This is a genomic window from Pseudomonas sp. UBA2684, from assembly GCA_002354655.1.
Lineage (GTDB): Bacteria > Pseudomonadota > Gammaproteobacteria > Pseudomonadales > Pseudomonadaceae > Aquipseudomonas.
The window spans coordinates 112,876-154,658 of the sequence record DELY01000048.1 but is presented as its reverse complement, the minus strand read 5'-3'; the positions used below and the strand labels follow the sequence as shown (position 1 = coordinate 154,658).

The following is a 41,783-nucleotide window of genomic DNA, read 5'->3' as shown; positions in this document are numbered from 1 at the left end:
TCGCGGCTAAAGCCGCTCCCACGTGACGGCGGTCTGCAGCAACAGTTAACAGGTACAGAGCTTTTTTATGGCTCTGTGCCCATGCCGTGTCGCATGAGCAGTCACGCTCTCATGGGCGCGGCCTTGGCCGCTAGGCCCAGCCAGCGCACGGGCAAACTGCCTTGTATATCGCTGGCGTAGCCGCTCAGCGGCAGGGTGGCGGTAAGCCGCGTGACTCAGGCGAGCTGGCTGCCCATCTCGGCGATAACAATGCTGACAATCGCGCGCAGGCAGCGCTGTTCGCCGGCCAGCGTCGCGCGTAGTTCCGGGCGGTGTTGCGCCAGGTCGCGATTCTCCTGTTCGACCTGCTGTTGCAGAGCCAGCGCCGCTTGCATCACGCTTTGTCGCAGTTTGTCCAGCTGGCTTTGCGCCGTGGCTGGTTTGATGCCCAGCGCTTCGCCGGCGGCGATCAGGTGCGCGCGGGTCAGGTGTGCAATGCGCGCCTCATCGCCGATCGGCCAAGCCAGCTCGACGGCCTGCGGCCAGCGTTCCTTGTCGAAGGAGCGGGTGTCGTAGACCGCCGTGCTGAGCAGGTCGTAGAACGGCGCGAGGGCAACGCCGTTGGGCTTCATCATGAAGCTCAGGTTCTTCAAGTGCGCGTCGGTATTGCCCACTAGCACGTTGAAGAGCAACCACTGGTACAGCGCCAGGCGTGTCAGCGCGGGTATGCGGCATTGCCTGCCGAGTTCGTCGAGTTTGGCGATGCTGCCCGCGCTGTATTTGTATGCCCGATCCAGGCCAAGCAGTTGGCAGGCGTCGATGCAATGCAGGCGTTCCCAGCCTTGCGCGCTCTGCCGGCGGTCGAATCGCTCGATCAGGTACACCGGTTCCGGCACGTAGCGACGGCTGACTTGGGGTACGTTCAAGCCGACTCGGCGGGCCAGGGTCATGACGAACCATTCGTTGCTGACGGAATGGGCGTAGGCCTCGGAGGGGTGGTCGGGTTTGAGGATATGGGTGGACGCCGTGCTGCCGGACGGTTCCAGCAGCTGTTCGCCGGCCACTACGATGGCTACTTTGTGCTGCGCGCCGGCCAGCGACATGCGCTTGCGCGCGACCTGGGCCAGTGGCACCTGCGGCATATTGCGGATGCGCGCCGACAATTCCTCGTCGGCCAGTACGCTCAGTTCGCCGGCGGGCTGAAGTTCTCCAGGCGCTAACAGGGTCAGCGAGCCAGCCGACTCGGCACCGAAATGCGCGAGCAGACCGAAGGCATCCTCGCTAGCAATCTTGGCGGCCTTGGCGATCAGCTGGCGTTGGCCTTCTTCCGGCAGCAGGTTGTCGAAATACCATTGCACGTGGCGCTGCGAGGCACCGTCGACAAACGGCTCATGCCGTAGCGGCAGGCTTGGGCAGAGCGGGTAGCGCTGCGCAGCCGCGAGCCACTGCGCACTGTAGGTAAAGGTCCAGAGGCCATTGGCCTCTGCCAGCGTGCCGACCTGGGTGTGGTTGATAAAGGCGTTGAGCTGGCGAACCATTATGGGCGTTCATCCGTGGGGGCTTGGCGGTTGCTCCGTTTCGAGTCGCGCTGGTATTTCGTCAGGTATTCGGCGGCCTGGCTGGAAACCTCCTCGGGCACCTCGACAGTCAGCGTGAGGCCGAGCTCCTGAAGCACCTGAAAGAGCTTGCCCCACTGCACGGATTCGCCACCGCGCTCGACCTTGCCGAGAAAATTTTCGCTGATGCCGATGAGACCGGCGGCGTCGTCCTGACGCATGGCCATGGCTTTGCGGCTGGCGCGAATGACCAGGCCCAGCGTTTCCACGGTGTCGATCTGAATGTTCATCGGCTTGATCCTGATGGCTGTGCGGGTCTGCAGGCTGAGATAATCCTCACGACTGCAAGGATTTTAAGAGATGCAATCAGTACTCGGTTAAAATCCTCACGTGCGCAAGGATTGTAGCGGTCGTCGGGCGTATTTCAAGATAGTCCGCATGATCGTGCGGATAGTGGGTCTTCGTATGAGCAGAAGAGGGGTCTCCTAGACCTTCAGACCGCTCTGTCGCAGCCGCTTGTACAGGGTGTTGCGGCTGATCCCCAACTGGCGTGCGAGGTGCGAAATATTGCCGCCGCAGGCCTGGAACTGCTGGTTCAGGTCATCCTCGTCTGTGCTGGGCGCGATGCCTGGTCCGGTTGCCCCTTCCTGCAAGTCCGCAAAGAAGTCATCCGGCAAGTGTTCCGCGCGGATCGGCTGGTCCTCGGCCATGGCCAGGGCAATTTGCAGCACGCTGCTGAGCTGTCGCAAGTTGCCCGGCCATGGGTGGCGCTCGAACAACTCCAGCACTTCGCGGCTGAGCCCGGCCCATTGTTGCGCTTCGCGGTGCTGTTCCCAGAGGCGTTGGACCATCGCGGCTTTGTCGCTGCGCTCGCGCAGGGGCGGCAGTTCGAGGTTGAGGCCGCTGATGCGGTAGTAGAGGTCGGCGCGAAATAGGCCGGCGTCGACGTCCTGGCGCAGCGAGCGGTTGGTGGCCGAGATCAGGCGGATATCCACCGGGTAGAGTTCGCTGCTGCCCAGCGGTTGCACGCAACGCTCTTGCAGCACACGCAACAGGCGGGCCTGTACGCGCAGCGGCATGTCGCCGACTTCGTCGAGAAACAGCGTGCCTTTATGGGCCTTGCGGATCAGGCCGATGCTGCCTTTCTGGTTGGCGCCAGTGAAGGCGCCTTTCTCGTAGCCGAACAGCTCCGACTCCACCAGTTCGGCGGGAATGGCCGCGCAGTTGACCGCGATCAGGCTGTGGCTGGCGCGCGAGCTGGCCTGGTGCAGGGCTTTGACGAACACTTCTTTGCCGACCCCGGTTTCGCCATGCACGAGGATCGGGATGTCCTTTTCCAGCAGGCGTTCGGCCTGGCGTATGGCTTTATCGACACGCGGGTCGCCAAGGTTGATTGAGGCCAGGGTGAAGCCTTGCCCCGTGGGCGCCGGCTGCGCGGCCGGGCGGAAGTCCCGCGCCTGAATCGGTGCCGGTTGTTGCGGGCGTTTGACCTGGGCGTGGAAGCGAAAGCGTCCACCGGCGCGCAAATTGAAGGGCATGGCTTCGGGCTGGTTGAGCAAGTGTTGCAGTGGCACATCAAACAAACTCTCGATGTTCACCCGCGTCAGCCCGACGCCCAGCAGGCTGTCGGCGCGGCGATTGGCGGAGACCACCTGACCTTGATCGTCGAAGATCAGCAACCCGGCCCAGGGGCTGTCGAGGTTGCTCAGGCTGGTGTTGAAGGTCAGTTGGAAGTAGCGCTGTTGGAACAGGTTGAGGATCAGCCGGTTTTCCACCGACTGACTCATCATCTTGACCATGCCCAGGGTGTGCGAGGGAGGCAGGTAGCTGTCGCTGGAGACATCCAGCACCGCAATCATCTGCCGCTGTTCGTCGAAGATCGGCGAGGCCGAGCCAGTCATGAAGCGATTGGCCTTGAGGAAGTGTTCGTCGTGCTGGATATGCACCGCCTGGCCGCAACTCAGCGCGGTGCCGATGGCATTGGTGCCGGTGTAGCGCTCCAGCCAACTGGCGCCGGCGACGAAGCCGGCCGCCCGGCTCGGCTCGGCGAAGCGCTGCTCGCCCCAGGATTGCAGAACCTGGCCGTGGTTGTCGGCGAGCATGATCAGGCAGTTGGAGTTGGCGAGGATGTTGCCGTAGTAGGGCAGCACTTCCTGGTGGGTGGTTTGCACCAGCGCGTGCTGGCTGTCCAGCAGGGCCGACACCTCGCCGGGGCTGGGCTGGCTGAACCGTGGTGTGCTCTGGTGCGTCAGGCCGAAGTCGCGGCAGCGCGTCCAGGAGTCCTGAATGATGGTGTCGTGGGGCAGGGCACCGGCAGCTTCAGCCATGTCGAGGTCTCGCGAGGATTTTGTTGTTATCGACCCAGGTCTTTGCCGGGCTGCGAATCAGTGTCGCCCATGACTGTTCAATGTCAACGCCGCAACTGTTCAGTTGTTCACATCCTGGTGTTCAACAGTGTTCAGTCAGCCAATCGGCGGTCTCTGATGATTGCGCTTGAGGCTTTGCGAATCATGGGCTTGGCGCAACTTCTGCGGTTTTGGCACAAAACTCGCCTTGGGTTAGGGCAAACGGCTCAGCCGATAAAACAATAAAAGACCAAGGACAGCCCATGTCGCTTACGCTTGAGCATGTCACGCGTGTCGTCGATAACCAGGTGCACATCGACGATGCCTGCCTGAGCTTCGAAGCCGGTTCCTTCAATGTGTTGCTCGGCCGCACGTTGGCCGGCAAGACCAGTTTGATGCGCTTGATGGCCGGGCTGGATCGGCCAAACAGCGGGCGCATTCTGATGCACGGCGCGGACGTGACCCAGGTGCCGGTGCGCCAGCGCAACGTCTCGATGGTCTATCAGCAGTTCATCAATTACCCGACCTTGACGGTGTTCGAGAACATCGCCTCGCCGCTGCGGCAGGCCAAGGTCAGCGAAGCGGAAATCCTTGAGAAGGTGCATGCCACCGCCACGATGCTGCGCATCGATGGCTTGCTCAAGCGCTATCCCTTGGAACTCTCGGGCGGCCAGCAACAGCGCACGGCCATGGCCCGCGCGCTGGTCAAGGATGCCTCGTTGATTCTGTTCGACGAGCCGCTGGTCAACCTCGATTACAAGCTGCGCGAAGAGCTGCGTCAGGAGATGCGCGAGCTGTTCCAGGCCCATCACACCATCGCCATCTATGCCACCACCGAGCCCAACGAGGCGCTGGCCCTGGGCGGCACCACCACCATCCTGCATGAGGGCCGGGTGGTGCAGAGTGGCAAGACCGCCGAGGTGTACCACCGCCCGCAGCAGGTGCTGGCGGCCGAGTTGTTCTCCGAACCGGCGATCAACCTGATGCCAGGGCGCATCAGCGGCACCGAGGTGAGCTTCGCCGATGCCGTGCATTTTCCGCTGAACCCCGACCTTAAAGGTATTGCCGAGGGTGACTATCGCTTCGGTGTACGGCCCAGTCACATTGGCCTGGTGCCGTCCAACGACGACGATCTGGAGCTGGCGGTGACTGTCGAGCTGGCGGAAATCAGCGGCTCCGAGACCTTCTTGCATGTGCGCAACGAGCAGTTCGTGTTGGTGCTGCACCTGCCGGGCGTGCACGAGTACGACGTCGATACGCCGATCCTTATCTATATCCCGACCCACAAACTGTTCGTCTTCGAGGCTCAGGGCCGGTTGGTCCAGGCGCCCAGTCGCCGTCTAGGGAGGAGCGCCTGATGGCTGAGATTCGCTTGCACAACCTGGCCCACAGCTACAGCCGCGAGCCGAGTGGCGCCGCAGATTACGCGATTCGCGAGATGAACCATGTGTGGGAGCAGGGTGGCGCCTATGCCTTGCTCGGGCCGTCCGGCTGCGGCAAGTCGACCTTGCTCAACATCATTTCCGGTTTGCTCAGCCCGTCCCACGGTGAGGTGCAGTTCGACGGCAAGGTGGTCAATCAGCTGCCGCCCGAGCAGCGCAACATCGCCCAGGTTTTTCAGTTCCCGGTGGTCTACGACACCATGACGGTGTTCGACAACCTGGCCTTTCCGCTGCGTAACCAGGGCATGGCCGAGCCGAAGGTACTCAGCAAGGTCAACGAAATCGCCGAGGTGCTGGAGCTGCACCCGCTGCTGCACAAGAAGGCGCGCAACCTCAGCGCCGACGAAAAGCAGAAGGTTTCCATGGGCCGTGGCCTGGTGCGTGACGACGTGTCGGCGATTCTGTTCGACGAGCCGCTGACCGTGATCGACCCACATTTGAAGTGGAAACTGCGGCGCAAGCTCAAGCAGATTCACGAGCAGTTCAACATCACCATGGTCTATGTCACCCACGATCAGCTGGAGGCTTCGACCTTCGCCGACAAGATCGCGGTGATGTACGGCGGGCAGATCGTGCAGTTCGGTACGCCGCGCGAGCTGTTTGAGCGGCCGAGCCACACTTTCGTCGGTTATTTCATCGGCAGCCCGGGAATGAATCTGATCGAGGTCACCCGTTGCGACGGCGGTGTGCGGTTCGCCAATACCGTGCTACCGCTGGCCCCGACGCTGACCCAGCGGCTCGACGAGCTGAGCGGGCAGAGCCTGAAAGTCGGGATTCGCCCCGAGTTCATCCACGTCTGGGATGGCCCTTACGAGGATGCCCTGTGTGGCGAGGTGGTGCACGTCGAAGACCTCGGCACGTACAAAATCCTCACCCTGCGCCTGGACGGCCAGGTGCTCAAGGTGCGCTTGCAGGAGGATCAGCCCGTGCCGCAGCAGCAGGTTTACCTGAGTTTCCCCGCGCAGTGGTTGATGCTCTATGCCGATGACTATCTGGTAGAAGCCTTGCCGCAGGAGGCTCGGCCATGAAGGTGCAGAACAACAAGGCCTGGTGGTTGGTGTTGCCGGTATTCCTGCTGGTGGCGTTCAGCGCCATCGTGCCGATGATGACGGTGGTCAACTACTCGGTGCAGGACATCTTCGACCAATCCAGCCGCTTCTTCGTCGGGGCCGACTGGTACAAACAGGTGCTGCAAGACACGCGCCTGCATGACTCGTTGCTGCGTCAGTTCATCTTTTCCGGTTGTGTGTTGCTGATCGAGATTCCCCTCGGTATCGCCATCGCCCTGACCATGCCGACCAAAGGCCGCTGGGCTTCGCTGGTACTGATCCTGATGGCGATTCCGCTGCTGATCCCGTGGAACGTGGTCGGCACCATCTGGCAGATTTTCGGCCGCGCCGACATCGGTTTACTCGGCTGGACGCTGAACAAACTAGGCATCAGCTACAACTACGCCTCCAACACCAGCGATGCTTGGGTCACGGTGCTGATCATGGATGTCTGGCACTGGACCTCGTTGGTGGCGCTGCTCTGTTACTCCGGGCTGCGGGCGATTCCCGATGTGTATTACCAGGCGGCGCGCATCGACCGCGCGTCAGGCTGGGCGGTGTTTCGCCATATCCAGTTGCCCAAGCTGAAAAGCGTGCTGCTGATCGCGGTGATGCTGCGTTTCATGGACAGCTTCATGATCTACACCGAGCCGTTCGTGCTCACCGGCGGCGGGCCGGGCAATGCCACCACCTTCCTCAGCCAGACCTTGACCCAGATGGCGGTCGGCCAGTTCGACCTGGGCCCGGCGGCGGCGTTTTCCCTGGTGTATTTCCTGATCATTCTGCTGGTGTCGTGGCTGTTTTATACCGCCATGACCCACGACGATAAAACGCGCTGAGGCCGGCCATTATGTTGCGTAAAAAAGTGCTGCTGGTGCTGTATATCCTGTTCCTGCTGGTGCCGATTTACTGGTTGCTGAACATGTCGTTCAAGAGCAATACCGAGATTCTCGGCGGCCTGAGCCTGTGGCCGGAGAGTTTCACCTTGGCTAATTACCAGGTGATCTTCACCGATCCGAGCTGGTATGAGGGTTATCTCAATTCGCTGTATTACGTCAGCCTGAATACCGTGATCTCGCTGACCGTCGCGCTGCCGGCAGCGTATGCGTTCTCGCGCTACCGCTTCCTCGGCGACAAACACCTGTTCTTCTGGCTGTTGACCAACCGCATGGCGCCGCCAGCGGTGTTCCTGCTGCCGTTTTTCCAGCTGTATTCCTCGATCGGTTTGTTCGACACGCACATCGCCGTGGCGCTGGCCCATTGCCTGTTCAACGTGCCACTGGCGGTGTGGATTCTCGAGGGCTTCATGTCCGGGGTGCCGAAGGAAATCGACGAGACGGCGTATATCGACGGTTACAGCTTTCCCAAGTTCTTCGTGAAGATTTTCATCCCGCTGATTGGCTCAGGCATCGGCGTGACGGCGTTTTTCTGCTTCATGTTCTCCTGGGTCGAACTGCTGCTGGCGCGCACGTTGACCTCGGTGGATGCCAAGCCTATCGCCGCAGTAATGACCCGAACGGTGTCGGCCTCCGGCATCGATTGGGGCGTGCTGGCGGCTGCCGGTGTGCTGACTATCCTGCCAGGGATGCTGGTGATCTGGTTCGTTCGCAACCATGTGGCCAAGGGCTTTGCCTTGGGCCGGGTGTAAGGAGCAAAGACGATGGATTGGATGGCCTGGACTCTACCCACCGCGGTGTTCTTTGGCAGCATCGCCGCGCTGCTGGTGGGGATGACGGTGTGGGAACTGCGCTCGCCGTGCGTCGAGCGCAAAGGTTTTTTGCCGATCAGCACCACCCGCGGCGATCGGCTGTTTATCGGTCTGCTCGGCAGTGCCTACCTGCATTTGCTGGTGGTAGGGACGACCGATTGGAGTATCTGGATAGCCTCGGCGCTGTCCGTGTTGTGGCTGGTTGCAGTGATGCGTTGGGGCTGAATCGGTCTGCCTTGCGTGGTTGCCGCCAAACCTGTGGGCAGCAGCAACGATGAATCGGTTCGCCTCGCCCTAAACCCTGAGATGGAGGTCTCTATGTTCGACAATAACAACAAAACCCGACATAGCATGGCGTTGGCCGCCTTGCTGGCGTTGTCCGGATTAAGCGGCGCTGCCTGGGCGGATGCCTACGAGGAGGCGGCGAAAAAATGGATCGCCGCCGAGTTCAACCCCTCGACCCTGACGCCGGAGCAGCAGCTTGAAGAGCTGAAATGGTTTATCAAGGCCGCCGAGCCGTTTCGTGGCATGAATATCAGCGTTGCCTCGGAAACCATCGCCACCCACGAGTACGAGTCCAAGGTGCTGGCTAAGGCGTTCAGCGAAATCACCGGGATCAAGCTCAAGCACGACCTGATGCAGGAAGGCGATGTGGTCGAGAAGCTGCAGACCCAGATGCAGTCGGACAAGAACATCTACGACGGCTATATCAATGACTCGGACCTGATCGGCACGCACTTCCGCTACGGCAAGGCAGTGGCGATCAGCGACATGATGGCCGGGGAAGGCAAGGATGTGACCTCGCCGACCCTCGACCTTGAGGACTTCATCGGTATTTCCTTCACCACCGGGCCAGACGGCAAGCTCTATCAGCTACCCGACCAGCAGTTCGCCAACCTTTATTGGTTCCGCGCCGATTGGTTCGAGCGCCCGGAACTGAAAGCCAAGTTCAAGGCGATTTACGGCTACGAGCTGGGCGTGCCGGTCAATTGGTCGGCCTATGAAGATATCGCCGAATTCTTCTCCGAGAAGGTCAAGGAAATCGACGGTCAGCGCATCTATGGGCACATGGATTACGGCAAGAAGGACCCCTCGCTGGGGTGGCGCTTCACCGATGCCTGGTTCTCCATGGCCGGTGGCGGTGACAAAGGGTTGCCCAACGGTTTGCCGGTGGACGAGTGGGGCATTCGCGTCGACGGCTGCCGCCCGGTCGGCTCCAGCGTCGCGCGCGGTGGCGATACCAATGGCCCGGCGGCTGTCTATGCGACGCAGAAATACGTCGATTGGATGCGACAATACGCACCGCCTGAAGCCCAGGGCATGACTTTCTCGGAGGCCGGCCCGGTCCCGGCCCAGGGCAGCATCGCGCAGCAGATCTTCTGGTACACCGCCTTTACCGCCGACATGACCAAGCCGGGCCTGCCGGTGGTCAACGAAGATGGCACGCCGAAATGGCGCATGGCGCCCTCGCCGAAAGGGCCGTATTGGGAAGAGGGCATGAAGCTCGGTTATCAGGACACCGGTTCCTGGACCTTCCTCAAGTCCACCCCGGAGAAACAGCGGTTGGCGGCCTGGCTGTATGCACAGTTCGTCACCTCGAAAACTGTGTCGCTGAAAAAGACCCTGGTGGGCCTGACGCCGATTCGTGAATCGGACATCAACTCGCAGGCCATGACCGATGTGGCGCCTAAACTTGGCGGCCTGGTTGAGTTCTACCGCAGTCCGGCGCGCGTTCAGTGGACGCCGACCGGCACCAATGTGCCGGACTATCCGCGCTTGGCACAGCTGTGGTGGCAATTCATCGCCGAAGCGGCCAGTGGCGACAAGACTCCGCAAGAAGCTCTGGATGGCCTCGCGGCGGCGCAAGACACCATGCTTGGGCGGCTGGAGCGTTCCGGTGTGCTAGGCGAGTGCGGGCCAAAGCTGAATGAGCCGCGTGATCCGCAATACTGGTTGGATCAACCGGGCGCGCCTAAGCCGAAACTGGCCAACGAGAAGCCCAAGGGTGAAACCATCAACTACGACGAACTGCTGAAATCCTGGGAGCAAGCGCGCGACTAGCCTGTCAGCCCACCGCTTTCAGCATAAAAAACGGCACCCCAGGGTGCCGTTTTTTCAGTTCAGAACAACGCTGCTGTCAGTCGTGCAGATGCTCGGCGGCGTGCAGGGTGTTTTCCAGCAGGCAAGCCCGGGTCATTGGGCCGACGCCGCCGGGAACTGGGGTAATCCAGCCAGCGCGGGGCAGGGCAGTTTCATACACCACATCGCCGATCAGCTTGCCGTCGTCCTGGCGATTGATGCCGACGTCGATGACGATCGCGCCTTCCTTGATCCACTCGCCCTTGACCAGCCCCGGCTTGCCCGCAGCGACCACGACCAGATCGGCATTGCCGACATGGCTGGCCAGGTCCTTGGTAAAGCGATGGGTCACGGTCACGGTGCAGCCTGCGAGCAGCAGTTCCATGGCCATTGGCCGTCCGACGATATTGGACGCGCCCACCACCACCGCGTGCAGGCCATAGAGGTCGACACCGGTGCTTTGCAGCAAGGTCATGATGCCTTTCGGCGTACACGGGCGCAGCAGCGGCATGCGCTGTGCCAGACGGCCGATGTTGTAGGGGTGAAAACCGTCGACATCTTTATCCGGGCGAATGCGCTCCAGTAATAAAGAAGCATCCAGATGTTCCGGCAGCGGCAGCTGTACGAGGATGCCGTCGATAGTCGGCTCCTCGTTCAGGCGGTCGATCAGTGCCAGCAGTTCGGCTTGGCTGGTGCTGGCTGACAGGTCATAAGCCTGGGAAACAAAGCCGACTTCTTCGCAGTCTTTGCGCTTGTGCGAGACGTAGACTTGAGAGGCTGGGTCGCTGCCAACCAGGATCACCGCCAGGCCAGGGGCGCGCAGGCCTTGTTGGCGTCGCTCGGCGACACGTTGAGCGATCTGCTGGCGGAGGCTGGCGGCGATCGCTTTGCCGTCGATCAGTTGTGCGGTCATTGCGCTTGGTTAACCATTAAGAAAGGGTAGAAAAAGGACGCGCATTCTCGCATGGCGATGCGGTGGGGCAAAGGCGCGAGCTGGGGTTTTCGCGTAACCCCTTTATATAACTGAATTTTTTTTGCGTTTGGTGTTGACGGCCTGTGAGTGCCTCTATAACATTCGCCCCGCTTGTCGAGCACAGCCAGTCGCTGGGTAAGACGGCAGAAGCAAAGCCCCTGGGGCAGCGCTTACGCCGAAAGCTTTAAGTCTGCGCTTGCAGATGGATAGGCGCCCGTAGCTCAGCTGGATAGAGCATCCGCCTTCTAAGCGGATGGTCGCAGGTTCGAGTCCTGCCGGGCGTGCCATTTGGCAGCTTTGGCACAAGTAAATGCAATATGGTGGGCGTAGCTCAGTTGGTAGAGCACAGGATTGTGGCTCCTGGTGTCGAGGGTTCGATCCCCTTCGTCCACCCCATATTCCAAAGCGCCAGGCCCTTAAAGCCTGGCGTTTTTGTTTGAAAAGCCTTACCACGCGGACGTGGTGGAATTGGTAGACACACTGGATTTAGGTTCCAGCGCCGCAAGGCGTGAGAGTTCGAGTCTCTCCGTCCGCACCATCTTTTAGCTCCCTCCCGTTTGCCGCTTGCATCTAGGGTGACTTCTGCAAATTGACCCTCTAGAATGCATGCCCTTGATTAGGGGCCGGTAAGCGGCCGGCTTATGTCTGTGCAACGAGGATTATTCATGCAAGTTTCTGTTGAAAATACTTCTGCTCTTGAGCGTCGCATGACCGTCGGCGTTCCCGTCGAACGCATCGAGACTGAAGTCAACAAGCGTCTGCAGCAGACTGCCCGTCGTGCCAAGGTTCCTGGCTTCCGTCCTGGCAAGGTGCCGATGAGCGTTATCCGTCAGCGCTATGAAGACACTGCCCGTCAGGAAGCTCTGGGCGACCTGATCCAGGCCACCTTCTATGAAGCCGTCGTTGAGCAGAAGCTCAATCCGGCAGGTTCTCCGGCCGTTGAGCCGAAAACCTTCGAGAAGGGCAAAGACCTGGAATACGTCGCCACTTTCGAAGTATTCCCCGAGTTCCAGGTGACCGGTTTCGAATCCATCGCGATCGAGCGTCTGCAAGCCGATGTGGCTGATGCCGACCTGGACAACATGCTGGAAATCCTGCGCAAGCAGAACACACGCTTCGAAACCGTTGAGCGTGCTGCTGAAGTTGGCGACCAACTGAACATCGATTTCCTCGGCAAGATTGACGGCGAAGCATTTGCCGGCGGCGCAGCCAAGGGCACTCAGCTGGTTCTCGGCTCCGGCCGCATGATCCCTGGCTTCGAAGATGCTCTGGTTGGCGTGAAAGCCGGTGAAGAGCGCGTGATCAACCCGACGTTCCCGGCCGATTACCAGAATCTGGACTTGGCGGGTAAAACGGCTGAGTTCACGGTTACCGTTAACAGCATTTCCGCCCCGCAACTGCCGGAGCTGAATGACGAGTTCTTCGCCCTGTTCGGCATCAAAGACACCGGCCTGGAAGGCTTCCGTGCTGAAGTGCGCAAGAATATGGAGCGCGAGCTGCGCCAAGCCATCAAGTCCAAGGTCAAGAACCAGGTGATGGAAGGTTTGCTGGCTGCCAACCCGATTGAAGTACCGAAATCGCTGATCGGTAATGAAGTCAATCGTCTGCGCGTTCAAGCTGTGCAGCAGTTCGGTGGCAACATCAAGCCCGATCAATTGCCGGCCGAGCTGTTCGAAGAACAGGCCAAGCGTCGCGTAGTGCTAGGTTTGATCGTTGCGGAAGTGGTCAAGCAGTTCGAGTTGAAGCCGGATGACGCCCGCGTGCGTGAGCTAATCCAGGAAATGGCTTCGGCTTATCAAGAGCCTGCGCAAGTGGTTGCCTGGTACTACAAAAACGACCAGCAAATGAACGAAGTACGTTCGGTTGTGCTGGAAGAGCAAGTTGTAGATACTGTTTTGCAGAAGGCCAATGTGACCGATAAAACGGTCTCTTACGAAGAAGCTGTCAAGCCGGTAGAAGCTCCGCAAGCCGACTGATTTCCTTACCTCGTTCGAGCACACCATAAGCCAGCCTCCGTGCTGGCTTATGCGTATTTGAGACATGACTATTTAGGGAGCGAGTGCAAGAAATGTCCCGCAATCCTTTTACCCAGCAAATGCCCGACATCCAAGCCGCTGGCGGCTTAGTGCCGATGGTTATCGAGCAATCGGCCCGCGGTGAGCGCGCCTATGACATCTATTCGCGCCTCTTGAAGGAGCGGGTGATTTTTCTGATCGGGCCTGTCGAAGACTACATGGCCAACCTGGTCGCCGCTCAGTTGCTGTTCCTCGAGGCGGAAAACCCGGACAAAGATATTCATTTGTATATCAACTCGCCGGGCGGTTCGGTAACCGCCGGTATGTCGATCTATGACACCATGCAGTTCATCAAGCCCGATGTGTCGACCATCTGTATCGGTCAAGCCTGCAGTATGGGTGCCTTGCTTCTGGCTGGCGGCGCTGCCGGCAAGCGTTATTGCCTGCCGCATTCGCGCATGATGATTCACCAGCCATTGGGCGGTTTCCAAGGGCAGGCCTCGGATATTGAGATCCATGCCCGGGAAATCCTGTTCATCCGTGAACGTTTGAATCAGATTCTGGCAAACCACACGGGTCAGCCGATCGATGTGATTGCGCGTGACACTGATCGTGACCGCTTCATGAGTGGCGAAGAGGCGGTGAATTATCGTCTGATCGATCAGGTGCTGACCCAGCGTCAGATAACGGGCTGAGCCCTATCTGTATGATTCGGTCGGGCTCTCTCGGTCGCCGTGCGGGCTTGAAAATGCCCGCATTTGCCTTCATCTTGTGTTTTAAGCCTACCGTATTGGATTGATCGAATGACTGACACCCGCAACGGCGAGGACAACGGCAAGTTGCTTTATTGCTCCTTCTGCGGCAAAAGCCAGCATGAAGTGCGCAAATTGATTGCCGGCCCCTCGGTCTTTATCTGCGACGAGTGCGTCGACCTGTGCAACGACATCATCCGTGAGGAGGTGCAGGAAGCCCAGGCCGAGAGCAGTGCGCACAAGCTACCTGCGCCCAAGGAAATCAGCACCATCCTCGATCAGTATGTGATCGGTCAGGAGCGTGCGAAGAAAGTCTTGGCGGTGGCTGTATACAACCACTACAAGCGTCTCAATCAGCGCGACAAGAAAGACGATGTCGAGCTGGGTAAGAGCAATATTTTGCTAATCGGGCCGACTGGTTCGGGTAAAACCCTGCTAGCCGAAACCCTGGCGCGCTTGCTCAATGTGCCGTTCACCATCGCCGATGCCACTACGCTGACCGAAGCCGGTTATGTGGGTGAGGATGTCGAGAACATCATTCAGAAGCTGTTGCAGAAGTGCGATTACGACGTAGAAAAAGCCCAGATGGGTATCGTCTATATCGACGAAATCGATAAGATTTCGCGTAAATCCGATAACCCGTCGATTACTCGCGACGTATCGGGCGAAGGCGTGCAGCAGGCGTTGTTGAAACTGATCGAAGGCACCGTGGCTTCGGTTCCACCGCAGGGTGGGCGCAAGCATCCGCAGCAGGAATTCCTACAAGTGGATACGCGCAATATTCTGTTCATCTGCGGTGGCGCGTTCTCTGGTCTGGAGAAAGTCATCCAGGGCCGCTCGACCAAAGGCGGTATCGGTTTCAATGCCGAGGTACGCAGTAAGGAAGAAGGTAAGAAAGTCGGCGAATCACTGCGTGCAGTCGAGCCTGACGATCTGGTGAAGTTTGGCCTTATTCCTGAGTTCGTCGGCCGTTTACCGGTCATTGCGACTCTTGATGAGCTGGATGAAGTCGCCTTGATGCAGATTCTGACCGAGCCGAAAAATGCCCTGACCAAGCAGTACGCCAAGCTGTTCGAGATGGAGGGCGTCGATCTGGAGTTCCGTCCAGACGCTTTGAAGTCTGTGGCGCGCAAGGCCTTGGAGCGTAAGACTGGCGCGCGTGGGTTGCGCTCGATCCTTGAGGGGATTCTGCTCGACACCATGTACGAGATTCCCTCGCAATCCGAAGTCAGCAAGGTGGTTATCGATGAGAGCGTTATCGACGGCTCATCCCAGCCATTGTTGATTTATGAGAACAGCGAGCCGCCGGCAAAAGCTGCGCCTGACGCGTAAATGCATCTGTTACATGTTGAAAGCAAGGGGCCTTCGGGCCCCTTTGCTTTTCCAGTGGTAACGCTTGTTTTTTGCTTGGGCTACCCCCATCTTAGGGCCAAGGGTAATCCCGTCTGTTTACGGCCGTATGGCCGCCGTAGAGCTGAAATCATGAAGACAACCATCGAATTGCCTCTCCTGCCGTTGCGCGATGTCGTGGTCTATCCGCACATGGTCATCCCGCTGTTTGTGGGGCGTGAGAAATCCATCGAAGCGTTGGAAGCGGCGATGACCGGCGAGAAGCAGATTCTGCTACTTGCCCAGAAAAACCCTGCCGACGATGACCCAAGTGAAGAGGGGCTCTACCGGGTTGGCACTGTCGCCACGGTGCTGCAGTTGCTGAAGCTGCCGGACGGTACCGTCAAGGTACTCGTCGAAGGTGAGCAGCGTGGCGAAGTCGAGCTTTTTATCGAGGTTGACGGCCATTGCCGCGCCGACGTGCAGTTGCTCGACGAGGTCGATGTCGCTGAGCGCGAGTCCGAGGTTTTTACCCGCAGCCTGCTCAGCCAATTCGAGCAATACGTGCAACTGGGTAAAAAAGTCCCAGCAGAAGTATTGTCCTCGCTCAATAGCATCGATGAGCCAAGCCGTCTGGTCGATACCATGGCCGCCCACATGGCGCTGAAAATCGAGCAGAAGCAGGAAATCCTGGAAATCACCGACTTGTCGGCGCGTGTCGAGCATGTGCTTGCCTTGTTGGATGCTGAAATCGATCTGTTGCAGGTCGAAAAACGTATTCGTGGTCGCGTCAAGAAGCAGATGGAGCGCAGTCAGCGCGAGTACTACCTGAATGAGCAGATGAAGGCCATTCAGAAAGAGCTGGGCGATATCGACGAAGGGCATAACGAACTGGATGAGCTGAAAAAGCGCATCGAGAACGCTGGGCTGACCAAGGAAGCTCATGCCAAGGCACAGGCAGAGCTGAACAAGCTCAAGCAGATGTCGCCGATGTCGGCCGAAGCCACTGTGGTGCGTTCCTATATCGACTGGCTGGTGAACGTGCCATGGAAAGCGCAAAGCAAGGTGCGTCTCGATCTAGCACGTGCCGAAGCGATTCTGGATGCCGATCACTATGGCCTCGACGAGGTTAAAGAGCGCATCCTTGAGTACCTCGCCGTACAAAAACGAGTGAAGAAGATCAAGGGGCCGGTGCTGTGCCTGGTCGGGCCGCCGGGGGTTGGTAAAACCTCGCTGGCTGAATCCATCGCCAATGCAACCAACCGCAAGTTCGTGCGCATGGCCCTCGGCGGGGTCCGCGACGAAGCCGAGATTCGCGGGCATCGGCGTACCTATATTGGCTCTATGCCTGGCCGCTTGATCCAAAAAATGACCAAGGTGGGCGTACGTAACCCACTGTTCCTGCTCGATGAAATCGACAAGATGGGGCAGGACATGCGCGGTGATCCAGCTTCCGCGCTGCTTGAAGTGCTCGATCCTGAGCAGAACCACAATTTCAACGACCATTACCTGGAAGTCGATTACGACCTTTCCGATGTGATGTTCCTTTGTACTGCCAACTCCATGAATATTCCGGCGCCTCTGCTGGATCGTATGGAGGTGATTCGTCTACCTGGCTATACGGAAGACGAGAAGGTCAATATCGCTATCAAGTACCTGGCGCCGAAACAGATTCAGGCCAACGGCCTGAAAAAAGGCGAGCTGGAATTCGAGGCGGCGGCAATCCGCGACATTATTCGCTACTACACCCGTGAAGCAGGTGTACGTAGCCTTGAGCGGCAGATTGCCAAGGTTTGTCGCAAGGCCGTGAAAGAGCACGCCCGCGAGAAACGCTTTCATGTGTTGGTCACGGCCGAGGCGCTGGAGCACTTCCTGGGCGTGCGCAAACATCGTTATGGCTTGGCGGAGCAGCAGGACCAGATCGGCCAGGTGACCGGTCTGGCGTGGACGCAGGTAGGCGGGGAGCTGCTGACCATCGAGGCCGCAGTCGTACCCGGCAAGGGGCAGTTGATCAAGACGGGCTCGCTGGGCGATGTGATGGTTGAGTCGATCACCGCCGCGCTGACCGTGGTGCGTAGTCGAGCGAGGAGCCTAGGCGTGCCGCTGGACTTCTACGAGAAGCGTGACATCCATATCCATATGCCGGAGGGGGCGACCCCTAAAGACGGCCCTAGCGCGGGCGTAGGTATGTGTACGGCGCTTGTATCGGCATTGACGCAGATACCGGTGCGGGCGGATGTCGCCATGACCGGGGAAATCACTCTGCGTGGCCAAGTGTTGGCGATCGGTGGTTTAAAAGAAAAACTACTGGCAGCCCACCGGGGTGGAATCAAGACCGTGATCATTCCTGAAGAGAATGTGCGCGATTTGAAAGAAATTCCGGAAAATATTAAGCAGGACCTGCAGATTAAACCGGTTAAATGGATTGACGAGGTCCTGCAAATTGCGCTGCAATACGCCCCGGAGCCCTTGCCCGATGCGGCTCCGGAGTTGGTTGCAAAGGATGACAAGCGCGAGTCTGATTCCAAGGAGCGAATTAGCACGCATTAGCCGGGGGGCTTCCTTGACACAATTTTAGAGCCCTTGTTATAAAGCGGCTCTTATTGTGTCGGCAGGCCTTCCAGCACCCGCTTTTGCTTACACTAAAAATCAAGAAACAAACTCAACAGAAATTAAGGGGACTTAGAGTGAACAAGTCGGAACTGATCGATGCTATCGCTGCATCTGCTGATATCCCGAAAGCTGTTGCTGGCCGCGCGCTGGACGCAGTGATTGAATCCGTCACTGGCGCCCTCAAGGCTGGTGACTCCGTCGTACTGGTTGGTTTCGGTACTTTTGCTGTTAAAGAGCGTGCTGCTCGCACTGGCCGCAACCCGCAAACTGGCAAGCCGATCAGCATCGCTGCTGCCAAGATCCCAGGCTTCAAAGCCGGTAAAGCTCTGAAAGACGCCGTTAACTAAGCGTCCTTCGAGCCTTGCCCTCCAGATCAGCTTCATCCCTGATCTGGCCGCGGAGCGGTAGTTCAGCCGGTTAGAATACCGGCCTGTCACGCCGGGGGTCGCGGGTTCGAGTCCCGTCCGCTCCGCCAGTTACGAGAAGGCGCATCCTCGGATGCGCCTTTCTTCTATCCGGATTTTACCCACACTGCACGGCTGCTTATTTTGTACAGTCGTTCTGGGGGACGCATGCTGCAGAACATCAGGGACAATTCACAAGGTTGGATTGCCAAAACCATTATTGGCATCATCGTCGCGCTGTTGGCGCTGACCGGTGTCGAAGCCATTTTCACAGGTACCAGCAACAGCCAGAATGCCGCCGAGGTGAACGGCGAAAAGATCGGTTCGAACGATCTTAGCCAAGCGGTCGAGATGCAGCGCCGTCAGCTGTTACAGCAGCTCGGTCAAGATTTCGATGCGTCCTTGTTGGATGAGAAATTGCTGCGCGACGCTGCGCTGAACAGCCTCATCGAACGTACCTTGCTGTTACAAGGCGCCGCCGATGCCAAGTTCTCATTTTCTCAGCCGGCGCTCGATCAACTGATTCTGCAAACACCGGAATTCCTTGTAGACGGCAAGTTCAACGCCGACCGTTTCGATCAGGTAATTCGCCAGCTTGGTTATGACCGCCTGCAATTCCGGCAAATGCTTGAGCAGGAAATGCTGATCGGTCAATTGCGGGCTGGTTTGGCAGGCAGTGGCTTTGTCACCGATGCCGAGGTCTCGGCTTTTGCGCGGCTGGAAAAACAGACTCGCGATTTCGCTACCTTGACGTTGCAGGCTGACAGTAAGGCTGTGCAGCTGAGCGATGACGATATCAAGGCCTACTACAACGCGAAGGCGGCTGAGTTTATGAGCCCTGAGCAGGTAGTGCTGGAATACGTCGAGTTGAACAAGGATGCGTTCTTCGATCAGGTCGAGGTGACTGACGAGGACCTGCAGAGCGCCTATGAGAATGAAATCGCCAATTTGGCCGAACAGCGCCAAGCGGCACACATTCTGGTTGAGGTGAGTGATTCGCTGAGCGATGAGCAAGCCAAAGCGAAGATCGACGATGTGCAAAAGCGTTTGCAGCAAGGCGAAGATTTCGCTGCGTTGGCTAAAGAGTTCTCTGACGATCCCGGTTCGGCGGCCAACGGTGGCGACCTGGGTTATGCCGGTCCTGGTGTCTATGACCCGGCCTTTGAGGACGCTTTGTATGCTCTGCGCGACAGTGAAGTCTCCGCGCCGGTACGTAGCGAGTTCGGTTGGCACCTGATCAAGTTGTTGGGGGTGCAGGCGCCTGAAGTGCCAAGCCTCGCCAGCCTAAAGGATAAGCTGGAGCGCGAGTTGAAAACCCAGCAGGTCGAGCAGCGTTTTGTCGAGGTGACGAAACAGCTCGAGGATGCTGCGTTCGAAGCGTCCGACCTGGCACAGCCAGCGCAGGAGCTTGGCCTCGTGGTCAAAACCAGTGCGGCTTTCGGTCGTGAGGGTGGTGAGGGCTTGACGGCTAATCGGCAGGTCATCCAGGCGGCGTTCAGTGCTGAGGTGCTGGAGGACGGCAGCAACAGCGGGGCCATTGAGCTTGATCCGAATAGCGTGGTGGTGGTGCGCGTCAAGGAGCACAAGAAGCCGGAACAACTGCCACTTGAGCAGGTTGCCGATAGCATTCGTGCTCAGTTGACTCAGGTTCGCGCTAGCGAAGCTGTGAAGGCCAAGGGTGAAGAGCTGCTGAGCGATCTGCGCGACGTGCAAACGCCAGTTGATCAGGCGCAGGCCTGGCAAGTGGTCGAAGCGGCAACCCGCAGCCAGGAAGGCCTTGAGCCTGCCGTGCTGCAGGCCTTATTCCGCATGCCCAAGCCGACAGCGACCGATAAGCCGAACTTCGCAGGTCTCAGTCTGGCCAATGGCGATTTTGTAATCGTCCGGCTGAACGGGGTAAGCGAGCAGAAAGATCCGCTGACGGACGAAGAGAAGGCCATGTATAGCCGTTTCCTCGCCTCGCGCAGTGGTCAGCAAGACTTTGCGGCGTTCCGTAAGCAGCTGGAAACTAAAGCGGATATCGAGCGTTTCTGATACCTGCGAATATAAAAAAGGCCGCTTCAAGCGGCCTTTTTTCAACGTTTAGCTGTCACTCTTCGATGGCGCCCATGGCCGTCGTGTTGAAACCGCCATCAACGTACATGATCTCGCCGCTGATGCCGGAGGCGAGGTCGGAGCAGAGGAAGGCGCCGGCGTTGCCGACTTCGTCAATGGTCACGTTACGGCGCATCGGTGTCTGCGCTTCGTTGGCTGCCAGCATTTTGCGGAAGCTCTTGATGCCGGACGCGGCGAGAGTGCGAATCGGGCCGGCAGACACGGCGTTGACGCGAGTGCCTTCCGGGCCGAGGCTGCCGGCCAGATAACGAACGCCTGCTTCCAGGCTGGCTTTGGCCATGCCCATGACGTTGTAGTTGGGCATGGTGCGTTCGGCGCCCAGGTAGGACAGGGTCAGCAGGCTGCCGTTGCGGCCCTTCATCATCTCGCGGCCGGCTTTAGCCAAGGCGACGAAGCTGTAGGCGCTGATGTCGTGGGCAATACGGAAGCCTTCGCGGGTGGTGACTTCGGTAAAGTCGCCGTTCAGTTGGTCGCCAGGGGCAAAGCCTACGGAGTGAACGATGCAGTCCAGCCCATCCCATTTTTTGCTCAGCTCTGCGAAGACCTTGGCGATCTCTTCATCGCTGGCTACATCGCAAGGGAAGCACAGTTCTGCACTCGAGCCCCAGCCGGCGGCGAACTCTTCGACGCGACCTTTGAGTTTTTCGTTCTGATAGGTAAAGGCCAGTTCGGCGCCTTCGCGGTGCATGGCCGCGGCGATGCCTGAGGCGATGGACAGTTTGCTGGCGACGCCAACGATCAGTACGCGCTTACCGCTTAGAAAACCCATGTGTGCTCTTCCTCTTCCTAGATCAAGGATTAGTAGCGGTTGTTGGTGCCATGAAAGCGGCCTCCAGCAACTGCTGCGTATAAATGTGCTGCGGTGCGGCGAAGATCGCGTCCGCCGGACCTTGTTCGACCACCTGGCCCTGCTTGACCACCATCAGTTGGTGGCTCAGCGCCCGAACCACCGCCAGGTCATGGCTGATGAACAGGTAGGTCAGGTTGTACTTGGCCTGCAACGAGCGCAGTAACTCCACCACTTGGCGCTGGACTGTCCGGTCGAGTGCCGAGGTCGGCTCGTCCAACAGTATCAGCGCCGGTTTCAGCACCAATGCACGGGCAATGGCAATCCGCTGCCGCTGCCCGCCGGAAAACTCGTGGGGGTAGCGATGCCGGGTTTCCGGATCCAGGCCTACCTCCAAAAGCGCGTCGATGATCGCTTGTTCCTGCTCCGCCTCGGTACCCATGCGGTGAATGCGCAGGCCTTCGCCGACAATCATGCTCACCGACATCCGCGGGCTCAGGCTGCCGAACGGGTCCTGAAACACCACCTGCATCTGTCGGCGTAGCGGGCGCACCTGCTGCTGTGACAACCCGTTTAGCGCCTGGCCCTGAAAGCGGATGGCGCCTTGGCTGCCCAGCAGTCGCAGGATCGCCAAGCCAAGGGTGGATTTACCGGAACCGCTTTCGCCGACGATACCCAGGGTTTGGCCCTGGGGCAGGCTGAAGTTGATACCGTCCACCGCTTTCACATAATCGACCGTGCGTCGCAGCAACCCTTTTTTGATCGGGAACCACACCCGCAGGTCGTCGATTTCCAAGAGTGGCGCGCCGGCGGGGTTAGCCACCGGTTCGCCGCTGGGCTCGGCACCGAGCAGCTCCTGGGTATAAGGATGCTGCGGCGCATGGAACAGCTCTTCACACGACGCTTGTTCGACGATCTGTCCGCGCTGCATGACACATACGCGGTGCGCAATTCGTCGAACCAGGTTGAGATCGTGGCTGATCAGCAACAAGGCCATGCCCAGGCGTGCCTGTAAATCCTTGAGCAGTTCGAGGATTTTCAGCTGTACGGTGACGTCCAGCGCGGTGGTCGGTTCGTCTGCGATCAGCAACTCCGGCTCGTTGGCCAAGGCCATGGCGATCATCACCCGTTGCCGTTGGCCGCCCGACAGCTCATGCGGATAGGCCTTGAGGCGCTTGTGCGGTTCGGGGATGCCGACCAGTTCCAGCAGCTCCAGGGTGCGGGCTGTGGCGGCTTTGCCGCGCAGCCCTTTGTGCAGCGCCAATACTTCATTAACCTGCTTTTCGATGCTGTGCAGCGGGTTGAGCGAGGTCATCGGTTCTTGGAAGACCATGGCGATGCGGTTGCCACGAATGCTGCGGAGCTTTTTCTCATTCAGCTTGAGCAGGTCTTCGCCGGCATAGCGGATGCTGCCGCTCGGGTGCTGAGCCAGCGGGTAGGGCAGCAAACGCAGGATCGAGTGCGCGGTCACCGATTTGCCGGAGCCGCTTTCGCCGACCAAAGCCAGGGTCTCGCCACGCTTGATGTCGAAACTGACGCGCTCGACCACGCGGTGCTTCAGGTCGCCACTGACGAACTCGACAGTCAGGTCGCGAACTTCGATAAGGGTATCGGCGTCGGTCATCTTATTTCCTTGGGTCGAAGGCATCGCGCGCGGCTTCGCCGATAAACACCAGCAGGCTGAGCATGATCGCCAACACGGCAAAGGCGCTGATGCCCAACCAGGGCGCTTGCAGATTGGATTTGCCCTGGGCGACCAACTCACCCAGCGAAGGCGCACCTGGCGGCAGGCCGAAGCCGAGGAAATCCAGCGCGGTGAGGGTGCCAATGGCGCCGGTGAGGATGAATGGCATAAAGGTCATGGTCGAGACCATGGCGTTGGGCAAGATATGGCGGAACATGATGGCGCCGTTTTGCATGCCCAGGGCGCGGGCCGCGCGCACGTATTCGAGGTTGCGCCCCCGGAGGAATTCCGCGCGCACCACATCGACCAGGCTCATCCAGGAAAAGAGCAGCATGATGCCGAGCAGCCACCAGAAGTTCGGCTGCACGAAGCTGGCGAGAATGATCAGCAGGTACAACACCGGCAGGCCCGACCAGACTTCCAGGAAGCGCTGCCCGACCAAGTCGACCCAGCCACCATAAAAGCCCTGCAGAGCACCGGCGAACACGCCGATGATCGAGCTGAGTACGGTGAGGATCAGGGCGAACAGCACCGAAATACGGAAGCCGTAGATCACCCGTGCCAGCACATCACGCCCCTGGTCATCGGTGCCCAGCCAGTTGACCGAGGAGGGCGGTGCCGGTGCTGGGACTTGCAGGTCGTAATTGATGCTGGAGTAGCTGAAGGGAATCGGCGGCCAGAGCATCCAGCCGTCCTTCTTCGCGATCAGCTCCTGGATGTACGGACTTTTGTAATTGGCTTGCAGCGGAAACTCGCCACCGAAGGTGGTTTCCGGGTAGCGCTTGAGCACCGGTGCATACCACTCGCCGTCGTACTGCACGAGCAGTGGTTTATCGTTGGCGATCAGCTCTGCACCGAGGGTCAGAATAAACAGCGCGAGGAAAATCCACAGCGACCACCAGCCGCGCTTGTGGGCTTTGAATCGCTCGAAACGCCGTTGGTTAAGCGGAGAAAATGCCATCTCAACCCTCCCGGCTTTCGAAGTCGATGCGCGGATCGACCAGGGTGTAGGTGATGTCGCCGATCAGTTTCACGACCAATCCCAATAAGGTGAAGATGAACAGGGTACCGAAGACCACCGGGTAGTCACGGTTGATCGCCGCCTCGAAGCTCATCAGGCCAAGGCCGTCGAGGGAGAAGATCACCTCGATCAGCAGCGAACCGGTGAAGAAGATGCCGATGAAGGCCGCTGGAAAACCGGCGATGATCAGCAGCATGGCGTTGCGGAATACATGGCCGTAAAGCACACGGTTGTTGCTCAGGCCCTTGGCGCGGGCGGTGGTCACGTACTGTTTGTTGATTTCGTCGAGGAAGCTGTTCTTGGTCAGCAGGGTCAGGGTGGCGAAGTTGCCGATCACCAGTGCTGTTACCGGCAGGGCCAGGTGCCAGAAATAGTCGAGCAGCTTGCCGGTGAAACTCAGCTCATCGAAGTTGTTCGAGCTCAGGCCGCGCAGTGGGAACCAGTCGAAGTAGCTGCCGCCGGCGAACAGAACGATCAGCAGGATGGCAAACAGAAAGGCCGGAATTGCGTAGCCGACGATGATCGCCGAGCTGGTCCAGACGTCGAATGCGCTGCCGTGCCGCGTGGCCTTGGCGATGCCCAGGGGAATCGACACCAGGTACATGATCAAGGTGCTCCACAGGCCGAGCGAGATCGACACCGGCATTTTTTCGATGATCAGGTCGATCACCTTGGCATCGCGAAAGAAACTCTCGCCGAAGTCGAGCTGGGCATAGCTCTTCAACATGATCCAGAAGCGTTCCGGGGCCGACTTGTCGAAGCCGTACATGCGTTCGATCTCGGCCACCAGCTCCGGGTCGAGCCCTTGCGCGCCGCGGTAATTGGAGCCGGCCACCGCCACTTCGGCGCCACCGCCGGCGATGCGGCTGGTGGCCCCTTCGAAACCTTCCAGCTTGGCGATCATCTGCTCCACCGGGCCGCCGGGTGCGGCCTGGATGATGATGAAGTTGATCAGCAGAATGCCGAACAGGGTGGGAATGATCAGTAACAGGCGACGAAAGATATACGCCAGCATGTTATTGCTCCGCGCTCGCCGCTTCGGCGGCGCTGGCGGCGGGTTCTTGCGGCTGCTCGCGCACCCACCAGGTATTCAAGCCGATGTCGTACTGCGGGGTGACCTTCGGATGTTCGAAGCGATTCCAGTACGCCACGCGCCAGGTTTTGATGTGCCAGTTGGGAATCACGTAATGGCCCCAGAGCAGCACGCGATCAAGGGCGCGGGTGTAGGCGATCAGGCTTTGTCGCGAGTCGGCGTTGATCAAGCCTTCGACCAGTTGATCGATGGCCGGGTCTTTCAAGCCGATAAAGTTGCGGCTGCCGGGGTTGTCGGCGCTGCTGGAGTGCCAATACTCGCGTTGTTCGTTGCCTGGCGAATTGGATTGGCCGAAACCGCCGACGATCAGGTCGAAATCCCGCGAGCGCAGGCGATTGATGTATTGCGAGACATCGACCCGGCGGATCACCAGTTCCATGCCGAGGTCGGCCAGGTTGCGTTTGAACGGCAGCAGCACACGCTCGAACTCGGTTTGCGCCAGCAGAAACTCGAAACTGACCGGTTTACCTGTTGCGTCGAGCATCTTGTCGCCGTCGATGCGCCAGCCGGCTTCCTGGAGCAGTTGGTACGCACGGCGCTGCTGTTCACGGATGATGCCGCTGCCGTCGGTGAGCGGTACACGGTACTCATCGCTGAATACCTGTGGCGCAATGCTGCTGCGCAACGGTTCGAGGATCTTCAGTTCGTCGGCACTGGGCAAACCGCTGGACGCCAGCTCGGAGTTGTCGAAATAGCTGCGAGTACGCGTGTAGGCACCGTTGAACAGTTGTTTGTTGGCCCATTCGAAATCGAACAGCAGGCCGAGCGCTTCGCGCACCCGGCGATCCTGGAACAGCGGCCGGCGGGTGTTGAAAATAAAGCCCTGCATGCCGGTGGGGTTATGGTTTTCGATCTCTTCCTTGATCAGTTGGCCATTGGCGACTGCCGGGCTGTCGTAGGCCGTGGCCCAGTTCTTCGCACTGGTTTCCAGCCAATAGTCGAATTGCCCGGCTTTCAAGGCTTGCAGGGCGACGGTGTTGTCGCGGTAGTAGTCGATCTGCATGGTATCGAAGTTGTAGAACCCGCGATTGACCGGCAGGTCCTTGCCCCACCAGTCCGTGACCCGCTCGTAGCGGATCGAGCGACCGGCTTTGACCTCGGCGACTTTGTAGGGGCCGCTGCCCAGCGGAATGTCCAGGTTGCCTTTGCTGAAATCGCGCTCGGCCCACCAGTGTTTCGGCAGCACCGGCAATTGCCCGAGAATCAGCGGCAACTCACGGTTGCCAGCATGCTTGAAAACGAAGCGCACCTTGCGTGGCCCTTCCACTTCGACCCGCTCGACGTCGGCGTAGTAGCCGCGGTACATCGGGGCGCCCTGGCTCATCAGGGTGTCGAAGGTGAATTTGACGTCTTCGGCGGTCACTGGCTGGCCGTCATGAAAGCGCGCTTGCGGGCGCAGGTAAAAACGCACCCAGGAGGCGTCGGCGGCTTTCTCGATTTTTTCGGCAAGCAGGCCGTATTCGGTAAAAGGCTCGTCCAGGCTATGACGGGTCAGGGTGTCGTAAATCAAGCCGATATCGTCGGCCGCTACACCCTTGTTGATAAACGGGTTGAGGCTGTCGAACCCGCCAAATCCAGCTTGGCGGAAGGTGCCACCTTTGGGGGCGTCCGGGTTCACATAGTCGAAGTGTTGATAGTTGGCGGGGTATTTCGGCGGTTCGCCGTACAGGGTCAGAGCATGTTTGGGCGCAGCGTGGGACATGCTGGCCAAGCCCAGTAACAAAATGCCGCTGCCGTGCAGCAGAAACGAGCGCAGTGGACGCATCATCGAGCGTTCTCCGTGGGTTTCAGCCACCAGGTGCGCAGCCCCAAGGTATAGGGTGGCGTGGTGACGAAGGCGAACTGGTTGCGGTACGCCAGGCGGTGATAATTGATGTACCAGTTTGGAATGGTGTAGTGCTGCCAGAGCAGAACCCGGTCGAGGGCGCGGGTTGCGGCAATCTGCTCGTCGCGGGTTTTCGCCGAGAGCAGTTTGTCGAGCAACTGGTCGATCACCGGATGGGTAATCCCCGCGTAGTTCTTGCCGCCCTTGGTTTTGGCCTGGCTGGAGTGGAAGTACAGCCATTGCTCCAGGCCCGGGCTCAAGGTTTGCGGCAAGGTCAGCAAAATCATGTCGAAGTCGAATTGGTCCAGGCGTTGCTTGTATTGCGCGCGGTCAACCGTGCGCAGGTTGGCCTGTATGCCAATGCTGGCGAGGTTTTCGGTAAAGGGTTGCAGAATCCGTTCGAGGTTCGGGTTGACCAGCAGAATTTCGAAACTCAGGGCTTGTCCCTGGTTATTCAGCAGGCGCTGCCCGGATGGCTTCCAGCCGGCATCGGCCAATAGACCGAGGGCGCGGCGTAAGGTTTCCCGCGGGATGCCACGACCATCGGTTTGCGGTATCTCGAAGGGCTCGGTGAACAGCCGCGCGGGCAATTGTTTGCGGTAGGGCGAGAGCAGCAGCCATTCGGCGCCTTCTGGCTTGCCGGTGGCGGAGAACTCGCTGTTGGGGTAGTAGCTCCGGGCCCGCGTGTAGGAGTTGTTGAACAGTGCACGGTTGGTCCACTCGAAGTCGAACATCAGTCCCAGGGCTTCGCGCACTTGCCGGTCGGCAAAGGCCGCGCGCCGGCTGTTCATGAACAATGCCTGGGTTTGCGTGGGGATCTGGTGCGGGATTTCCGCGCGAATCACCTCGCCACGGGTCACGGCAGGGAAGCGGTAACCGTTGGCCCAGTTCTTGGCCTGCTGTTCGATATAGAAGTCGAACTCTCCTGCCTTGAACGCCTCGAAGGCGACATGGCTGTCGCGGTAGAACTCCACCTCGACGCGGTCGAAGTTGTACTTGCCGCGATTGACCGGCAGCTCCTCGCCCCACCAGTCGCGCACACGCTCGAACGTCAGGCTACGCCCAGGCGTGACCTGAGTAATGCGGTAAGGGCCGCTGCCCAGTGGCGGTTCGAAGGTGGTGGCTTTAAAGTCGCGACCTTTCCAGTAGTGCTGTGGCAGCACCGGCAATTCACCCAGGCGCAAGATCAGCAGCGGATTACCCGAGCGCTTGAAGACGAAGCGAATGCGGTGGCGGTTGAGGATATCGACGCGTTTAACTTCTTGCAGGTTGGTGCGGTATTGCGGATGGCCCTCTTTGCGCAGCAGGCGATAGGAGAAGGCCACGTCGTAGGCGGTAATCGGCTTGCCGTCATGGAAGCGTGCTTGCGGGCGCAAGTTGAACACAACCCAACTGCGATCCTCGCTGTATTCCACCGACTGGGCGATTAGTCCGTAACTCGAGGCAGGTTCATCGCCCGAGGGGTCGTACTGGCCCGTACCGGCCATCAGCGGTTCGTTCAGCTCGGTGACTCCGTACTGCAGGAAGTTGGCTGTGGAAACCGGGCTTGTGCCTTTGAAGGTGTAAGGATTGAGCGTGTCGAAGGTGCCTGCGGCCATGATCCGCTGGGTACCGCCTTTGGGGGCGTCGGGGTTCACCCAGTCGAAGTGGGTAAAGCTGGCGGGGTACTTGAGTGCACCAAATTGGGCATAGCCGTGGCTTTCGCGAAGGGCCGCCGAAGCGGGAAAGCCGATGGCCAGGCTGAGGAACAGCGAGAGGAGGGGACGTATCAAGTGAAAGATCCGATCCGTGGCGGCTTTTGGGCTTCTTGTCCGGTACAGTAACAGCTTGTATCCGCTGGAAAAAGGCCAAGCCTACAGCCTGGCTGCGGCAGCATTTTGACTACACTCGAATAAACCATAATGAGGCCTTGAACTTGGGTACACGTAGCCATGGTTTGCAGTCATGGGTTGATCGATTAAACCAAGCCGAATTACCCGCCCTGGCCGCGGTGGTGCAAGATCTGCACCGACTCGCGCAACAAGAAAAATCTTCGGTGCAGCAACTCGCCGATGTTCTGTTGCGCGATGCATCGCTGACCTCGAAAGTGCTGCGCGTCGGCAACAGTGTCTATTACAACCCCTCGCAAGAACCCATCCGTACGATTTCGCGGGCCATCATGCTGATCGGCTTTGAAAATGTGCGCCTGATCGGTTTGTCGGTGAGCCTGATCGATGGCTTGCTCACCCGGGCACCGCGCGAACAGTTGCAGGAGTTGCTGGCGCGCTCGTTTCACGCCGCGGTCCAGGCGCGCAATATTGCCGGTTACGTACTGTCCAGGCACCAGGAAGAGGTGTTTATCGCGGCGTTGCTCTATCACTTGGGTGAGTTGGCGTTCTGGGGCTGTGGCGGCGAACAGGCCGACGAGTTGGCCAGTGCTTTGGCGCAGCCCGGTGTCGATGTCGACGAAGCGGTACGTAGCGTGCTGGGCACCAGCTTTCGGCAATTGACCCAGGGCCTGGTGAAGAGCTGGAACCTCGGCGCAATCGCCAGCCTGGCGCACAACACCGCCAACCATAACGACCCGGCAGTCTTTGCCGTGAACCTGGGTGCGAGGATCAGCGAGGCGGCGCTGGAGGGCTGGGATTCGCCCGCCATGGAAGCATTGGTCGAGCAGATGGCGCATTTTATCGGGGTTACGCCGCAGGAGGCCTTGCAGCAAGTACTGGCCAGTGCCGATGAAACGGTCAAGGTGGCCGCGACCTTTGGCGCCAGCAAGCTGTGCAGCCTGATTCCCAACACCGATCCCGAACAGATTCGCGTACAGCAGGAGCAACGCAAGGCGCGCTTGTTGCAGCCCAATTTGCTGACTTTGCAGCAAGCCTTGCAAGACCTCGGCTTGATGGCTTCGCGACGTGGCGATGTCGGCATGATTCTCGACACCTTGCTCAAGGGCTTGCACCAAGGCGCGGGTCTTGAGCGGGTGATGCTGGTGGTGCTGGCCGACGGACAAAGCTGTTTCCGTGCCAAGCGAGTAATCGGCGAGGGCGCACAGGGCTGGATGAGCGAGTTCTTATTGCCGGTCGAGCAGCGCGAGCAGCCGCATATCTTCAGTTACGTGCTGCGCAATAAGGAGGCGTTGTGGATGGGCGTACCCGCCAGCTACAACCTGAACGAATTGGTCACGCAGCCAATTCGCCAACGCCTGGGGCAGGGCATGTTCTTTATTGCGCCGCTGCTGGCCGGTACCCGTGAAATTGGCGTGCTGTATGCCGACAGCCGGGTCTCCGGGCGGGCCTTGAAGCACGAGCAGTTCGTCGCCTTCCAGCGGTTTACCCAGCTCACCGGACGTTGCCTGGAGGCGTTGAGCAAGCGCCCTTGAGTCAGCGCTTCAGGTGCAGGGTGAGGGTCTGTCCCGGCTTTAGCGCCTTGCCGGCGCGCGGGTTCCAGCGCTGCAGGTGCTGCATCTGCACCTTGAAGCGTTTGGCAATCAGGTACAGCGAATCGCCCTGGCGCACCTTGTAATAGGTCACGCCATTGCGCGCCTGCGCCGAGGCCGGTGCTGTGCCTTGTAGGGCGAGGGTTTGCCCGACACGCAGGTTGTTACCTTTGAGGTTGTTCCAGCGCTGTACGTCCTTGACCGCTACTTGGTGGGCCTTGGCGATTTGCCACAGGTTGTCGCCGTTCTTCACCCGGTATGCGGGTGGCGCCGTTGCGCGACTGGCCACGTTCTGGAACAGCGGCTCAGTCGGCTGTACGCCAGGCTCGGCGGGGATGCTCAGGACCTGGCCAATACGCAGGTGATTGCTGGACAGTTTGTTGATGTCGCGCAGCGTATTGACCGTGAGGTGATAGCGGTTGGCGATGCCATGCAGGCTGTCGCCCGACCTTACCGTGTATTCCTGCCAGTTCACCTGCTCCTGCGGCTTCATCAGCGACAGGTTGGCGATCAGTAAATCGGCCTTGTCGGTCGGCACAAGCAAGTGCTGCGGGCCATCCAGGGTAATGCGCTTCTTGAAGGCCGGGTTGAGCTGATAGAGCTCGTCCTCGTCGAGGTCGGCCATGGCCGCGACGCGTGACAGGTCCATGCTCTGCTTGAGTTCGACTTTCTCGAAATAGGGTGCGTTGGCGATCGGATTCAAGCTCACGCCGTAAGCCTGCGGGGTCATGACCACTTGCGAGAGGGCCAGCAGTTTGGGCACGTAATTGCGTGTCTCGGTCGGCAGCGACAGGTTCCAGTAGTCGGTTGGCAGCCCGAGCTTCTGGTTGCGCTCGATGGCCCGGCTGACGCGGCCTTCGCCGGCGTTGTAAGCGGCGAGGGCGAGTAGCCAGTCGCCGTTGAACATTTCATGCAGGCGCGACAGGTAGTTCATCGCCGCATTGGTCGAGGCCATGACGTCGCGGCGACCGTCGTACCAACTGGTCTGGCGCAGGTTGAAGTAGCGGCCGGTAGACGGGATGAACTGCCACAGCCCAACGGCGTGGGCGTGCGAGTAGGCGAAGGGGTTGTAGGCGCTTTCGATCATCGGCAACAACGCCAGCTCCATCGGCATGTTGCGCTCTTCCAGGCGCTCGACGATGTAGTGAATATAAGGGTTGCTGCGTTCACCGGCTTTTTCGACGAACGAGGGGTTGCTGACGAACCACAAGCGTTGCTGTTCGATACGCGGGTTGATGCCGATGGTGTCTTGCAACTGATAGCCGTTGCGCACGCGTTCCCAAATGTCTTCGGGTTCTTCGGCCTTGATGCTCTCGGTCAGCCATTCCGGCTCGCGTTCCAGGCCTACCGCCAGATCGGTGTCGTTGCCCTGGTCGTCAGCGGCGCCATTGCCCATGCTCTGACAGCCGGCCAAGGTTGCGCAGAACACCACCACGAGCGCACGAGCGCTTTGTGTCAATGCCTTTAAATTCAAGGTCTTGCGCGGTGATGAAGGCATTGGTTGAGGTGTTCTTCCCGGTGCGAAGGTCGGGCGATTCTAGGAACCACTTCGGGGGTGGTCAAGTTTTAACCAGTCTTTTGGGCGGTTGTCGACCTTTTAGAAGCTGTCTTTCCAGGTTCGCAGGCCGGCGAATACCTCGCTGGGCGAGCGCTTGACCCGCCCTTCATGCGCCTCGATTTTTTCTTTAACGGATGTTTCGGCGCTGCGCAGGAACGGATTGGTCGCGCGCTCCAACGCCACGGTGGACGGCAGGCTGATCTGCCCAGCCGCGCGCCACGCGCTGACCTCCTGGAGGCGTTGGGCAATCTGCGGGTTGTTCGGCTCTACCGCTTGAGCGAAGCGCAGGTTGCTCAGGGTGTATTCATGGGTGCAGTAAACCGCCGTTTGCCCCGGTAACGCCGCGAGCCGGCTGAGCGAGGCGTGCATCTGTTCGGCAGTGCCCTCGAACAAGCGCCCGCAGCCGGCGGCAAACAGCGTGTCGCCGCAGAACAGCCACTGCTGCTCGGCCTGGTAGTAAGCAATATGGCCCAAGGTGTGGCCGGGCACTTCGAGTACCCGCAAGCGCTGGCCGAGGACTTCGACGCTATCGCCTTCGCTCAACGGCAGGTCGCGGGCGGGAATATTTTCCTGAGCCGGACCGAGCACGCGGGCGCCTGTCGCGCTTTTCAGGCGCTCGACACCGCCGACGTGGTCGAAGTGGTGATGAGTGATCAGGATATCGCTCAGTTGCCAGCCCGGATTGGCGGCGAGCCAGGCTTCTACGGGCGCCGCATCGCCTGGGTCGACCACCGCGCAGCGGCGTTGCTCGAGGTCTTGCAGCAACCATATATAGTTGTCGGAGAAGGCGGGCAGGGCGTCGATCTTTAGCATGATGCGGTCGCTTAGCAGGGCATAAAGGTGCATCTTAGGCCTCATTGGCAGCGACGGCTACGCAGGTAATCCTTATGTCTGATCATCCTTTCGCCCAGGCCGATGCCGATTGGCTCAGCCTCATCGCTACGGCGCGCAACTGGTTCAGTGGCCCGCTGGGGCAGTTATTGCTGACGCAAGAGCAGCGGTTGCTGGAAGAGGAGTTGGCGCGCTTCTTCGGCGGCTACCTGGTGCATTACGGCCCGTCTGCCGATGCGCCGCCGAATGCCTCGCAAATTCAGCGCAGCGTGCGCATGGGGGCGCCATTCAGTGGTGTGGAAATCGTCTGCGAGGAGCAGGCCTGGCCGCTGACCGAACATGCCGCCGATGTGGTGTTGCTACAACACGGCCTGGATTTCAGTTTGTCGCCGCATGGCTTGCTCCGCGAAGCCGCCCGCAGCGTACGTCCCGGCGGCCACCTGCTGGTGGTCGGAATCAACCCGGCCAGTGCCTGGGGCGTGCGCCGGCTGTTCAGTCAGGATGCCTTGCGCCAGGCGCGCTGCATCGCGCCCAGTCGGGTCAGTGACTGGTTGCACCTGCTCGGTTTTGCGCTGGAGAAACGCCGCTTCGGGTGCTATCGTCCGCCGCTTTCTTCGCCGGCCTGGCAGGCGCGGCTGGCATTTCTAGAGCATTCAGGCGGCTCCTGGCAGTCGCCGGGCGGTGGCTTCTACCTGCTGGTGGCGCGCAAACTGGTCATCGGTCTGCGCCCATTACGGCAATCACGCCGTGAGCCCATGGGCAAACTAGTGCCCATGCCAGTGGCCAAGGTCAGCCGGCGCAATTCTGAGCGGCAATAGCGCCCGCCAAACGGCATTTATTAAGAGATAGGCTCGGCATGTCTGAACAGGTTGAGATTTACACCGATGGCGCCTGCAAGGGCAATCCAGGCGTCGGCGGTTGGGGTGCGTTGCTGGTTTTCAAAGGTGTGGAAAAAGAACTGTGGGGCGGCGAGGCCGAGACCACCAACAATCGCATGGAGCTGACGGCGGCGATTCGTGCCCTGGCCGAATTGAAGCGTGCGTGCGATGTGCGCCTGGTGACTGACTCGCAATATGTCATGCAGGGCATTCAGGACTGGATGCCGAACTGGAAAAAACGTGGCTGGAAAACCGCCGCCAAGCAGCCGGTGAAAAACGCCGACTTGTGGCAGCAACTGGATGAACAAGTGAACAGGCACACCGTGACTTGGCAATGGGTGCGCGGGCATACCGGCCATCCCGGTAACGAGCGCGCGGACCAGTTGGCCAATCGTGGTGTTGACGATGTAAGGAGGTTGAAACATGCGTAGCGTGGTCCTGGATACTGAAACCACCGGTATGCCGGTCGCTGACGGCCATCGGGTCATCGAGATCGGCTGCGTCGAGCTGATCGGGCGGCGCTTGACCGGGCGGCACTTCCACGTCTATCTGCAGCCGGATCGCGAGATCGACGAGGGCGCCATCGCGGTGCACGGCATCACCAATGACGATTTGAAGGACAAACCGCGCTTCAAGGAAGTCGCCGACGAGTTCTTCGAGTTCATCAAGGGCGCGCAGCTGATCATCCACAACGCGGCGTTCGACGTTGGCTTTATCAACAACGAATTCGCCCTGATCAAGCAGGACGAGCGCGCTGATATCAGCGAGCACTGCTCGATCCTCGACACCCTGATGATGGCCCGCGAGCGCCACCCAGGGCAGCGCAACAACCTTGATGCGCTGTGCAAGCGTTATGGCGTCGACAACTCCGGCCGTGACCTGCACGGCGCGTTGCTCGATGCCGAGATCCTTGCCGACGTCTACCTGACCATGACCGGCGGGCAGACCAACCTGTCCCTGGCTGGCGACGGTTCCGAGGGCGACAGCAACGGCCGCCAGCAGCCCAGCGCAATTCGCCGGTTGCCTGCCGAGCGTCAGCGCACCCCGGTGATTCGCGCCAGTGCCGAGGAGTTGGCCGAGCACGCGGCGCGTTTGGTGATCATCGAAAAATCTGCCGGGGCGCCGCCGTTGTGGGTGCAGCTGGAGCAAGCCAAAGCCGACGTCTGACGGCCCGTGCTGCGCGTCGAGTTATCGGCGCGCGACCTTTTCGTACAGGGTCAAGCCCAGGGGGTTCCGCCCGCGGGGGCGAGCCTCTACCCTGAGGCGATAGGCAGGCTCGGGTCTGCCACCTTCAGGGACGCCACAATGTATAAAGACCTCAAATTCCCCGTCCTGATCGTGCACCGCGACATCAAGGCCGACACCGTGGCCGGTGATCGGGTGCGCGCCATCGCCCAGGAATTGGAGCAGGACGGCTTCAGCATTCTGTCCACCGCCAGCTCCGCCGAAGGGCGCATCGTGGCGTCGACCCACCACGGGCTGGCCTGCATTCTGGTGGCCGCCGAAGGCGCGGGGGAGAACAAGCACCTGCTGCAAGACATGGTCGAGCTGATTCGTATCGCTCGGTTGCGGGCGCCGCAGTTGCCGATTTTTGCCATTGGCGAACAAGTGACCATCGAGAATGCGCCCGCCGAGGCGATGATCGACCTGAATCAGTTGCGTGGGATTCTCTACCTGTTCGAAGACACCGTGCCGTTTCTCGCCCGTCAGGTCGCCCGCGCCGCGCGCAATTACCTGGATGGCCTGCTACCGCCGTTTTTCAAAGCCCTGGTGCAGCACACCGCACAGTCCAACTACTCCTGGCACACGCCGGGCCATGGCGGCGGCGTGGCCTATCGTAAGAGTCCGGTGGGGCAGGCGTTTCACCAGTTCTTCGGCGAGAACACCTTGCGCTCCGACTTGTCGGTATCGGTGCCGGAGTTGGGCTCGCTGCTCGATCACACCGGGCCCTTGGCCGAAGCCGAAGCCCGCGCCGCGCGCAACTTTGGCGCGGATCACACCTATTTCGTGATCAACGGCACGTCGACGGCCAACAAGATCGTCTGGCACAGCATGGTCGGCCGCGACGACCTGGTGCTGGTCGATCGCAACTGCCACAAGTCGATCCTGCACTCGATCATCATGACCGGCGCGATCCCGTTGTACCTGTGCCCGGAGCGTAACGAGCTGGGCATCATTGGACCGATTCCGCTGAGCGAATTTTCCCGCGAGTCGATTCAAGCGAAGATCGATGCCAGCCCGCTGGCCCGGGGCCGTGCGCCGAAGGTCAAGCTCGTGGTGGTGACCAACTCGACCTACGATGGCTTGTGCTACAACGCCGAGCTGATCAAACAGACCCTCGGCGACAGCGTCGAGGTGCTGCACTTCGACGAGGCCTGGTACGCCTATGCGGCGTTCCATGAGTTTTATGCCGGCCGCTATGGCATGGGCACCTCGCGTGAGGCTACCGGCCCGCTGGTGTTCAGCACCCACTCGACGCATAAGTTGCTGGCGGCGTTCAGCCAGGCGTCGATGATCCACGTGCAGGATGGCGGGGTGCGCCAGCTAGACCGCGACCGTTTCAACGAAGCCTTCATGATGCACATTTCCACCTCGCCGCAGTACGGCATCATCGCTTCGCTGGATGTGGCCTCGGCGATGATGGAAGGCCCGGCCGGTCGCTCGCTGATTCAGGAAACCTTCGATGAGGCGCTGAGCTTTCGCCGCGCGTTGGCCAACTTGCGGCAGAACCTCAAGGTTGATGACTGGTGGTTCAGCATCTGGCAGCCGCCTCAGGTTGAAGGCACCGAAGATGTGGCGACCGGCGATTGGTTGCTGCAGCCGCAGGCGGACTGGCATGGTTTCGGTGACGTCGCCGAGGATTATGTGCTGCTCGATCCGATCAAGGTCACCCTGGTGACGCCCGGCTTGACGGCTGGCGGCAAGCTCGATCAGCGGGGAATTCCGGCGGCCGTGGTCAGCAAGTTCCTCTGGGAACGCGGCCTGGTGGTGGAGAAGACCGGCTTGTATTCGTTCCTGGTGCTGTTCTCCATGGGCATTACCAAGGGCAAGTGGAGCACCTTGCTGACCGAGCTGCTGGAGTTCAAACGCAGTTATGACGCCAACCTGCCGCTCACCGTGGCGCTCCCGTCGATAGCCAAGGCGGGCGGTGCGCATTACCACGCGATGGGCTTGCGTGATCTGTGCGATGCGCTGCACCGCTGCTACCGCGAAAACGCCACGGCCAAAGCGCTCAAACGCATGTACACGGTGTTGCCGGAAGTCGCCATCAAACCGGCGGATGCTTACAACCAATTGGTTCGCGGTGAGGTCGAGGCCGTGCCCATCGACCAGCTCGAAGGGCGCATCGCCGCCGTGATGCTGGTGCCTTATCCGCCGGGTATTCCCCTGATCATGCCGGGCGAGCGGTTTACCGCGCAGACCCGTTCGATCATCGATTACCTGGCCTTCGCCCGCACCTTTGATCGCAGCTTCCCTGGATTTGATGCCGATGTGCACGGCCTGCAACGCCAGGAGGGTGCCGACGGAGCCAGCTACACGGTCGATTGCCTCAAGAGCTGAGTCTGCCGGCTGCGGCGCAGACCCTGCAAACTGCGCTGTGGCCGCGGCAGTATCCTCGGTAGATCAAGTGGTTAACGCCAACACCCAAGGTGATGCTTAACGCGATGACGTGTCCTGCGTCACAGTGGCTGGCATCGACATTTATGTCGTCCTTGTTATAGTTGCGCGGTTGTAATCATAAGAATATTTCTATGCGCGTCTGCGCCATCTGCCGCTGAGGATGACTGCCGTGTCCGACTACAAAGCCTTTCGTGTCGAGTTGGCAGATAAGATCGCCCATGTGGTGATCAATCGCCCGGAAAAAGTCAACGCCATGAACGCCGACTTCTGGGCGGAGATCATCGAGATCTTCCGCTGGATCGAGGCCACCGATGAGGTGCGGGTAGTGGTGCTTTCCGGGGCGGGCAAGCATTTCTCGTCGGGCATCGACCTGATGATGCTGGCGCAGGTTGGCAGCCAGTTGGGCAAGGACGTCGGCCGTAATGCCGAAGCGCTGCGGCGCAAGATTCTCGAACTGCAAGCCTCGTTCAATGCCGTGGACCAGTGCCGCAAACCGGTGCTGGCGGCGATCCAGGGCTACTGTTTGGGTGGCGCCATCGACCTGATTGCTGCGTGTGACATGCGTTACTCGACCGTCGACGCGCAATTCTCGATCAAGGAAATCGACATCGGCATGGCCGCCGACGTCGGCACCTTGCAGCGTCTGCCGCGGATCATCGGCGATGGCATGATGCGCGAGCTGGCCTTCACCGGGCGCAGCATCGACGGCAACGAGGCGCGTAGCATTGGCCTGGTCAATCGTACCTACGGCGATGCCACGGCACTGCTCGACGGGGTGATGGAGATTGCCCGTGAAATCGCCGCAAAATCGCCGGTTGCGGTGCGCGGCACCAAACACATGATTCGCTACATGCGCGACCACCGGGTCGACGATGGCCTTGAGTACATCGCCACCTGGAACGCGGCGATGTTGCAATCGGCCGACCTGCGTGTGGCGATGGCGGCACATATGAGCAAGCAGAAGCCGGAGTTCGCCGACTGATGCATTGCCCGCAACTGTCTTTTCTACCGGCGCGGGAGGCGCAATAGCTCATGGTTTCTGGAGCAACGTCCCTTAGCTTGGTGCGCGACGAGCTGTTCACCACGATAGAGGAGGCTGAGTCGAGCCTCGAACAGTTCATCGCCGAGCGGCACAACGGCAGCCTCTTGCAGCAGGCGGTGGAAAACCTGCAGCAGGTGCGCGGCACGCTCAACTTGATTGAGCTGGCGGGGGCCGAGTTGCTGGCCCAGGAAGTGCTCGACCAGGCCACCGATATTCCCGCCGGTGCCGGCGAAGAGCGTGATGTGCAGCTCTCGGCGCTGAGTAATGCGCTGCATGTGCTGCGCCGCTACCTGGAAAACGTCGACGCGCACCGCCAGGAAATGCCTGAGCTGTTGCTGCCGGCGATCAACGATTTGCGCCAAGCCGGTGGCCAGCCGGCCTTGCCCGAGAGCTTTTTCTTCAGCGTCCGCCTCGATCATGCCCGCCCACGCAGCACGCCTGTGGCTCTGGATGCGGCGGCCAAGGAAATCGAAGGGCGTCGTTTGCGTCACATGTATCAAGTTGGCTTACTCGGCTTTATCCGTGAGCAGAATCCACAAGCCAGTCTGAAGCTGATGGGCCGCGCCATGGGCCGGCTGGACAGTCTGTATGCCAATGAGCCGCGCGGCCGTTTGAGCTGGATTGGTGCAGCGGCGCTGGAGGCGCAGGTCGACGGTCAGTTGCTGGCGCGCAAGTCGCGCAAGCAGCTGTTCTCGCGGATCGATCGCGAGCTCAAGCAGATGCTCGGCAATGGTCAATACGAGGCGCCGCGTAGCCTGCTCAAAGAGCTGCTCTACCTGGTGGCCTTGGCGGATAGCCGTGGCCCGGTCGCCACCCCGGTGCGCGAGCTGTTCGGCCTGACGCCGCTACCTTTCACCGATCACCTGCTGGAAGAGGAATACCAGCGCTTGGCTGGTCCGGGGCAGGCGGTGATGCGTTCGCTCAGTTCGGCGATTCGCGAAGAACTGGCCAGTGTCAAAGATATGCTCGACCTGATCGAGCGCGGCACCTTGCAGGCGGACAACCTCAGCAACCTGCATGCCTTGCTCGGCAAGCTAAGCAAGACCCTGGGCATGGTCGGCCTCAGTTCGGCCGGCAACTCGTTGAGTGCGCAGTTGCAGACGGTCGCCGGGTGGAGCGAAGAGAGCCCGCCGCAGACCCAGGAGTTGCTCAAGCTGGCCGATGCGGTGCTCTATGTCGAAGGCATGGTGGCCAGCCTGGAGCGCGGCGAGCGCCGCGATGCGCGCGCGGTGCAAGCGCAGCCGGGTCATGAAGCGGAGTCTTTTGCCTACCACCAACTTAACGAAGCACGCATTGTCGTGGTCGACGAAGCCCAAGCCGGCCTGGCGCTGGCCAAACGCGCGATCACCGCGTACCTGGAAGCCAGTGGCGACCGCATGCACCTGTCCAACGTGCCGTTCAGTTTGCAGGCGGTGCGCGGTGGTCTGTGGTTTCTCGGCCAAGAGCGTGCGGCCCTGCTGGTCGGCGCCTGTGCCGAATACATCCAGAAGCAAATGCTCGAGGCGCCGCAGATGCCTTCCGAGCAGATGCTGGAAACCCTTGCGGATGCCTTGAGTAGCCTCGAATATTACTTGGAGGCCGGCGCCGTGCTGCGTCCGGAGACCCAGCCCAGTGTGCTCGACCTGGCCGCCGAAAGCGTGCGTGCCTTGGGCTTGCCGGTGGCGGCTTAAATGAGCTCGCGCTGGCAGCCAGCAGTGCTCGACAGCCAGCAATCGGGTGGCTGGGTACTGGCGCACTGCAAGCAGCATTTTCTCGCCGACAGCAACGGCGTGTTGTTTCCACGCGAATGGTTGAAAAAACAGGATCTGCCGATCCTCGCCGAGCACGGCCTCGGCCATTTCGACGGCGATGCGATCTACCTGCTGGAGCTCGATCAACCCGTCGAGTTGCCGGGCTGTCTCTGGCAAAGCCTGCGGCAGTTCATGCTGCAAGGCGATGCCGATACCTTCAAGCTGCTCAGCTACGCCACGCAAATTGGCACCTGGGCGCGCCAGCATCGCTTCTGCGGCAGCTGTGGCGGCCCTACACAGCATTTTGCCGGCGAAAGGGCGCTGCATTGTCCGCGCTGCGAGCTACACCATTACCCGCGCCTGTCGCCGAGCATGATCGTGCTGGTGACCCGTGGCGATGAGATTCTTCTGGCGCGCTCGCCGCGTTTTGTCCCCGGTGTCTACAGCACCCTGGCCGGCTTCGTCGAGGCTGGTGAATCGGTGGAGCAGTGCGTGCAGCGCGAGGTGCGTGAAGAGGTCGGGGTCGAGGTGCAGAACGTGCATTACCTCGGCAGCCAGGGCTGGCCGTTCCCGCATTCGCTGATGCTCGGTTTCCATGCCGAATACGCCGGCGGCGAGATCGTCATGCAAGCGGACGAGATCGAAGATGCGCAGTGGTTCAGCGTGCACCAGTTGCCACCTTTACCGGCGGCGCGCTCGATCGCCCGCTACCTGATCGATGTCTATGTGGCGCGCCGTCTGGGCTTAGCCGAGCCAGTGCTGCCAGGCTAGCCGCGCGGTCAGCGCCAACACCACCAGGATGAACACCGGGCGGATGAATTTCGAACCGCCCTTGATCGCCGTGCGCGCGCCAAGAAACGCGCCGGCCATCAGGGCCAGGCCCATGCAGATCCCCAGCAGCCAGGCGACTTGCCCGCTAATGATGAAGATCGACAAGGCGCAGGCGTTGCTGACGAAGTTCATGCTGCGGGCCACGCCGCTGGCGCGCACCAGATCGAGCGGGTAGAGCAGCAGGCTGCTGACCGTCCAGAACGCGCCTGTGCCGGGGCCGGCCACGCCATCGTAGAACCCCAGGCTGAGGCTTTGCGGCCACTGGCGGACGCGCGGAATAGGGGCGTCCGGGTTCAGCGGCGCGTCCGGCGTGCGGCCGAACAGCAAGTACAGGCCGCAGGCGAATACCACCGCCGGGAGCATCTGGTTGAGCCATTCGGCGGGTAGCCACTGGGCGATGGCAGCACCGAGAAACGCGCCGATGGCAGTACCGATCAAGGCATTGCGCCATTGCGCCGGGTCGAACAACTTGCGCCGGTAGAAGGTGTAGCTGGCGACCGCTGCACCGAAGGTAGCGCTGAGTTTGTTGGTGCCGAGTACCAGATGCGGCGGCAGGCCAGCAGTGAGCAGGGCTGGAATGGTCAGCAGACCGCCACCGCCGGCGATGGCGTCGATAAAGCCGGCAATAAAGGCCACCAAGGCCAGGATCGCCAGTGTCGTGGGGTCAACGGCGAGCTCAAGAGGGAAGGGCATAAAAAAGACGACCTGTGTCCGATTGCGCAGCGATCTTGCTGTTCGGGGGCGAGACAGCTGCGCATAATGCCGGCATTTTCACGCAGAAGGAATCAAGCCAATGCAGTACGACGGTCTGGCCTGGGCAACGGCGTTGTTGGCAGTGCTGGCGGTGTGGGTCGCGGCACGTATTCTGTTCAACAGTCAGTGGTTTATGGGTTGGTTACGCGGCACCTGTGGCCTGGCTTTCCTCGCGCTGGCCGGGCTGATTGGCCTGGCGGCCTATGACCTGTACAGCTATGCGCCGCTGCCGCAAGGCAAGCCACTGCTGACCCTGAGCTTTCAGGCGCAAGGTTCCGGCTACCGGGTCAATCTGCTGGAAGGCAGCCACGAGCGCAGCGTGATCCTCGAAGGGGATCTCTGGCAGTTGGAT

Annotated in this window: 34 protein-coding genes and 4 tRNA genes (1 of these 38 running past the window's edge); 25 read left to right on the top strand and 13 right to left on the bottom strand. The window is 60.2% G+C overall.

Annotated elements, in window-relative coordinates:
• Positions 1-215: 215 nt before the first annotated feature.
• The 3 genes from B3M58_RS17185 to B3M58_RS17175 form a co-directional block, all read right to left on the bottom strand.
• Positions 216-1,517, bottom strand: coding sequence for a HipA domain-containing protein (locus tag B3M58_RS17185; protein ID WP_296220929.1), 1,302 nt, complete (start codon positions 1,515-1,517; stop codon positions 216-218).
• Positions 1,517-1,825 carry a helix-turn-helix domain-containing protein gene (locus tag B3M58_RS17180; protein WP_296220928.1) on the bottom strand — a complete coding sequence of 103 codons (309 nt, stop codon included), beginning with the start codon at positions 1,823-1,825 and terminating at the stop codon, positions 1,517-1,519. The genes B3M58_RS17185 and B3M58_RS17180 overlap by 1 nt, the downstream gene beginning before the upstream one ends.
• A gap of 195 nt (positions 1,826-2,020) precedes the next feature.
• Positions 2,021-3,862, bottom strand: coding sequence for a sigma-54-dependent Fis family transcriptional regulator (locus B3M58_RS17175; protein ID WP_296220927.1), 1,842 nt, complete (start codon positions 3,860-3,862; stop codon positions 2,021-2,023).
• 281 nt (positions 3,863-4,143) lie between these two features.
• Between B3M58_RS17175 and B3M58_RS17170 the strand changes: the two genes are divergently transcribed.
• The 6 genes from B3M58_RS17170 to B3M58_RS17145 all read left to right on the top strand — a co-directional run bounded on the left by B3M58_RS17170 (position 4,144) and on the right by B3M58_RS17145 (position 10,140).
• Positions 4,144-5,238 (top strand): ABC transporter ATP-binding protein, encoded by a 1,095-nt coding sequence (locus B3M58_RS17170; RefSeq protein ID WP_296220926.1) that lies wholly within the window; start codon positions 4,144-4,146, stop codon positions 5,236-5,238.
• Positions 5,238-6,350, top strand: a complete 1,113-nt coding sequence (locus tag B3M58_RS17165) for an ABC transporter ATP-binding protein (protein ID WP_296220923.1) — start codon at positions 5,238-5,240, stop codon at positions 6,348-6,350. Before B3M58_RS17170 ends, B3M58_RS17165 begins: the two co-directional genes overlap by 1 nt.
• A complete protein-coding gene (locus tag B3M58_RS17160) occupies positions 6,347-7,210 on the top strand; it encodes a carbohydrate ABC transporter permease (RefSeq protein WP_296220922.1) in 864 nt (287 codons plus the stop codon). The genes B3M58_RS17165 and B3M58_RS17160 overlap by 4 nt, the downstream gene beginning before the upstream one ends.
• Before the next feature lie 11 nt (positions 7,211-7,221).
• Entirely contained in the window at positions 7,222-8,019 is a 798-nt protein-coding gene (locus B3M58_RS17155; RefSeq protein WP_414704104.1) for a carbohydrate ABC transporter permease, read from the top strand.
• Between the two features lie 12 nt (positions 8,020-8,031).
• On the top strand, positions 8,032-8,304 hold the full coding sequence (locus tag B3M58_RS17150; protein ID WP_296220921.1) for a DUF2160 domain-containing protein: 273 nt from the start codon (positions 8,032-8,034) through the stop codon (positions 8,302-8,304).
• 93 nt (positions 8,305-8,397) lie between these two features.
• Positions 8,398-10,140 carry an extracellular solute-binding protein gene (locus tag B3M58_RS17145; protein ID WP_296220920.1) on the top strand — a complete coding sequence of 581 codons (1,743 nt, stop codon included), beginning with the start codon at positions 8,398-8,400 and terminating at the stop codon, positions 10,138-10,140.
• Positions 10,141-10,216: 76 nt separating this feature from the next.
• Here the strand turns inward: B3M58_RS17145 and folD are convergent, their stop codons facing one another.
• Positions 10,217-11,071 carry a bifunctional methylenetetrahydrofolate dehydrogenase/methenyltetrahydrofolate cyclohydrolase FolD gene (gene folD / locus B3M58_RS17140; protein ID WP_296220919.1) on the bottom strand — a complete coding sequence of 285 codons (855 nt, stop codon included), beginning with the start codon at positions 11,069-11,071 and terminating at the stop codon, positions 10,217-10,219.
• A gap of 270 nt (positions 11,072-11,341) precedes the next feature.
• Between folD and B3M58_RS17135 the strand changes: the two genes are divergently transcribed.
• From B3M58_RS17135 to B3M58_RS17090, 10 genes are all read left to right on the top strand, one after another.
• Positions 11,342-11,418: transfer RNA gene (locus tag B3M58_RS17135), tRNA-Arg, on the top strand.
• A gap of 33 nt (positions 11,419-11,451) precedes the next feature.
• A tRNA-His gene (locus B3M58_RS17130) sits at positions 11,452-11,527 on the top strand.
• A gap of 57 nt (positions 11,528-11,584) precedes the next feature.
• Positions 11,585-11,669: transfer RNA gene (locus B3M58_RS17125), tRNA-Leu, on the top strand.
• Between the two features lie 127 nt (positions 11,670-11,796).
• A complete protein-coding gene (tig, locus tag B3M58_RS17120) occupies positions 11,797-13,107 on the top strand; it encodes a trigger factor (protein ID WP_296220917.1) in 1,311 nt (436 codons plus the stop codon).
• A gap of 92 nt (positions 13,108-13,199) precedes the next feature.
• Positions 13,200-13,841 carry an ATP-dependent Clp endopeptidase proteolytic subunit ClpP gene (clpP, locus tag B3M58_RS17115; protein ID WP_296221051.1) on the top strand — a complete coding sequence of 214 codons (642 nt, stop codon included), beginning with the start codon at positions 13,200-13,202 and terminating at the stop codon, positions 13,839-13,841.
• Between the two features lie 108 nt (positions 13,842-13,949).
• The gene (gene clpX / locus B3M58_RS17110) at positions 13,950-15,230 is read left to right on the top strand and encodes an ATP-dependent Clp protease ATP-binding subunit ClpX (protein WP_296220915.1); all 1,281 of its coding nucleotides are present in this window, start codon (positions 13,950-13,952) and stop codon (positions 15,228-15,230) included.
• 150 nt (positions 15,231-15,380) lie between these two features.
• Positions 15,381-17,777, top strand: a complete 2,397-nt coding sequence (lon, locus tag B3M58_RS17105; RefSeq protein ID WP_296220914.1) for an endopeptidase La — start codon at positions 15,381-15,383, stop codon at positions 17,775-17,777.
• A 137-nt stretch (positions 17,778-17,914) separates the two neighbouring features.
• Positions 17,915-18,187, top strand: coding sequence for a nucleoid-associated protein HU-beta (gene hupB, locus B3M58_RS17100; protein ID WP_003239952.1), 273 nt, complete (start codon positions 17,915-17,917; stop codon positions 18,185-18,187).
• Positions 18,188-18,238: 51 nt separating this feature from the next.
• Positions 18,239-18,315 (top strand) — tRNA-Asp (locus B3M58_RS17095).
• A gap of 97 nt (positions 18,316-18,412) precedes the next feature.
• Positions 18,413-20,278, top strand: a complete 1,866-nt coding sequence (locus B3M58_RS17090; RefSeq protein ID WP_296220899.1) for a SurA N-terminal domain-containing protein — start codon at positions 18,413-18,415, stop codon at positions 20,276-20,278.
• Between the two features lie 55 nt (positions 20,279-20,333).
• Here B3M58_RS17090 and fabI read toward each other — a convergent pair whose 3' ends face one another.
• Genes fabI through B3M58_RS17060 form a run of 6 tightly spaced genes read right to left on the bottom strand, consistent with a single transcriptional unit; the run spans position 20,334 to position 28,538 of the window.
• Positions 20,334-21,128 carry an enoyl-ACP reductase FabI gene (gene fabI, locus B3M58_RS17085; RefSeq protein ID WP_296220897.1) on the bottom strand — a complete coding sequence of 265 codons (795 nt, stop codon included), beginning with the start codon at positions 21,126-21,128 and terminating at the stop codon, positions 20,334-20,336.
• Between the two features lie 22 nt (positions 21,129-21,150).
• Positions 21,151-22,770, bottom strand: coding sequence for an ABC transporter ATP-binding protein (locus B3M58_RS17080; RefSeq protein WP_296220896.1), 1,620 nt, complete (start codon positions 22,768-22,770; stop codon positions 21,151-21,153).
• Position 22,771: 1 nt separating this feature from the next.
• Positions 22,772-23,791 carry an ABC transporter permease gene (locus tag B3M58_RS17075; RefSeq protein ID WP_296220895.1) on the bottom strand — a complete coding sequence of 340 codons (1,020 nt, stop codon included), beginning with the start codon at positions 23,789-23,791 and terminating at the stop codon, positions 22,772-22,774.
• Position 23,792: 1 nt separating this feature from the next.
• Positions 23,793-24,866, bottom strand: coding sequence for a microcin C ABC transporter permease YejB (locus tag B3M58_RS17070; RefSeq protein ID WP_296220893.1), 1,074 nt, complete (start codon positions 24,864-24,866; stop codon positions 23,793-23,795).
• Position 24,867: 1 nt separating this feature from the next.
• Positions 24,868-26,712, bottom strand: coding sequence for an extracellular solute-binding protein (locus B3M58_RS17065; RefSeq protein ID WP_296220891.1), 1,845 nt, complete (start codon positions 26,710-26,712; stop codon positions 24,868-24,870).
• Positions 26,709-28,538: an extracellular solute-binding protein gene (locus B3M58_RS17060; RefSeq protein WP_296221049.1), complete on the bottom strand. Its 1,830-nt coding sequence runs from the start codon at positions 28,536-28,538 to the stop codon at positions 26,709-26,711. Before B3M58_RS17060 ends, B3M58_RS17065 begins: the two co-directional genes overlap by 4 nt.
• Positions 28,539-28,684: 146 nt before the next feature.
• On the opposite strand from B3M58_RS17060, the gene B3M58_RS17055 reads away from it, so the two are divergent.
• Entirely contained in the window at positions 28,685-30,130 is a 1,446-nt protein-coding gene (locus tag B3M58_RS17055; protein ID WP_296220889.1) for an HDOD domain-containing protein, read from the top strand.
• A gap of 1 nt (position 30,131) precedes the next feature.
• Here the strand turns inward: B3M58_RS17055 and B3M58_RS17050 are convergent, their stop codons facing one another.
• A complete protein-coding gene (locus tag B3M58_RS17050; RefSeq protein WP_296220887.1) occupies positions 30,132-31,685 on the bottom strand; it encodes a LysM peptidoglycan-binding domain-containing protein in 1,554 nt (517 codons plus the stop codon).
• A 99-nt stretch (positions 31,686-31,784) separates the two neighbouring features.
• Positions 31,785-32,558, bottom strand: coding sequence for a hydroxyacylglutathione hydrolase (gene gloB / locus B3M58_RS17045; protein ID WP_296221047.1), 774 nt, complete (start codon positions 32,556-32,558; stop codon positions 31,785-31,787).
• A gap of 74 nt (positions 32,559-32,632) precedes the next feature.
• Between gloB and B3M58_RS17040 the strand changes: the two genes are divergently transcribed.
• The 7 genes from B3M58_RS17040 (at position 32,633) to nudC (ending at position 40,618) form a co-directional block, all read left to right on the top strand.
• Positions 32,633-33,394, top strand: a complete 762-nt coding sequence (locus tag B3M58_RS17040) for a class I SAM-dependent methyltransferase (protein ID WP_296220886.1) — start codon at positions 32,633-32,635, stop codon at positions 33,392-33,394.
• 38 nt (positions 33,395-33,432) lie between these two features.
• The gene (gene rnhA / locus B3M58_RS17035) at positions 33,433-33,885 is read left to right on the top strand and encodes a ribonuclease HI (RefSeq protein ID WP_296220885.1); all 453 of its coding nucleotides are present in this window, start codon (positions 33,433-33,435) and stop codon (positions 33,883-33,885) included.
• Positions 33,878-34,621 carry a DNA polymerase III subunit epsilon gene (gene dnaQ / locus B3M58_RS17030; RefSeq protein WP_296220883.1) on the top strand — a complete coding sequence of 248 codons (744 nt, stop codon included), beginning with the start codon at positions 33,878-33,880 and terminating at the stop codon, positions 34,619-34,621. Before rnhA ends, dnaQ begins: the two co-directional genes overlap by 8 nt.
• A gap of 138 nt (positions 34,622-34,759) precedes the next feature.
• Positions 34,760-37,015, top strand: a complete 2,256-nt coding sequence (locus B3M58_RS17025; protein WP_296220882.1) for an Orn/Lys/Arg decarboxylase N-terminal domain-containing protein — start codon at positions 34,760-34,762, stop codon at positions 37,013-37,015.
• A 229-nt stretch (positions 37,016-37,244) separates the two neighbouring features.
• Positions 37,245-38,057 (top strand): crotonase/enoyl-CoA hydratase family protein, encoded by an 813-nt coding sequence (locus B3M58_RS17020; RefSeq protein WP_296220881.1) that lies wholly within the window; start codon positions 37,245-37,247, stop codon positions 38,055-38,057.
• A gap of 50 nt (positions 38,058-38,107) precedes the next feature.
• Positions 38,108-39,787, top strand: coding sequence for a ferrous iron transporter B (locus B3M58_RS17015; protein WP_296220879.1), 1,680 nt, complete (start codon positions 38,108-38,110; stop codon positions 39,785-39,787).
• Positions 39,788-40,618, top strand: coding sequence for an NAD(+) diphosphatase (nudC, locus tag B3M58_RS17010; RefSeq protein WP_296220878.1), 831 nt, complete (start codon positions 39,788-39,790; stop codon positions 40,616-40,618).
• Here nudC and B3M58_RS17005 read toward each other — a convergent pair.
• Complete coding sequence (locus B3M58_RS17005) at positions 40,592-41,371, bottom strand: TSUP family transporter (RefSeq protein WP_296220877.1); 780 nt, start codon at positions 41,369-41,371, stop codon at positions 40,592-40,594. The two genes, nudC and B3M58_RS17005, sit on opposite strands and share 27 nt — an antisense overlap.
• A gap of 100 nt (positions 41,372-41,471) precedes the next feature.
• On the opposite strand from B3M58_RS17005, the gene B3M58_RS17000 reads away from it, so the two are divergent.
• Positions 41,472-41,783, top strand: partial view of a hypothetical protein gene (locus tag B3M58_RS17000; protein WP_296220875.1) — the 5' portion only. The gene runs 336 nt beyond the window's last position; 312 of the gene's 648 nt are visible here — the first part of the coding sequence; the start codon lies at positions 41,472-41,474; its stop codon lies off the right edge, out of view.

Excerpts from the sequence above, each read along its gene's own strand:
- B3M58_RS17185 (WP_296220929.1), bottom strand. The coding sequence starts at position 1,517 with ATGGTTCGCCAGCTCAACGCCTTTATCAACCACACCCAGGTCGGCACG.
- B3M58_RS17180 (WP_296220928.1), bottom strand. The coding sequence starts at position 1,825 with ATGAACATTCAGATCGACACCGTGGAAACGCTGGGCCTGGTCATTCGC.
- B3M58_RS17175 (WP_296220927.1), bottom strand. The coding sequence starts at position 3,862 with ATGGCTGAAGCTGCCGGTGCCCTGCCCCACGACACCATCATTCAGGAC.
- B3M58_RS17170 (WP_296220926.1), top strand. The coding sequence starts at position 4,144 with ATGTCGCTTACGCTTGAGCATGTCACGCGTGTCGTCGATAACCAGGTG.
- B3M58_RS17165 (WP_296220923.1), top strand. The coding sequence starts at position 5,238 with ATGGCTGAGATTCGCTTGCACAACCTGGCCCACAGCTACAGCCGCGAG.
- B3M58_RS17160 (WP_296220922.1), top strand. The coding sequence starts at position 6,347 with ATGAAGGTGCAGAACAACAAGGCCTGGTGGTTGGTGTTGCCGGTATTC.
- B3M58_RS17155 (WP_414704104.1), top strand. The coding sequence starts at position 7,222 with ATGTTGCGTAAAAAAGTGCTGCTGGTGCTGTATATCCTGTTCCTGCTG.
- B3M58_RS17150 (WP_296220921.1), top strand. The coding sequence starts at position 8,032 with ATGGATTGGATGGCCTGGACTCTACCCACCGCGGTGTTCTTTGGCAGC.
- B3M58_RS17145 (WP_296220920.1), top strand. The coding sequence starts at position 8,398 with ATGTTCGACAATAACAACAAAACCCGACATAGCATGGCGTTGGCCGCC.
- folD (WP_296220919.1), bottom strand. The coding sequence starts at position 11,071 with ATGACCGCACAACTGATCGACGGCAAAGCGATCGCCGCCAGCCTCCGC.
- tig (WP_296220917.1), top strand. The coding sequence starts at position 11,797 with ATGCAAGTTTCTGTTGAAAATACTTCTGCTCTTGAGCGTCGCATGACC.
- clpP (WP_296221051.1), top strand. The coding sequence starts at position 13,200 with ATGTCCCGCAATCCTTTTACCCAGCAAATGCCCGACATCCAAGCCGCT.
- clpX (WP_296220915.1), top strand. The coding sequence starts at position 13,950 with ATGACTGACACCCGCAACGGCGAGGACAACGGCAAGTTGCTTTATTGC.
- lon (WP_296220914.1), top strand. The coding sequence starts at position 15,381 with ATGAAGACAACCATCGAATTGCCTCTCCTGCCGTTGCGCGATGTCGTG.
- B3M58_RS17090 (WP_296220899.1), top strand. The coding sequence starts at position 18,413 with ATGCTGCAGAACATCAGGGACAATTCACAAGGTTGGATTGCCAAAACC.
- fabI (WP_296220897.1), bottom strand. The coding sequence starts at position 21,128 with ATGGGTTTTCTAAGCGGTAAGCGCGTACTGATCGTTGGCGTCGCCAGC.
- B3M58_RS17080 (WP_296220896.1), bottom strand. The coding sequence starts at position 22,770 with ATGACCGACGCCGATACCCTTATCGAAGTTCGCGACCTGACTGTCGAG.
- B3M58_RS17075 (WP_296220895.1), bottom strand. The coding sequence starts at position 23,791 with ATGGCATTTTCTCCGCTTAACCAACGGCGTTTCGAGCGATTCAAAGCC.
- B3M58_RS17070 (WP_296220893.1), bottom strand. The coding sequence starts at position 24,866 with ATGCTGGCGTATATCTTTCGTCGCCTGTTACTGATCATTCCCACCCTG.
- B3M58_RS17065 (WP_296220891.1), bottom strand. The coding sequence starts at position 26,712 with ATGATGCGTCCACTGCGCTCGTTTCTGCTGCACGGCAGCGGCATTTTG.
- B3M58_RS17050 (WP_296220887.1), bottom strand. The coding sequence starts at position 31,685 with ATGCCTTCATCACCGCGCAAGACCTTGAATTTAAAGGCATTGACACAA.
- gloB (WP_296221047.1), bottom strand. The coding sequence starts at position 32,558 with ATGCTAAAGATCGACGCCCTGCCCGCCTTCTCCGACAACTATATATGG.
- B3M58_RS17040 (WP_296220886.1), top strand. The coding sequence starts at position 32,633 with ATGTCTGATCATCCTTTCGCCCAGGCCGATGCCGATTGGCTCAGCCTC.
- rnhA (WP_296220885.1), top strand. The coding sequence starts at position 33,433 with ATGTCTGAACAGGTTGAGATTTACACCGATGGCGCCTGCAAGGGCAAT.
- dnaQ (WP_296220883.1), top strand. The coding sequence starts at position 33,878 with ATGCGTAGCGTGGTCCTGGATACTGAAACCACCGGTATGCCGGTCGCT.
- B3M58_RS17025 (WP_296220882.1), top strand. The coding sequence starts at position 34,760 with ATGTATAAAGACCTCAAATTCCCCGTCCTGATCGTGCACCGCGACATC.
- B3M58_RS17015 (WP_296220879.1), top strand. The coding sequence starts at position 38,108 with ATGGTTTCTGGAGCAACGTCCCTTAGCTTGGTGCGCGACGAGCTGTTC.
- nudC (WP_296220878.1), top strand. The coding sequence starts at position 39,788 with ATGAGCTCGCGCTGGCAGCCAGCAGTGCTCGACAGCCAGCAATCGGGT.
- B3M58_RS17005 (WP_296220877.1), bottom strand. The coding sequence starts at position 41,371 with ATGCCCTTCCCTCTTGAGCTCGCCGTTGACCCCACGACACTGGCGATC.